54 protein-coding genes and 2 tRNA genes are annotated in these 57,026 nt (G+C 40.5%); 17 read left to right on the top strand and 39 right to left on the bottom strand.

The window, feature by feature from the left end; all coding sequences use genetic code 11:
• Nucleotides 1-82: 82 nt before the first annotated feature.
• From DD649_RS04835 to rlmE, 6 genes are all read right to left on the bottom strand, one after another.
• A tRNA-Leu gene (locus DD649_RS04835) sits at nucleotides 83-172 on the bottom strand.
• Nucleotides 173-275: 103 nt separating this feature from the next.
• Complete coding sequence (secG, locus tag DD649_RS04840; protein ID WP_294104171.1) at nucleotides 276-614, bottom strand: preprotein translocase subunit SecG; 339 nt, start codon at nucleotides 612-614, stop codon at nucleotides 276-278.
• A gap of 314 nt (nucleotides 615-928) precedes the next feature.
• Nucleotides 929-2,266 (bottom strand): phosphoglucosamine mutase, encoded by a 1,338-nt coding sequence (gene glmM / locus DD649_RS04845; RefSeq protein WP_294104172.1) that lies wholly within the window; start codon nucleotides 2,264-2,266, stop codon nucleotides 929-931.
• Nucleotides 2,259-3,107: a dihydropteroate synthase gene (gene folP / locus DD649_RS04850; RefSeq protein ID WP_294104173.1), complete on the bottom strand. Its 849-nt coding sequence runs from the start codon at nucleotides 3,105-3,107 to the stop codon at nucleotides 2,259-2,261. Before folP ends, glmM begins: the two co-directional genes overlap by 8 nt.
• 71 nt (nucleotides 3,108-3,178) lie before the next feature.
• Complete coding sequence (gene ftsH, locus DD649_RS04855; RefSeq protein ID WP_294104174.1) at nucleotides 3,179-5,191, bottom strand: ATP-dependent zinc metalloprotease FtsH; 2,013 nt, start codon at nucleotides 5,189-5,191, stop codon at nucleotides 3,179-3,181.
• 57 nt (nucleotides 5,192-5,248) lie between these two features.
• Entirely contained in the window at nucleotides 5,249-5,878 is a 630-nt protein-coding gene (rlmE, locus tag DD649_RS04860) for a 23S rRNA (uridine(2552)-2'-O)-methyltransferase RlmE (protein ID WP_294104175.1), read from the bottom strand.
• Nucleotides 5,879-6,013: 135 nt separating this feature from the next.
• Between rlmE and yhbY the strand changes: the two genes are divergently transcribed.
• Nucleotides 6,014-6,307, top strand: coding sequence for a ribosome assembly RNA-binding protein YhbY (gene yhbY / locus DD649_RS04865; RefSeq protein WP_294104176.1), 294 nt, complete (start codon nucleotides 6,014-6,016; stop codon nucleotides 6,305-6,307).
• Between the two features lie 118 nt (nucleotides 6,308-6,425).
• Here yhbY and greA read toward each other — a convergent pair whose 3' ends face one another.
• Nucleotides 6,426-6,902, bottom strand: a complete 477-nt coding sequence (gene greA, locus DD649_RS04870) for a transcription elongation factor GreA (RefSeq protein ID WP_336429338.1) — start codon at nucleotides 6,900-6,902, stop codon at nucleotides 6,426-6,428.
• 257 nt (nucleotides 6,903-7,159) lie between these two features.
• Here greA and dacB point away from each other — a divergent pair, with 257 nt between their 5' ends.
• A complete protein-coding gene (gene dacB, locus DD649_RS04875; protein WP_336429340.1) occupies nucleotides 7,160-8,608 on the top strand; it encodes a serine-type D-Ala-D-Ala carboxypeptidase in 1,449 nt (482 codons plus the stop codon).
• A gap of 103 nt (nucleotides 8,609-8,711) precedes the next feature.
• On the opposite strand, the gene cgtA is transcribed toward dacB, so the two are convergent.
• The 3 genes from cgtA to rplU all read right to left on the bottom strand — a co-directional run bounded on the left by cgtA (nucleotide 8,712) and on the right by rplU (nucleotide 10,600).
• Nucleotides 8,712-9,887 (bottom strand): Obg family GTPase CgtA, encoded by a 1,176-nt coding sequence (gene cgtA, locus DD649_RS04880; RefSeq protein ID WP_294104180.1) that lies wholly within the window; start codon nucleotides 9,885-9,887, stop codon nucleotides 8,712-8,714.
• A 128-nt stretch (nucleotides 9,888-10,015) separates the two neighbouring features.
• Entirely contained in the window at nucleotides 10,016-10,273 is a 258-nt protein-coding gene (gene rpmA, locus DD649_RS04885) for a 50S ribosomal protein L27 (RefSeq protein ID WP_219244886.1), read from the bottom strand.
• An 18-nt stretch (nucleotides 10,274-10,291) separates the two neighbouring features.
• The gene (rplU, locus tag DD649_RS04890) at nucleotides 10,292-10,600 is read right to left on the bottom strand and encodes a 50S ribosomal protein L21 (protein WP_294104188.1); all 309 of its coding nucleotides are present in this window, start codon (nucleotides 10,598-10,600) and stop codon (nucleotides 10,292-10,294) included.
• 333 nt (nucleotides 10,601-10,933) lie between these two features.
• Here rplU and ispB point away from each other — a divergent pair, with 333 nt between their 5' ends.
• Nucleotides 10,934-11,905, top strand: a complete 972-nt coding sequence (gene ispB, locus DD649_RS04895) for an octaprenyl diphosphate synthase (protein WP_294104190.1) — start codon at nucleotides 10,934-10,936, stop codon at nucleotides 11,903-11,905.
• Between the two features lie 31 nt (nucleotides 11,906-11,936).
• Here the strand turns inward: ispB and DD649_RS04900 are convergent, their stop codons facing one another.
• Nucleotides 11,937-12,299 carry a DNA-binding protein gene (locus DD649_RS04900; protein WP_294104192.1) on the bottom strand — a complete coding sequence of 121 codons (363 nt, stop codon included), beginning with the start codon at nucleotides 12,297-12,299 and terminating at the stop codon, nucleotides 11,937-11,939.
• Between the two features lie 132 nt (nucleotides 12,300-12,431).
• Nucleotides 12,432-12,779: a DNA-binding protein gene (locus DD649_RS04905; RefSeq protein WP_294104194.1), complete on the bottom strand. Its 348-nt coding sequence runs from the start codon at nucleotides 12,777-12,779 to the stop codon at nucleotides 12,432-12,434.
• A 512-nt stretch (nucleotides 12,780-13,291) separates the two neighbouring features.
• Between DD649_RS04905 and DD649_RS04910 the strand changes: the two genes are divergently transcribed.
• Entirely contained in the window at nucleotides 13,292-13,564 is a 273-nt protein-coding gene (locus DD649_RS04910) for a helix-turn-helix transcriptional regulator (RefSeq protein ID WP_336429347.1), read from the top strand.
• A gap of 467 nt (nucleotides 13,565-14,031) precedes the next feature.
• On the opposite strand, the gene mdh is transcribed toward DD649_RS04910, so the two are convergent.
• Nucleotides 14,032-14,970 carry a malate dehydrogenase gene (gene mdh / locus DD649_RS04915; protein ID WP_294104198.1) on the bottom strand — a complete coding sequence of 313 codons (939 nt, stop codon included), beginning with the start codon at nucleotides 14,968-14,970 and terminating at the stop codon, nucleotides 14,032-14,034.
• Between the two features lie 493 nt (nucleotides 14,971-15,463).
• Here mdh and argR point away from each other — a divergent pair, with 493 nt between their 5' ends.
• Together argR and DD649_RS04925 are read left to right on the top strand one after the other, a co-directional pair.
• Nucleotides 15,464-15,934, top strand: a complete 471-nt coding sequence (argR, locus tag DD649_RS04920; RefSeq protein WP_294104200.1) for a transcriptional regulator ArgR — start codon at nucleotides 15,464-15,466, stop codon at nucleotides 15,932-15,934.
• A gap of 191 nt (nucleotides 15,935-16,125) precedes the next feature.
• Entirely contained in the window at nucleotides 16,126-16,536 is a 411-nt protein-coding gene (locus DD649_RS04925; RefSeq protein WP_294104201.1) for a DUF6122 family protein, read from the top strand.
• 89 nt (nucleotides 16,537-16,625) lie between these two features.
• Here DD649_RS04925 and mpl read toward each other — a convergent pair whose 3' ends face one another.
• Nucleotides 16,626-18,005, bottom strand: a complete 1,380-nt coding sequence (mpl, locus tag DD649_RS04930) for a UDP-N-acetylmuramate:L-alanyl-gamma-D-glutamyl-meso-diaminopimelate ligase (protein ID WP_294104202.1) — start codon at nucleotides 18,003-18,005, stop codon at nucleotides 16,626-16,628.
• Nucleotides 18,006-18,166: 161 nt separating this feature from the next.
• Here mpl and fbp point away from each other — a divergent pair, with 161 nt between their 5' ends.
• Together fbp and ppa are read left to right on the top strand one after the other, a co-directional pair.
• A complete protein-coding gene (gene fbp / locus DD649_RS04935; RefSeq protein WP_294104204.1) occupies nucleotides 18,167-19,174 on the top strand; it encodes a class 1 fructose-bisphosphatase in 1,008 nt (335 codons plus the stop codon).
• 217 nt (nucleotides 19,175-19,391) lie between these two features.
• Nucleotides 19,392-19,922: an inorganic diphosphatase gene (gene ppa, locus DD649_RS04940; protein ID WP_294104206.1), complete on the top strand. Its 531-nt coding sequence runs from the start codon at nucleotides 19,392-19,394 to the stop codon at nucleotides 19,920-19,922.
• 174 nt (nucleotides 19,923-20,096) lie between these two features.
• Here ppa and DD649_RS04945 read toward each other — a convergent pair whose 3' ends face one another.
• From DD649_RS04945 to DD649_RS04955, 3 genes are read right to left on the bottom strand one after another with little or no spacing between them, the layout of a single operon-like run.
• Nucleotides 20,097-20,450, bottom strand: coding sequence for a gamma-glutamylcyclotransferase (locus tag DD649_RS04945; protein WP_294104207.1), 354 nt, complete (start codon nucleotides 20,448-20,450; stop codon nucleotides 20,097-20,099).
• 3 nt (nucleotides 20,451-20,453) lie between these two features.
• Nucleotides 20,454-24,233: a translocation/assembly module TamB domain-containing protein gene (locus tag DD649_RS04950; protein ID WP_294104209.1), complete on the bottom strand. Its 3,780-nt coding sequence runs from the start codon at nucleotides 24,231-24,233 to the stop codon at nucleotides 20,454-20,456.
• Nucleotides 24,230-25,972 carry an autotransporter assembly complex family protein gene (locus DD649_RS04955; protein ID WP_336429354.1) on the bottom strand — a complete coding sequence of 581 codons (1,743 nt, stop codon included), beginning with the start codon at nucleotides 25,970-25,972 and terminating at the stop codon, nucleotides 24,230-24,232. The genes DD649_RS04950 and DD649_RS04955 overlap by 4 nt, the downstream gene beginning before the upstream one ends.
• A 151-nt stretch (nucleotides 25,973-26,123) precedes the next feature.
• On the opposite strand from DD649_RS04955, the gene msrA reads away from it, so the two are divergent.
• Complete coding sequence (gene msrA / locus DD649_RS04960) at nucleotides 26,124-26,753, top strand: peptide-methionine (S)-S-oxide reductase MsrA (RefSeq protein ID WP_294104212.1); 630 nt, start codon at nucleotides 26,124-26,126, stop codon at nucleotides 26,751-26,753.
• 435 nt (nucleotides 26,754-27,188) lie between these two features.
• A complete protein-coding gene (locus tag DD649_RS04965; protein ID WP_336429357.1) occupies nucleotides 27,189-28,571 on the top strand; it encodes a hemolysin family protein in 1,383 nt (460 codons plus the stop codon).
• Between the two features lie 117 nt (nucleotides 28,572-28,688).
• On the opposite strand, the gene DD649_RS04970 is transcribed toward DD649_RS04965, so the two are convergent.
• Nucleotides 28,689-28,895 (bottom strand): DUF1107 domain-containing protein, encoded by a 207-nt coding sequence (locus DD649_RS04970; protein WP_294104215.1) that lies wholly within the window; start codon nucleotides 28,893-28,895, stop codon nucleotides 28,689-28,691.
• Between the two features lie 314 nt (nucleotides 28,896-29,209).
• Here DD649_RS04970 and DD649_RS04975 point away from each other — a divergent pair, with 314 nt between their 5' ends.
• Nucleotides 29,210-29,770: a YtfJ family protein gene (locus DD649_RS04975; protein ID WP_294104217.1), complete on the top strand. Its 561-nt coding sequence runs from the start codon at nucleotides 29,210-29,212 to the stop codon at nucleotides 29,768-29,770.
• 196 nt (nucleotides 29,771-29,966) lie between these two features.
• On the opposite strand, the gene qseC is transcribed toward DD649_RS04975, so the two are convergent.
• Complete coding sequence (gene qseC, locus DD649_RS04980) at nucleotides 29,967-31,316, bottom strand: quorum sensing histidine kinase QseC (protein WP_336429360.1); 1,350 nt, start codon at nucleotides 31,314-31,316, stop codon at nucleotides 29,967-29,969.
• Nucleotides 31,313-31,975 (bottom strand): quorum sensing response regulator transcription factor QseB, encoded by a 663-nt coding sequence (gene qseB, locus DD649_RS04985; protein ID WP_336429362.1) that lies wholly within the window; start codon nucleotides 31,973-31,975, stop codon nucleotides 31,313-31,315. The genes qseC and qseB overlap by 4 nt, the downstream gene beginning before the upstream one ends.
• A 177-nt stretch (nucleotides 31,976-32,152) precedes the next feature.
• Here qseB and DD649_RS04990 point away from each other — a divergent pair, with 177 nt between their 5' ends.
• From DD649_RS04990 to mqo, 4 genes are all read left to right on the top strand, one after another.
• Nucleotides 32,153-32,581 carry a NirD/YgiW/YdeI family stress tolerance protein gene (locus DD649_RS04990; protein ID WP_294104223.1) on the top strand — a complete coding sequence of 143 codons (429 nt, stop codon included), beginning with the start codon at nucleotides 32,153-32,155 and terminating at the stop codon, nucleotides 32,579-32,581.
• A gap of 163 nt (nucleotides 32,582-32,744) precedes the next feature.
• Nucleotides 32,745-33,335: an NUDIX domain-containing protein gene (locus DD649_RS04995; RefSeq protein ID WP_294104227.1), complete on the top strand. Its 591-nt coding sequence runs from the start codon at nucleotides 32,745-32,747 to the stop codon at nucleotides 33,333-33,335.
• A 461-nt stretch (nucleotides 33,336-33,796) separates the two neighbouring features.
• Nucleotides 33,797-34,189 (top strand): cupin domain-containing protein, encoded by a 393-nt coding sequence (locus tag DD649_RS05000; protein ID WP_294104229.1) that lies wholly within the window; start codon nucleotides 33,797-33,799, stop codon nucleotides 34,187-34,189.
• Between the two features lie 12 nt (nucleotides 34,190-34,201).
• Nucleotides 34,202-35,695 carry a malate dehydrogenase (quinone) gene (gene mqo / locus DD649_RS05005; RefSeq protein WP_294104232.1) on the top strand — a complete coding sequence of 498 codons (1,494 nt, stop codon included), beginning with the start codon at nucleotides 34,202-34,204 and terminating at the stop codon, nucleotides 35,693-35,695.
• 50 nt (nucleotides 35,696-35,745) lie between these two features.
• Here mqo and cysQ read toward each other — a convergent pair whose 3' ends face one another.
• Nucleotides 35,746-36,486 carry a 3'(2'),5'-bisphosphate nucleotidase CysQ gene (cysQ, locus tag DD649_RS05010; RefSeq protein ID WP_294104233.1) on the bottom strand — a complete coding sequence of 247 codons (741 nt, stop codon included), beginning with the start codon at nucleotides 36,484-36,486 and terminating at the stop codon, nucleotides 35,746-35,748.
• A gap of 154 nt (nucleotides 36,487-36,640) precedes the next feature.
• Nucleotides 36,641-37,261, bottom strand: a complete 621-nt coding sequence (gene fklB / locus DD649_RS05015) for an FKBP-type peptidyl-prolyl cis-trans isomerase (protein ID WP_294104236.1) — start codon at nucleotides 37,259-37,261, stop codon at nucleotides 36,641-36,643.
• Between the two features lie 244 nt (nucleotides 37,262-37,505).
• On the opposite strand from fklB, the gene DD649_RS05020 reads away from it, so the two are divergent.
• Nucleotides 37,506-38,123 (top strand): LysM-like peptidoglycan-binding domain-containing protein, encoded by a 618-nt coding sequence (locus DD649_RS05020; protein WP_294104238.1) that lies wholly within the window; start codon nucleotides 37,506-37,508, stop codon nucleotides 38,121-38,123.
• 276 nt (nucleotides 38,124-38,399) lie between these two features.
• Here the strand turns inward: DD649_RS05020 and rplI are convergent, their stop codons facing one another.
• The 16 genes from rplI to tsaE all read right to left on the bottom strand — a co-directional run bounded on the left by rplI (nucleotide 38,400) and on the right by tsaE (nucleotide 54,790).
• On the bottom strand, nucleotides 38,400-38,849 hold the full coding sequence (rplI, locus tag DD649_RS05025; protein WP_294104240.1) for a 50S ribosomal protein L9: 450 nt from the start codon (nucleotides 38,847-38,849) through the stop codon (nucleotides 38,400-38,402).
• Nucleotides 38,850-38,887: 38 nt separating this feature from the next.
• Nucleotides 38,888-39,115, bottom strand: a complete 228-nt coding sequence (gene rpsR, locus DD649_RS05030) for a 30S ribosomal protein S18 (RefSeq protein ID WP_000135199.1) — start codon at nucleotides 39,113-39,115, stop codon at nucleotides 38,888-38,890.
• A 4-nt stretch (nucleotides 39,116-39,119) separates the two neighbouring features.
• Complete coding sequence (gene priB / locus DD649_RS05035; protein WP_294104260.1) at nucleotides 39,120-39,437, bottom strand: primosomal replication protein N; 318 nt, start codon at nucleotides 39,435-39,437, stop codon at nucleotides 39,120-39,122.
• A gap of 7 nt (nucleotides 39,438-39,444) precedes the next feature.
• On the bottom strand, nucleotides 39,445-39,840 hold the full coding sequence (gene rpsF / locus DD649_RS05040) for a 30S ribosomal protein S6 (protein ID WP_294104262.1): 396 nt from the start codon (nucleotides 39,838-39,840) through the stop codon (nucleotides 39,445-39,447).
• 193 nt (nucleotides 39,841-40,033) lie between these two features.
• Nucleotides 40,034-40,771: a 23S rRNA (guanosine(2251)-2'-O)-methyltransferase RlmB gene (gene rlmB / locus DD649_RS05045; RefSeq protein ID WP_294104264.1), complete on the bottom strand. Its 738-nt coding sequence runs from the start codon at nucleotides 40,769-40,771 to the stop codon at nucleotides 40,034-40,036.
• Nucleotides 40,772-40,842: 71 nt separating this feature from the next.
• On the bottom strand, nucleotides 40,843-43,314 hold the full coding sequence (gene rnr / locus DD649_RS05050; protein ID WP_336429370.1) for a ribonuclease R: 2,472 nt from the start codon (nucleotides 43,312-43,314) through the stop codon (nucleotides 40,843-40,845).
• A 40-nt stretch (nucleotides 43,315-43,354) separates the two neighbouring features.
• The gene (nsrR, locus tag DD649_RS05055; protein ID WP_294104267.1) at nucleotides 43,355-43,777 is read right to left on the bottom strand and encodes a nitric oxide-sensing transcriptional repressor NsrR; all 423 of its coding nucleotides are present in this window, start codon (nucleotides 43,775-43,777) and stop codon (nucleotides 43,355-43,357) included.
• A gap of 447 nt (nucleotides 43,778-44,224) precedes the next feature.
• The gene (locus DD649_RS05060) at nucleotides 44,225-45,526 is read right to left on the bottom strand and encodes an adenylosuccinate synthase (RefSeq protein ID WP_294104268.1); all 1,302 of its coding nucleotides are present in this window, start codon (nucleotides 45,524-45,526) and stop codon (nucleotides 44,225-44,227) included.
• A 296-nt stretch (nucleotides 45,527-45,822) separates the two neighbouring features.
• Entirely contained in the window at nucleotides 45,823-46,827 is a 1,005-nt protein-coding gene (gene hflC / locus DD649_RS05065; protein ID WP_294104269.1) for a protease modulator HflC, read from the bottom strand.
• A 2-nt stretch (nucleotides 46,828-46,829) separates the two neighbouring features.
• Complete coding sequence (hflK, locus tag DD649_RS05070) at nucleotides 46,830-48,035, bottom strand: FtsH protease activity modulator HflK (protein ID WP_294104271.1); 1,206 nt, start codon at nucleotides 48,033-48,035, stop codon at nucleotides 46,830-46,832.
• A 152-nt stretch (nucleotides 48,036-48,187) separates the two neighbouring features.
• On the bottom strand, nucleotides 48,188-49,468 hold the full coding sequence (gene hflX / locus DD649_RS05075) for a ribosome rescue GTPase HflX (protein ID WP_294104273.1): 1,281 nt from the start codon (nucleotides 49,466-49,468) through the stop codon (nucleotides 48,188-48,190).
• A 92-nt stretch (nucleotides 49,469-49,560) separates the two neighbouring features.
• Nucleotides 49,561-49,863: an RNA chaperone Hfq gene (hfq, locus tag DD649_RS05080; protein WP_294104277.1), complete on the bottom strand. Its 303-nt coding sequence runs from the start codon at nucleotides 49,861-49,863 to the stop codon at nucleotides 49,561-49,563.
• A 235-nt stretch (nucleotides 49,864-50,098) separates the two neighbouring features.
• Nucleotides 50,099-51,037 (bottom strand): tRNA (adenosine(37)-N6)-dimethylallyltransferase MiaA, encoded by a 939-nt coding sequence (miaA, locus tag DD649_RS05085; RefSeq protein ID WP_294104279.1) that lies wholly within the window; start codon nucleotides 51,035-51,037, stop codon nucleotides 50,099-50,101.
• Nucleotides 51,030-53,003, bottom strand: coding sequence for a DNA mismatch repair endonuclease MutL (gene mutL / locus DD649_RS05090; RefSeq protein ID WP_336429377.1), 1,974 nt, complete (start codon nucleotides 53,001-53,003; stop codon nucleotides 51,030-51,032). Before mutL ends, miaA begins: the two co-directional genes overlap by 8 nt.
• 12 nt (nucleotides 53,004-53,015) lie before the next feature.
• Entirely contained in the window at nucleotides 53,016-54,311 is a 1,296-nt protein-coding gene (gene amiB, locus DD649_RS05095; protein WP_294104283.1) for an N-acetylmuramoyl-L-alanine amidase AmiB, read from the bottom strand.
• Nucleotides 54,312-54,325: 14 nt separating this feature from the next.
• Nucleotides 54,326-54,790, bottom strand: coding sequence for a tRNA (adenosine(37)-N6)-threonylcarbamoyltransferase complex ATPase subunit type 1 TsaE (gene tsaE / locus DD649_RS05100; protein ID WP_294104287.1), 465 nt, complete (start codon nucleotides 54,788-54,790; stop codon nucleotides 54,326-54,328).
• Between the two features lie 216 nt (nucleotides 54,791-55,006).
• On the opposite strand from tsaE, the gene queG reads away from it, so the two are divergent.
• Entirely contained in the window at nucleotides 55,007-56,164 is a 1,158-nt protein-coding gene (gene queG, locus DD649_RS05105) for a tRNA epoxyqueuosine(34) reductase QueG (protein ID WP_294104288.1), read from the top strand.
• A gap of 721 nt (nucleotides 56,165-56,885) precedes the next feature.
• On the opposite strand, the gene DD649_RS05110 is transcribed toward queG, so the two are convergent.
• Nucleotides 56,886-56,961: transfer RNA gene (locus tag DD649_RS05110), tRNA-Gly, on the bottom strand.
• Nucleotides 56,962-57,026 lie beyond the last annotated feature (65 nt).

Below are 57,026 nucleotides of genomic sequence, written 5' to 3' on the forward strand. Positions count from 1 at the left end.
TACCAGACTGCTCCATCCCGCGTTCGAAAACGTGTCGTATTCTACACAGATAACTTATAAATCTCAAGTTATCTTAAAATAATGGTGCCGAGAACGGGACTTGAACCCGTACGCCCGTTTTGTAGGCACTACCACCTCAAGGTAGCGTGTATACCAATTTCACCACCTCGGCACTGAGGTGAGGCTACTAATTGACTTAATAACCTCTAATTCTTTATTTTACTGCTTACTGCTTTTGATGATGACTATAAGCCTTCATCCGGAATTATTCACACTTAACGAGGAATATCGCTCGTTGGTGTTGCTGGTGCTGCCGGAACGTCTGTTGGTTGCTCGACTTTTGCCGGTTCACTAATGTTTTCCCATTTACTACCTGTTCCGTATTTGTTGGCAGTCATATTGCCAAGCACTAAACTGATAATGAAAAACACAGCAGCCAAAATTCCAGTCATACGGGTCATAAAGTTACCTGAGCCCGATGAACCAAACAGTGTTGCAGAGGCACCCGCACCGAATGATGCACCCATATCAGCACCTTTACCTTGCTGTAACATAACTAGGCAAATAAGCCCAATAGACGCTAGCAAGAAAATAATTAAAAGAGCTATATACATTTGAGTTACCTATTCAGTTACGGTCCATAGCGCATTGCTATGACCTTTATCACTGCACACCTGCTCAATTATTTTTAACTATTTCGCTTAAAGCTACTTTTGAGGAAAGCGCTTTAACGAGATTGAGCAGGTGCGAATACTAACCAAAGCTGAGCTGACAAGCAAGTCTATTTTGACGCGATTTGGTTATTTGCAGAAAAAATAATCAAAGCTGCAAAATAATGCTCAACCACACCCATACTTCACCTTTTTCAATATTTTAATCGCGTCTTTATAAGCAGACGATTAAGCAATAACTAAGGTTAGCGAAAAAATTAACCCGCCGCTTTTACTGCATCAGCAATCCGATTTGCCATTTCCGTAACTTCGGCCTCGTTTTCGCCCTCAACCATCACTCGAATCAATGGTTCAGTACCTGATTTTCTCAGTAAAACGCGACCTTTTCCGGCGAGTTCTTTTTCAACTTGCTCATAAACTGCAATCACACTATCACTTTGCAGCGGGTCATGTTTACCTTTGAAGCGGACATTCACCAAAATTTGAGGTAATAATTTCATACCACTACACAGGTCATGCAAACTCATATGATTACGCACGATTGCACTAAGCACTTGTAGCCCAGCAACAATGCCATCACCCGTGGTCGTTTTATCTAATAAAATAATATGCCCAGAATTTTCAGCGCCCATACGCCAGCCTTTCTCTTGCAATTTTTCAAGCACATAGCGGTCACCCACTTTCGCTCTATCAAAAGGAATGCCGAGTTGTTTTAGGGCAATTTCTAATCCCATATTACTCATCAGAGTTCCAATTACACCACCTTTCAGCTGGCCTTGGCGTAATGCTTCACGAGCAATAATATACAGAATTTGGTCACCATCAACTTTGTTACCTTGGTGATCAACCATGATAATACGATCGCCATCACCATCAAATGCGAGGCCAACATCTGCTTTTTCCGCTAATACTTTGGCTTGTAGCATGCGCACATCAGTTGCACCACATTCTTCATTGATATTGATACCATTAGGATCGCAACCAATTGTAATAACCTCAGCCCCTAGCTCACGAAAAACATTTGGCGCAATGTGATAAGTCGCACCATTTGCGCAGTCAATCACAACTTTCAAACTCGCAAGGCTTTGTTCACTTGGGAACGTACCTTTACAAAATTCAATATAGCGACCAGCAGCATCCACAATACGGTTAGCACGGCCTAACTCAGCAGACTCAACGCAAGTAATTGGTTTTTCCATTTCAGCTTCGATGGCTTCTTCAACTTCATCAGGCAATTTGGTGCCATCGATTGAGAAGAACTTAATGCCGTTATCATAATAAGGATTATGAGATGCAGAAATAACAATTCCCGCTTCTGCGCGAAATGTACGCGTTAAATAAGCAACCGCAGGTGTTGGCATGGGGCCTGTGAATGAAGCAGATAAGCCCGCTGCGGCTAAACCAGCCTCTAAAGATGACTCCAACATATAACCAGAGATACGCGTATCTTTACCGATAATAATTTTGCGAGAACCATGGCGAGCAAGTACTTTTCCCGCAGCCCAACCAAGTTTTAAAACAAAATCAGGTGTAATTGGGCTATCACCCACTTTTCCACGTATACCATCGGTACCAAAATATTTACGATTACTCATACGCTAACTTTTCCTTTTCTGACAGAGTCATCTGAACGACCTGCATTGCTTGTACAGTTTCTTTCACATCATGAACACGAATTATGTGCGCGCCTTGCATGGCAGCGATTACTGCGCAAGTCAGACTACCTGCAAGTCTATCTTGCGGTGGAACATTCAATAATTGCCCAATCATAGATTTTCGTGACATTCCTGCCAATAGCGGAAGTCCTAAATTATGAAACTGTTCTAAGTTTGCCAATAACTGGTAATTATGCGACAGGTTTTTACCAAAGCCAAAGCCTGGATCGAGTATTATTTGCTGTTTATCAATCCCGGCGCTGACACAACGCTCGATTTCAGCCATTAAATAATGTTTAACGTCATACACCACATTGTCATAATCCGGTGCGTCTTGCATCGTTCTTGGCTGACCTTTCATATGCATAATACAAACGGGTAGACCTGTGTTAGCGGCAACTTCAAGTGCATAAGGTTCATGTAATGAGCGAATATCGTTAATAATATGCATGCCTGCTTTAGCCGCTTCGTCCATCACTTGCGCTTTCGACGTATCCACAGAAATCCATACATCAAATCGCTGGGCGATTGCTTCAACAATAGGGATCACTCTTGCTAATTCTTCATCAACAGAAACCTCAGCTGCGCCTGGGCGCGTTGATTCTCCACCAATATCAATAATTGCTGCGCCTTCTTGAACCATCTTAGCAACATGTTCTAAAGCATCATGATAACGATTATGGGTGCCACCATCTGAGAATGAGTCAGGAGTAACATTCAAAATCCCCATCACTTTCGGTGTAGACAAGTCAAGGACACTTCCTCTTGCTTTGATTTGCATTATTATTTTACCTTAACGTAAAAAACCCCAGAGACCTGGGGTTTTATTAGCATCTAACTTTTCACGATAATTTACTGTGGCTTATTATCGTTATTATTATCTGATGATGTTGATTCATCAGCGTCATTCTTTGGTTCTACAGAACTCTCGTTTGCACTTGGTTCTTCAGAATTATTTTTTGGCTCTTCAGATTGAGGTTTAGCCGCTTGCTCAGTTTTCGCTGCACCTTTACCAAAGGTACCCGTCACATTGCTCACTTTTTTGTCTTCATCCCAACCTGCAGGTTCACGCACTGGACGACGATTCATTAAATCATCAATCATAGGCATATCGATAGTTTCATATTTTAACAATGCATCTTTAGTTGCATGCAAGATATCGATATTGTCTTTCAGTGTTTTATAAGCCAATTGGTAACAATGGTCCAAAATAATTTTGATTTCTTCATCAACAATACGTGCTGTTTCATCAGAAATACCAGAACCATTACCCGCAGAACGACCTAAAAATGCTGGGCCTTCTTCTTTTGCATATTGCATTGGACCTAAACGATCAGAGAAGCCCCACTGCGTTACCATGTTACGTGCTGTATTCGTTGCAAACTGAATATCAGATGACGCACCGGTAGTGACTTTTTCACGACCATAAATCAGCTCTTCAGCAATACGGCCTGCATACGCAGTTGCAATCATACCTTCAAGCTTCAAGCGGCTACGGCTAACTTCATCACCTTCTGGTAAGAAGAAAGCAACACCAAGCGCTTGTCCACGAGGAACGATTGTTACTTTATGAACAGGGTCATGCTCAGGCATCAAATGACCGATAATCATATGACCACCTTCATGATATGCCGTCGATTCTTTCTGTTCTTCGGTCATCATCAAGGAGCGACGTTCAGCACCCATCCAAATTTTGTCACGCGCTTTTTCAAACTCAACCATGGAAACAACACGCTTATCAGCACGTGCAGCAAACAATGCTGCTTCGTTTACCAAGTTTGCAAGCTCCGCACCTGAGAAACCAGGCGTTGCACGCGCAAGGATGAAAGTATCAACACTTGGGTCAATCGGTACACGACGCATATGAACTTTAAGAATTTGCTCACGGCCACGGACATCCGGTAAACCAACAACAACCTGACGGTCAAAACGACCTGGACGTAATAACGCAGGGTCAAGAACGTCTGCACGGTTAGTTGCAGCAATAACGATAATGCCTTCGTTGCCTTCAAAGCCGTCCATCTCAACCAACATTTGGTTCAGTGTTTGTTCACGTTCATCGTGACCACCACCAAGACCAGCTCCACGTTGACGACCAACAGCATCGATTTCATCAATAAAAATGATACAAGGCGCTGCTTTTTTCGCTTGTTCGAACATATCACGAACACGAGAAGCACCAACACCCACAAACATTTCTACGAAGTCAGAACCCGATATTGTAAAGAAAGGAACCTTAGCTTCACCGGCAATCGCTTTGGCGAGCAATGTTTTACCCGTTCCTGGAGGTCCTACCATCAGGACGCCTTTTGGAATTTTACCGCCAAGCTTTTGGAAACGCGCTGGTTCACGTAAGAATTCTACAATTTCGCCTACTTCTTCTTTTGCTTCATCGCAACCTGCAACGTCTGCAAATGTTGTTTTGATCTGATCTTCTGTCAGCATACGGGCTTTACTTTTGCCAAATGACATTGCCCCCTTACCGCCGCCACCTTGCATTTGGCGCATAAAGAAGATCCAGACACCAATCAACAGAAGCATTGGGAACCAGGAAATAAAAATTGATGTTAGTAAGCTAGGTTCTTCTGGTGGTTCACCAACAACCGTCACTTGCTTGTTCAGCAAAGTGTCTAACAACTTCTCATCCTGCATAGGAAGATAAGTTGTATAGCGGCTATTATCAGCTTTTCTGACGTTTAGTTCACGACCAGTGATACGAACTTCACGTACCTGATCCTGAGCCAACTCATTGATAAACGTAGAATAATCAACTCTGCGACTATTCGAGTCGCTTGGGCCAAAACTCTGGAACAAGGACATCAGAACAACTGCGATGACTAACCAGAGAATCAGGTTTTTCGCCATGTCACTCAAGGGATTAACCTCATATTACAACTGTGTTAACAAATAACGCTCAGGTTACTAAAGTTTTAGTCCTGTCGCTACAATGTATACTTCACGCGATCGTGCCCGCGAAGATTCGGGTTTACGAACTTTTACTTTCGTAAACAGGGAACGGATATCCCTAAGGTATTCATCAAAGCCTTCTCCCTGAAATACTTTGACAATGAAACTACCCCCAGGTGCCAGTACCGCACGGCACATATCCAATGCTAATTCAACCAGATACATAGAGCGAGGGATATCAACTGCAGGTGTCCCACTCATATTTGGCGCCATGTCAGACATGACTACCTGTACTTTTTTATCACCAACGCGTTCTAACAAAGCACCAAGCACTGCCTCATCACGAAAATCTCCTTGTAGGAAATCTACGCCGACAATTGGGTCCATAGGCAAAAGGTCACATGCGATAACTCGACCATTATTACCTATTTGGCTGACTACGTATTGCGACCAACCACCAGGGGCTGCTCCTAAATCAACAACGGTCATACCTGGTTTAAAAATTTTATCACCTTGCTGGATTTCTTCCAGTTTAAACCATGCACGTGAGCGTAGCCCTTTTTTTTGTGCTTGCAGAACATATTTATCACTAAAATGCTCTTGCAACCAGCGACTTGAGCTTGCCGTACGTTTTTTATTGGCCATTGCACTTTCCAACTATACTAATAGAAATATATCTATATTACTGCTTCTTTACCATCAAATAGATATAATTGATGGTGATAGATATCAGATGGCGGTAGAATAAGCCTTTTTCAATACTAACCAAGCAAATAATCGATGAAACTTAATAAAAAGCAAAATCAACACCTGAAAAGTCTCGCTCACCATTTGAATCCTGTTGTCATGATCGGTAACAATGGATTAACAGAAGGTGTATTAGCGGAGATTGAACTCTCTTTAGCACACCACGAGCTTATCAAAGTCAAAATCGCAGGCGAAGATCGTGATACTAAAACTTTGATCGCTGATGCAATTGTTCGTGAAACCGGTGCAGTAAATGTACAAGTCATTGGTAAAATACTTGTTCTTTACCGTCCTTCAGCGGATCGTAAAATCATTTTACCTAAATAATCACGCTTTATTTATATAAAAATGCCATTGAGCGCATGCTTTATATGAGGAAAAAGGCCGCCTGCGGCCTTTCTCTTTAAATCAGTAAAATAATATAACCAATTCAGTGAAATAGGAATCAGATATACTCAACTTTAAGAACTTCAAACTCTACATCACCGCCTGGCGTTTTAATCGAAACCGCATCATCGACGACTTTACCTACCAAACCACGCGCGATCGGCGAATTTACTGAAATTTTATTAATTTTAATATCAGCTTCGTCATCACCAACAATACGATAAGTCAGCTCTTCATCTGTATCGACATTCAATACGGTTACCGTCGCGCCAAAAATCACACGTCCAGTATTAGTTAATTTCGTAACATCAATGACTTGAGCATGTGAAAGTTTAGCTTCAATTTCTTGAATACGGCCTTCACAGAAGCCCTGCTGCTCACGAGCCGCATGATATTCCGCATTTTCTTTTAAATCGCCATGTTCTCGTGCATCTGCAATCGCAGTAATAATTTCAGGGCGACGGACAGATTTCAGATACTCGAGCTCTTCTCTAAGCTTATCTGCACCAAATACCGTCATTGGAATCTGTTTCATTGATAAATACCTCTGATTCAATCCTATAAAAAATAAGTATCTTCCTGATTTTGTAACAACAGTACACCGAACACCGCTGCAATACAGGGGGGTTCTTATTATCTATTAGGTGTAAATAACTCAATCAGACTAAGTTACTGACTTATCTTATCATAATATTCGCTATTTTAACTTAGAGTTAATCGCGGGTCATCGTTTACTTTATAAGGCATTACACTTTAGTATGTACAGTATGTCTAGCCTAATGCGTGAAATATATGCCGTTATTAACTTTAGCCAGAAAATTGATCTTCACTTTAGGAGTCGCCGTGACTACCACACAGGCGCTAGCTGTTCCTATTGATGACTATAAACAATATCTACCGGATGGCACTAATCTTGCTCTGGTCGCGCAGAAAGTCGGGAGTAATACCCCTCTTATCGATTATAACGCTCAACAAATGGCGCTTCCTGCCAGTACACAAAAAGTTGTCACCGCCCTTGCCGCATTACTACAGTTGGGTCCTGATTATCGTTTTGTGACCAATTTTGAAACCAGTGCAAAGCTAAATGATAAAACATTAGCGGGTGACCTTGTTATCCGATTTAGCGGTGATCCAACATTGACGCGTCAACAAATTCGCAATATGGCTAATGCATTAAAACAAATTGGTATTCAAAAAGTTGAGGGGGATTTAATTGTCGATATCTCAGCATTTGCCAGTCATGATAAAGCTCCGGGTTGGGTGTGGAATGATATGACCCAATGTTTTAGTGCTCCTCCTGCCGCTGCAATCATTGATAGAAACTGTTTTTCAGTGTCACTCTACCCTGCTGAAAAAGCAGGTGAGATGGCTTATATAAAAACGGCAAATTTTTATCCCGTGAATATGTTTAGCGAAGTGAGAACACTCGCTAAAGGCTCTACTGAAGCACGCTATTGTGAGTTGGATGTTGTTCCCGGCGAACTTAATCGCTACACATTAACCGGCTGTTTAATGCAAAGAAGTGAGCCTTTGCCTCTCGCATTTGCCGTGCAAAATGGTGCAAGTTATTCAGGGGCGATTGTTAAAAATGAACTCACAACAGCGGGTATTGAGTTAACAGGACATGTGAAGAAAAGAACTCAACTGACACCACAATCTCAAGTCCTCGTAAAAACAGAATCGAAGCCTTTACATGATTTATTAAAAGTCATGTTAAAAAAATCAGACAATATGATCGCCGATACTGTTTTTCGCACTATTGGCCGAGATTATTATGGTGTTCCAGGTACTTGGCGTTCAGGTTCTGATGCCGTAAGGCAAGTTCTAAAACAAAAAGCAGGTATTGATATCGGCAATACCGTTATGGTCGATGGCTCAGGATTATCACGTCATAATCTGATTAGCCCCGCAACCATGATGGAAGTTTTACAATTCATTGCCAAAAACGATCAACAACTTGATTTTATCTCAATGCTACCTTTGGCAGGACATGATGGCACATTGCGTTATCGTGGTGGTTTTGATGAGGCAGGTGTAAATGGTAAGGTTTCTGCAAAAACAGGCGCATTACAAGGAGTCTATAATCTTGCTGGCTTTCTAACGACAGCAAGTGGGCAACGCGTTGCTTTCGTACAATTTATCTCGGCATATGCAGTTCCACAAAGCCAACAACGTAGCCGACGAGTACCGCTGGTGCGCTTTGAAAGTCGATTGTATAAAGATCTTTATCAAAAAAATTGATCCTATCCTTAGATAAGATCCAATAAAAAAGGCGCAATTCCTAATGTTACATACGGAATTTTGCGCCTTTTATTTATCGCTAATGCTAATTAGCTGGTATTAACTATTTTTGGTAGATGAACTCGATACCTTCATCGTCTTCTTCGTCCCAATCATCATCCCAGTCTTCATCAACTTCTTCAGCTTCAGCCAATTGCTCTTTATGATAGTCATCCCACATAAATTCAATTTTTTCTGGTTGCAGCTCATCTTCTGTTGTTAGCATATTACGTGGTTGAGTATTCATGAACTCCATGATATCCCAACATAATGCTTTGACGCCTTCATGATTTACGGCAGAGATCATGTAGTACTTCTCTTCCCAACCCATGGCTTTAGCGATCTCTGCAGCACGTTTTGCTGATTCTTCTTCACCTAAAATATCAATTTTATTGAAAACTAACCAACGCGGTTTTGCGGCTAATTTTTCGCTGTATTTTTCTAGCTCACCGATGATGATCTTCGCATTTTCAACAGGATCAGTTTCATCGATTGGACAGATGTCGATCAAATGCAACAAGACTCGGCAACGCTCTAAATGTTTAAGAAATTGAATTCCTAAACCAGCACCTTCAGCAGCACCTTCGATCAAACCTGGAATATCAGCAACCACAAAACTTTGTTGGTTATCCATGCGTACAACACCCAAGCTTGGTACTAAGGTAGTAAATGGATAATCTGCAACTTTTGGTTTTGCTGCTGAAACAGAACGAATGAAGGTTGATTTACCCGCATTCGGCATTCCTAACATACCGACATCCGCTAATAGCAGCAATTCTAACATGAGTTCGCGTTCTTCGCCTTTGGTACCCATGGTACGTTGACGCGGAGCACGGTTTACTGATGTTTTAAAGCGAGTATTACCAAGGCCATGAAAACCGCCCTTAGCAACCATATGACGCTGTTCATGACGAGTCATGTCACTAAGTACTTCGTTAGTACCAAGATCGCGTACACGCGTTCCTACAGGGACTTTAATCGTGATATCTTGACCACGTCTACCAGTACATTCACGGCTTTGGCCATTTTGACCACGTTCCGCGCGGAACGATTTTTCAAAACGGTAGTCGATTAGCGTGTTGAGGTTTTCATCTGCCTGTAAATAGACATCACCACCATCACCACCATCACCACCATCAGGCCCGCCTTTTGGGATATATTTTTCACGACGAAAGCTGACACAACCATTGCCGCCATCTCCCGCCACAACCAATATTTTGGCTTCATCTACAAATTTCATTATTTTTCTCCGTATCTAGCCATTATAGAGCTGGATGGCAGTTTTACCCAGAGATGGCGTATTTTAAATATAAAAAGCCCCGCAAAAAGTTTTGCAGGGCTTTAATTCTAAATTAAAAGTCAGAAAACTTATTCAGCTTCGATACTGATAAATTTACGATTATTAGGACCTTTAACTTCAAATTTAACTTTACCGTCCGCCAGAGCGAACAGAGTGTGGTCACGGCCACAACCTACGTTGCTACCTGCGTGGAACTTAGTACCACGTTGACGAACAATGATGCTACCTGCTAATACAGCTTCACCACCGAAACGTTTCACACCCAGACGTTTAGCTTCTGAGTCGCGACCATTACGGGTCGAGCCGCCAGCCTTTTTATGTGCCATTAATCTGCTCTCCTAATCTTAAGCGATGCCAGTGATCTTAACATCAGTGAACCACTGACGGTGACCCTGTTGTTTACGGCTATGTTTACGACGACGGAACTTGACGATTTTAATTTTCTCGCCACGACCGTGTGCAACCACTTCCGCTTTCACTTTAACGCCTTCAACGACAGGAGCGCCGATTTGGATCTCGTCGCCATTAGCTACCATCAGAACTTGATCAAATTCAACAGTTTCACCTGTTGCGATGTCCAGCTTTTCTAGGCGGACAGTTTGACCTTCGCTAACTCGGTGTTGTTTACCACCACTTTGGAAAACCGCGTACATATTAACTCCGCTTTCCGCGTACTCGCTAAATATTTCAATTCCAGAGCACGCTATAAAATATTCACAATAGGGCGCGAATTCTACGCAAAAAAGCACCAGAACACAAGCCAATAATGCAGTCAGATTATAAAAAATACGACTTTTTTATCAAGACTCTCTTTTTGAGGCCGATTTATCATTGATAACTCAAATTGTTACTTATTTAAACATTTTTTGCATTACACCTGATAATCTTATAATTAATAGTGTTATGCTTACGCCATACATGTGCTATCGATTTCCCTTTTTTGTATTCAGGGAATGAACTAAAACTAATAATATGAATAATTTACGATGAATTTAGAATCTATTATTGAACTAACAACTGAAGATATGTCAGCGGTTAACGAAGTGATCCTCAGCCAATTGAATTCAGATGTCGCGTTGATTAATCAGCTTGGTTATTACATCGTGAGTGGTGGTGGAAAAAGGATCCGTCCGATGATCGCGATACTCGCAGGTCGATCCTTAGGTTATTCAGGCCAAAAACACATCCAAGTAGCCGCTTTAATTGAGTTTATCCACACAGCCACTCTATTACATGATGATGTTGTCGATGAATCAGATATGCGTCGAGGAAAACAAACGGCAAATGCAGTTTTTGGTAATGCTGCAAGCGTACTAGTTGGCGACTTTATTTACACTCGATCCTTTCAAATGATGACGGATCTTGATTCAATGCGCGTGCTCAAATTGATGTCTGAAGCAACTAATGTGATCGCTGAAGGTGAAGTATTACAGCTGATGAACTGCAACGATCCTAATATTACTGAAGAAAACTATATGCAAGTTATCTACAGTAAAACGGCGCGTTTATTTGAAGCTGCGGCGCATGCATCAGCAATTTTAGCCAATGCAACACCTGAACAAGAGAAAGCTTTACAGGATTATGGTCGTTACATTGGTACTGCATTCCAATTGATTGACGATCTGCTTGATTATGACGCTGATAATACCCAGTTAGGTAAAAATACAGGCGATGATCTTGATGAAGGGAAACCTACATTACCTCTTCTCCATGCTATGCAACATGGTAATGAAGAGGAATCAGCTTTAATTCGCCAAGCAATTGAGCAAGGGAATGGGCGTCATTTATTAGATACTGTGCTTGCAACAATGAAGCGTTGTGGTTCATTAGAATATACCTATGCACGTGCTCAGCAAGAATCTCAAAAAGCGGTTGATGCTTTAAGTGTGATTGAAAACTCAGTATATAAAGACGCATTAGTCAGCCTTGCACAGGTTGCTATCCAGCGCCACTCATAGGTTAGCTATTTTTGTTTAAAAAAGGGTGAAGCTATTTCACCCTTTTTTCTTCCTCTTCTATTCGGGCAAGAAGTGATGATAGCCCATATCGTAAAATATATTTTACGATAGTATTGCGCTCAGTTTCCGTTAATTGGTAGTAAGCTTCTGACCATATTTGTAAGGCGTCCGTCCTTTTGCTTTGGTAAGGCGCAGGAGGTTCACCAAGACTTAATTGACCTTGTATTTCCCCGGGTAAACTCTCGGCATAGTACTCTACCGCCTTTCCTTGAACGCCTCTTTTCCGACGATTTTTCCAGCCTTCTCTTCTTGCCATCAAGTTAACCCCTTGAGGCGAAGTTGGAAGACCCTCTAATCCTGCTAACTCTTTCGCAGTGAACCACAATTTTTTCATATTTTCACATTCACGCTTATATTATGAAACTAGCTGCTGTAGCTATAATAAATTATTATCTGTTAAGGCATTTTAGGCTAAAGATAATATTGTTTTTATAAATTAATTATTTTCGTCTTAATGTTCTGCTAATTATTTTTTATTAATTAAATCAACTAATGCTAGAGCACCTTCTCGTATAATAAAGGCTAAGATAAGCGCTCGTTCATCACTAGAAAGCTGGTTATATACTTCTTGCCAAATAGATGAGTTATCATTACGTTTCACTTGGTAGATAGCCGGCGTTTCATTGGCAAAGTGATGTTCAAAAATATCGATTGGCAAAGAACTAACATGATATTCCAAAGCCTTTCCTTGGATACCTTTTCTTTTACGACTAATCCAATTTTCTCGCCTTGCCATAGCATTAACACCTTGAGTTGTCATTGGAAGTCCTTGTAATCCAACTAACTCTTTTGCCATTAACCACTCCTTATACATAACTGACCCTCCTAGTCATGATGGCAACTTGTTTACAGTTGCTGAAAACTATCTATATTTTCTTAAAACCTCGTTGAATCATTCTTCTTTTTATTAGTACAAAATAATATATAAAGCATATATGTTATTTATATTTTAATTTCTTTTAATAACAGCTAATTAAATAGCGTAACCGTTAATAGCCAAGACAAAATTCATAAAAACTATATAGGTATTATATATACAAGTAAGGACAACCGTTAAATACGTCATTTACACAACTAACTAATAATAGTTAGTTTTACTTTCAAAGCATTAGCTTATTTCACAATTATCATTTCCAAGTTTCTATATATTTCATAAAAACAACGATAGTTTCATAAAACTGAATTTTAAGAAAAATTTAGAAATCTTTTTGAGAAAATTCTGTTATTTTATTTCCAATAACAGGGAGATTACACTGAATGTATCACAATACCCTGTTACATGTACCACTAACTCTACATGATTCTGAGTGAAAAAAGGACTAAAAAATGATTTTACGGAAATCCGACTGGCATCCAGCAGATATCATCGCAGCTTTACGTAAGCGTGGAACAACACTCGCCGCAATTTCTCGAGGAGCAGGATTAAGCTCTTCAACACTTGCAAATGCACTTTCACGACCTTGGCCTAAAGGTGAGTGGATTATTGCTAATTTTTTAGGAATACACCCATCAGAGATTTGGCCAAGCCGTTATTATGACTCAATTACAGGTGATTTATTAGAAAGGAAGGTTAGAGAGCGGTCACCTGATTTAATCTGAGAATAGGCAAAGACAAAAGCCGTCAGTGATATGCCATTTTTAGGTTGTAGTACACAGAAATACGGCTTTTATCTTTTGACTGTCTTTAGACATGACTTCATTTATAGCTAATAATATAAAAAATGACTTAACTAATACGATAAATTTATCTAACAGACAAATATATTCATTCTTAAAGGTATTTAGGCGCTATATCTAAGTATGAAATTATAAAGACTATGTGGGATGTGTAATATCATTCCAGTTTTAAGACATTTCATATTTTAAAGCTTATCGTTATCTCGTTATGTTATAGCGGTTGAATCATAATGATCAAGTCATCGCTATCTAGCATCTTTCAATCAAATGAAAATTTTTTAAAAATAAAAAAAGGTTGAGCTTTAAGTATAGAGGCTCAACCTTAGTTATAAACGACACATTTTAGGACAATTTATAAGAATTGCTCATGAGCAATTCATTTATCAATATTAATTATTGATAAATTTTTCACCTAACTCGATATCGCCTTTCAATACATCTAACATTTCAGTCAGTGCTTTTTGTTCAAATGCGCTTAGTTCACCGATAGGCAAGTGTTTTTCAATACCGTTTTTACCGAGCAGAACAGGTTGAGCAAAGAAACGTGCATGTGCACCTTCACCTTCTGTGTATACGCACTCAACAACATTGCTTTCGCCTTGCAGTCCACGGATCAATGATAAACCCAGACGTGCAGCTGCTTGTCCCATAGACAAAGTTGCAGAACCGCCACCTGCTTTAGCTTCAACAACTTCAGTCCCTGCGTTTTGGATACGCTTAGTTAGCGCTGCCACTTCTTCATCAGTGAAGCTAACACCTTTCACTTGAGACAGTAGAGGCAAAATGGTGACACCAGAGTGGCCACCAATAACAGGCACTTCAATTTCGTGTGTTTTTTTGCCTTTTAATTCAGCGACAAAAGTATTAGAACGAATAATATCCAGTGTAGTCACACCAAATAAACGGTTTTTATCATAAACGCCTGCTTTTTTCAGCACTTCTGCAGCAATTGCCACAGTGGTATTAACTGGGTTAGTAATAATCCCAATGAGCGCTTTTGGACAGGTCACCGCTATTTGTTGAGTCAGATTACGTACGATGCCTGCGTTAACATTAAACAGGTCAGAGCGATCCATTCCTGGTTTACGCGCAACACCCGCAGAAATCAGAACAACATCAGCACCTTTTAGCGCTGGAGTGGCATCTTCACCGGCAAAACCAACAACCTTAACATCTGTTGGGATGTGGCTAAGGTCGGCGGCAACACCTGGAGTAACGGGTGCGATGTCATAGAGAGAGAGTTCTGAACCTGCTGGAAGCTGATTTTTGAGAAGAAGGGCTAGAGCCTGACCGATACCACCTGCTGCACCTAGGACTGCAACTTTCATTCTGAAACTCCTTAAATTGTACTTTCAAAAATATGAATTCATCTAATTATGCACTAAACACATTACGTATAAAAAACAATTTCTTAACAGATATAGAGAGATATTAACGCGAGATAATTTGTATACTAATTTTCACTATTCTAAACAAATTCCTTATCTGTTAATGAGATAACGGGCACTTTTTTAACAAATAGTTTTTCTCACTATTGTATTTCGCACAATAAGTTGTTTTCGCTGTTTATTATTCGAACAAAGACCAAGAAGTTAACAATATTTTCACAACTTTCTCGGGTAAATTTATTAATACTCTATATTATATTTTCACATCGCTAATTTAATATAAGCCAGTTTTTGTCGCTGTAAAATATATCACTTAAATCGTAAAAAATTAATTCCTTGCTGCTTATAAAACGGTCATAACGCAATTTTGTTGCATAAAAATGCACATTTACGGATAATACAACTTAGTTTAATGCCAAAGAATGGGTTAATTATGCGTACACCGTCTAAACAAGAAGACTTGGTTAAGGCTTTTAAAGCCCTACTTAAAGAAGAAAAATTCAGTTCTCAAGCCGAGATAGTGATTGCGCTTCAAGAACAAGGCTTTGATAACATTAATCAATCTAAAATTTCCAGAATGCTAACTAAGTTTGGCGCGGTTCGTACGCGTAATGCAAAAATGGAAATGGTTTACTGCCTACCATCAGAGCCTGGCGTTCCGACAGCAACGAGCCCACTTAAAAATCTTGTACTTGATATTGATTACAACCACTCGGTTGTAGTGATTAGAACAAGTCCTGGTGCAGCCCAACTTATTGCACGTTTGTTAGATTCTTTAGGTAAAGCAGAAGGTATCCTTGGTAGTATTGCAGGTGATGACACTATTTTCTCTACCCCAGCGAATAATTTCACCACTCTTGAACTTTACGAAGCAATATTAACGCTGTTTGATCAAGAGCTTTAAATTCACACAATGTATTTTCCAAGTGCTTTCTCATTATTATCATTGAGATAGCGATTAAAGAGGGGGAAATATCATTTTCCCTCTTTTTGTTTATCAAAGTTAGTTACGCGAGTTAGTGCAAAATCAATTATTTAAATCACATGAAAATAAATAATTAATTGAGTTATAAATCATAAGATTGAGATTATATTGTGATATTTGAGATCTTTAGAAACATCGTACACTATGGTTTCCACTTTCTGGTTCCGATTCTTTTTGGCTATCTATTTTGGCGAAAAAATTGGAAATTAGCATCATTAATCATGATATCGACAATGGCTATCGATTTAGATCATTTACTGGCGACGCCAATTTTTGATCCTAATCGTTGCGGCATCGGTTTCCATCCTATGCATACGGTTTGGGCAGCAATTGCCTATGTTTGCTTATTTTTAATACCATCATGGAAACTAAAAGCAATCGCAGTAGGTTGTCTATTTCACTTATTCACTGATTCACTTGATTGTTATATGGGAAGTTTAAAACAAGAAACAAATATCTCTTTTTTGAATTGTGGAAATGGAAGTGAAAGTCTTTGGGATAGGGCTTTAAAAATTAAATAAATCTTTAACATAGAAAAACACCCCAAAGTGACTATCCAACTTTTGGGGTGTAATTTAATATTTAGCGAGGGCTTTGTTACTTATAAGTGCTACTCTTCTATTTCAATATCAGCCTTGCTCTTCAAACCCGCCAGTAATTTTCCATGAATGCCACCAAAATCACCGTTACTCATGACAAGGATATAGTCTCCTGGCTGAGCGGTTTCAATGACCATATTAGCCAAAACATCAATATCTGCACTCCAACGCGCAGGTTGCACACAATTTTCAGCAATATCCGTAACCATCCAAGGAATATTAGCAGGTTGGAATAAGAATACTTCATCAGCGCGACCTAATGCAGGCGCAATATCATTTTTATTGATCCCCATTTTCATGGTATTCGAACGAGGTTCAAGTACGGCAATGATACGTGAAGTACCGCCAACTTTGCTGCGTAATGCTTCTAACGTCGCTAAAATTGCTGTTGGATGATGGGCAAAGTCATCATAAACATTAACACCAAATTCAACACCACGTAATTCAAGGCGACGTCGTGCGTTAATGAATTTATCTAAAGCAAGGCAAGCTTCTTTGGCCGGTACTCCAACATGGTGCGCAGCAGCAATCGCCATCAAACCATTTTGGATATTATGATTACCAACTTGGACCCAATTCACTTCACCGACACTTTGTTGTTGATAGTAAACTTCATAATGGCTGCCATCATGATTTAATTTTTTAGCTTGCCACTCGCCACTGTCACCTACTAGCTCTTGTTCGCTCCAACATCCCATACCAATAACCTGTTTTAGGTTACTATCATTGTCTGGCATGAAAATTTTTCCACTACCCGGCACGATACGCACCAAGTGATGGAATTGCTTTTGAATCGCTTCTAGGTTTTCGAAAATATCAGCATGATCAAACTCAAGGTTATTTAACACCAAGGTTTTTGGGCTGTAATGCACAAATTTAGAGCGCTTATCAAAGAAAGCACAATCGTACTCATCAGCCTCAATAACAAAAAATGGGCTATCACCGATTTGAGCAGAGACTTCAAAATTGCCCGGTACACCACCGATTAAAAAACCTGGTTTGTAGCCACAATCTTCAAGTATCCAAGCCAACATACCTGCTGTTGTGGTTTTTCCATGAGTACCAGCTACTGCGAGTACCCAACGCTCAGGTAAAACATGTTCATGTAACCATTGGGGACCCGATGTATATGGTAAGCCTCTTTCTAATACTGCTTCAACACAAGGGTTACCACGTGTCATTGCATTACCAATAACAACCATGTCAGGCTCAGGACTTAGCTGAGCGGGATCATAGCCTTGAATAAGTTCAATACCTTGTTTTTCAAGCAACGTGCTCATCGGTGGATACACGTTTGCATCCGAGCCTGTGACTTTATAGCCTAAAGAACGAGCCAATATTGCTAAGCTTCCCATAAAGGTGCCGCATATCCCTAAAATATGTATGTGCATTATGTTTCATCCAATAGCATGAGGTTTGTCACCATTCTACCCATCAATAGCCGCTTTATAAATGCATTAACCTATTAATCTTTTCTTTATTTAGTTAAACTCCTCGCGCAAGGGTACAATAAGCCCTCAAACCTCTGTCAATTTTATTCAGGACCTTCGTCATGAAAACATTAGGCGAATTCATCGTCGAAAAGCAACACGAATTTTCTCATGCAACAGGAGAGCTGACTGCATTACTGTCAGCAATCAAACTGGGCGCTAAAATTATCCATCGTGATATTAACAAAGCTGGACTTGTAGACATTCTTGGCACAAGTGGTGTGTCAAATGTTCAAGGTGAAGTTCAGATGAAGCTCGACCTGTATGCAAATGAAAAGCTGAAAGCGGCTTTGAAAGCGCGTGGAGAAGTCGCCGGTATCGCCTCTGAAGAAGAAGATGAAATTGTCATTTTCGAAGGTGACCGTGCAGAAAACGCAAAATATGTCGTTTTAATGGACCCACTAGATGGTTCTTCAAATATCGATGTAAACGTTTCCGTTGGTACAATTTTCTCAATTTACCATCGTATTACACCAATCGGGCAATCGGTTACTGAGGCTGATTTCCTACAGCCAGGTCATCGTCAAGTTGCTGCAGGTTATGTCGTTTACGGTTCTTCTACAATGCTGGTTTATACGACCGGTTGTGGCGTTCATGCATTCACCTATGACCCATCATTAGGTGTTTTCTGCCTTTCTCACGAAAAAGTAATGTATCCGGCAGAAGGCAAAATGTACTCGATTAACGAAGGTAACTACATCAAGTTCCCAATGGGTGTTAAAAAGTATATTAAATACTGCCAGGAACAAGATGAAGCGACAGGTCGTCCTTATACCACACGCTATATTGGCTCTTTAGTGGCTGATTTCCATCGTAACTTACTCAAAGGTGGAATTTATATCTACCCGAGTACCGCAAGCCATCCTAATGGAAAACTGCGTTTACTGTATGAGTGTAACCCAATTGCATTCTTAGCTGAACAAGCACATGGTAAAGCAAGTGACGGCGTGAATCGTATCCTGGACATAATCCCTACTGAATTACACCAACGTGCACCTTTCTTTGTCGGTACGAAGTCGATGGTTGAAAAAGCAGAATCATTTATGCGTGAATTTCCAGATTCTGAGTAATATCTCTTAGCACTCGATATATGAATATCAAGGCGGGCTCACCCCGCCTTCTTTATTCACTTTTTTCAATGAATTCGTCCCTCTTTACAGCTATAATATTTGCCACATTATCTACTCTAGGGAATTCAGGTTGTATAACGGCCATAAACTAAGCCCGTACAAATGCAATTTGAGCAATAATAGATAGATTGGTTTATAACATTAAAGGATACTTTTCATGGGCCTGAACAATGTACCGGCAGGTAAAGATCTGCCTGATGATATCTACGTTATCATTGAAATCCCTGCTAACGCAGATCCAATCAAATATGAAGTGGATAAAGAATCTGGCGCTCTATTTGTAGACCGCTTTATGTCTACTGCGATGTTCTATCCATGCAACTATGGTTACATCAACAACACGCTGTCATTAGATGGCGATCCTGTCGATGTATTAGTACCAACACCTTACCCATTACAACCAGGTTCAGTGATCCGTTGCCGTCCAGTTGGCGTGCTGAAAATGACGGATGAATCAGGTGAAGATGCGAAACTAGTTGCTGTTCCACACACAAAACTGAGCAAAGAATACGATCACATCAAAGATGTGAACGACCTGCCAGAATTACTGCGTGCACAAATCACTCACTTCTTTGAACACTATAAAGATCTTGAAAAAGGTAAGTGGGTAAAAGTTGACGGATGGGATGATATCAATGCTGCTAAAGCAGAGATCATCGCTTCTTTCGAACGCGCTGCAAAAAAATAGTTTATTCTCTTTAAGAAAATCAAAGTTCTGGCCAAGGTCAGAACTTTTTTTTTGTTCTTTTTATTTTTTGGGCTACCGTTTTTTCGACTCAAAACTTAAAAAAAACGCCGGCACATCCGCCAGCGTTCTATAACTTTCATCACTTCTATGATTTTAATTAACGGACTATAATTCTTATTGGCCCGCTTCTTCATCTCGCTTGAGCCAATCACCGCTCTTAATGTGGCGCAAACCATCAACAGAGTGCCTATACAGATAAATCCAAGCATTACCGTATGGCGTCGGAATTAACTCTCTGACGTAGTCCTGTGAGTTTTTTTTCAGTTCATCTAACTCAGTTAAAATAGACGGATTGATACGATAAACTTCACATTCAATCGAACCATTTCCTTTAACGACCGCAGGATAATACCCTAGATCATAGAGTTCATAGCCTTCTAGTGTATGCTCTCCTAACAGTTGAGCATAGGTCATCCAGTGATGATTTCCCTGCTGGCGCCTTAAACTACCATAAACAATCACTCGCATAATTTAAAACTCAAATTGATAAAGGAGATCCAAGGCCTGGTTTACACCAGACACCGCTTCCAAATAAAGTTTTGGCATTAAACGATAGCGCAGAGTCAATGTTGCCAATGAGTCAAATATCCCAACGCCGTATTTGACTTGTAAGTCATTGGTAATTTTGCCACTCACCACAACTTGGGAACCATCTCCCACACCTTGCGTATCAACAGCCAAATCAGATACACCAAATGTTTCACCAATTTTACCCACTAACTGCCCGCTCTGTGCAACACCAAGGCCAATTAGCATAGATGTCATTTGGGAGCCATTTGCATCACCGCTATCCAAACCTTCCCCTCTTAACAAATAGGATAGTGCTTCTTGCTGTGATTTAGTGGGTTCTGAAAATATCTCTACTTTCGGTTTGTCTGCAAGCCCTGTGACTCTAACACCCGCAACGACATCATCTGCCGTATTATCTGGATTACGAATCGCTTCCAGATTTAAAAATGGCTGATCAGCGGGGCCTGAGAACTGAATTAAACCTTTACGTACGAGCAAATCTTGCCCATAGGCACGAAAACGACCTGTAGGAATATCGATTTGTCCGTTTAGGCTAAGTCCCTGTTTACTCTGCGTAACTTTTAATAAACCTGTTAATCGGGCTTTTAACCCAAATGCATCCAACCTAACGTCATTACCAATTTTAATATCCAAATTTGTTTGGATAGGAATCGAAGGTGCTTTTTCCTCAATTGGCTGCAAGTTACTATCAAGCATAACGACATCAGAGGAAGCACTAACCGCTGACTCAGGCAGTTCTTGCACTGTAATACGAGCCCATGGGATTGTCACGCTCCCATTTAAAACCAGTAACGTAGGTGATGCTTCAAAAACTAAATCAGGTTGCACATCAATTTTAATCATCGGTGGCAAGGAAACACGTAAATTGTTACCTCGAGCCATGATTTTTGCACGCCACGCATCTACGTTACGCCAATCCGCCTCACCATCGATATTCAGATAACCTTCTGGCGTATTGATTTGCCCACTCATCACCGAACTTGCCCCATTAAACGTCACACCTAAACGACCACTTTTAATGTCAAATGGGATCATGGCTGATTTAATTTCTAAGTTTGATAAAGATAAATTACCATTCATCAATGGGTTATTAGCAGATCCCCCTAAACGCAAGTTCGCATTCAAGCTACCGTTCGCGACTTCTTTATGCCCTAACATGGGCTTGATTAAATCCAATGTAATTGAATTTATTTCAATGTTGCCTGCTAGCAAACGGCGCTTTTCTAAATCAGAAATTTGAACGTTGCCTTTAAGCTGCCCGTTATTCGCTATCTTAAATAACCAATTAAGGTCAGCTTTACCATTTTTCAAGGCCGCGCTTAGTGTGAGAGTTTGAAATTCAAATGGTAACCGAGTGCCATCCACGAATTGTGTAGCTTTAATACCATCACCTTGAAGATCAAGTTTCACTTGCGGTAGACTGCCACCTTCTTTCCAAACCGCATTTGCTTTACCACTAAAGACGCCATTTACCCGCGTATCTTTTGGCATAAATGGCTTAATCATCGCTAAATCAAAGCGTTCTAATACAATATCGGCACTACCACTCTTACCGGCTTTGATAGGCTTAGGTACACACAAACGTGCATTTGGGTTTACCCAGCAATGTGTTCCAATCACCACTTCCTGTGTTTGATTCGTATAATTTAGCGACATGGCTTTATTTAATCGCCATTCGCCCACGACAGTATCAAACAAGGTATTGTTAAGATTACCTTTCCAAATCTCAGTGTTTCTATCAAAACTGCCCGCTAGGGTAAGTTGCCCTGAAACTGGCTCACCTTTCATATTTAATTTTAAGGTATGTTGTTTCTCGCTGCCTTTCGCATCTAAGGTCAAGTTACTGATAACGATATCTGCTTGCCTTAACTGACGCAATACAACAGATAACTCCCCCTTAATTTGCTCGCCCGTCGCAACATCCCCTTTGATAACCACATTCTCGATTGATAGGCTGTCTTGCCACCTTACATTACGTCCCGTGATATTGGCGACGGCTTGAGGCGTTTGTAAATTACCGCGTAATTTAATATCACCGGCAATTACCCCCCCTAATCCTGGCAATAGGCCATTTAGTGCGGGCGCATTAATTTTTGCATCTAAATTCCATTTATCCGCCAGCGATCCTTTAATATCAACGTTATTTTTACCTAACGCTAAATTGAAATTGGGAATATCCCATTGGCCTGCGGCATTACCTTTAGCTTGTCCACGTGCTTTTAAGAGATTATTTTTAACATTACCGTCGAGGGCAATTTCAGGGATTTCAAGCTGCCAACTACCACCATATAAACTGCCACGAGTCGCCACTTTACCATCGACTTTTGCCGGCCATTCAGGCCATTGTTTAGCTGTATTAATTCCCGATAATGTCAATACTGCATTCCAGCTAATAGCTTTGCTCCAATCCGCAACGCCTGTAATATCAGCATTCCCTTGTAATGCAGCTAAACGCAAACGCGTTAAATTGATTTGTTCTTCATTACCTTTGGCATCTAACATTAAGGTTGATGGTGGTAAATCTTGCCCTGTAATTGCAGAGCGTAGAGATAAATCGTAAGCTGATGGGCGGCCATTTAGGCGTAAACGTGTTCCATCAAGCTGATATTGCGATTCTCCGACTAGCGGCCAAGCCAACTTATCACTTTCGAGCGTAAGCAATATTGGGAAATCAGCCTGACTCAAATCTGTTTCTGCCTCTAATGTGGCATTAATCGGACCGTTTAAATTCAGTGCTAATTTGAGCTCATCTAACAAGCTACCTTTTAGCGATAAATCAACTTTCTGCCCATTGAGATCCTCTAAACGGCTTTCCCCCACCACAGAAATAGATACTGGCCACTTATCTTTTAATGTTGCAGTTCCTGATAAAGCTAAATTACCTTCAGGCGCATCTACTTCAAGCTGTTTTAATAATACATTTTGCCCATCATTTGATAGGCTCAAATAAAGGCGATTGATCGTAAGGTCAGTACTGCCTTTCAATTGAAAATTAGAGGCGTTAATACCTTCAACATTGAGGTCTACTGGTAAAATTATCTCAGGTAATTGCGCCAGCAATGGCTTAGCAAATAAGGCTTTTAGTTCATCACCTATCGATTTCTGTTCATTGATAGGTATTTCTGTAACCGGTGCCTCAGCTTGTTCTTTCGCAGCCTCTTCCATTACCGGTAAATTAATTGCTAAATCAATAATATCGGTTGGAATAATAGTCATGGCCTTTTTCTGCCACGTTATCCCTGTCGAGAATTTCGCTAAATCAATCGTCATTCCATCCACATTGACATGAGTTGAAACCAACGATAACTGATTCAAGCGAATAGTCAGTGGTGCATTTAAGGCTGTTAATGGCTCCGATGGCGGTGTTTCTTCTGAAGGAGGGAATGCGGTTGTATCGATATTAACGGTAACATTATCAGTAGAAAGTGTATCGATGCATACTTCACGGCGAGTTAAACAACCTAAACGTAAGGCCAAATGAAGTTTTTGCGCATTAACATCAACACCAGGCATTTGATATTGCACACCCGATAACGTTAAATTACTAATATCCCCTTCAATTGATTGGATCTTTAGTTCAGGCACCCAACGTGTGGCCGAATTTAAGGCAAAATGTAAACCTGATTGTGTTCCCAATACCCAGCTTAGAGCAGCAATAATAAGAACTAGAATTAATAAAATGGAAATACTGATCCATTTAAACCACTTCATCCATTTCATAGTTCTGTCCCCAAACCGATGTAAAACTGAATTTTGTTATTATCAGGATCGCCAATCGGTGTTGCGAGGTCAAATTTGATAGGTCCAACAGGAGATACCCAACGCAGTCCGATACCGGCACCCGTTTTAAAATCACTGGTTTTAATATCATTCACGGCTTCACCGGAATCAATAAAGGTCGCCCCCCACCAATTACCCGTAAAATTGTATTGATATTCCATCGAACCGACAGCTAATTTAGAAGCGCCCGTCAATTTACCCTTGCTATCTTCAGGCGAGATTTTTTGATAACCATAACCGCGAACACTACCATCACCACCCGCAAAGAAACGTAGGTCTGGTGGTACTTTGTCAAAAGCATTGGTTTCTATCCACCCTAAATTACCACGCAAGATAAAGCGGTGGCCTTCCCATGGTGTTCTGATCCACACATGCTTAGTTTGTAATACAAGAAAATCAATATCTGAACCCCAAATTTTATTTGAGTAATCAATTGAATAACGTTGGCTATCACCCCATGTTGGCATGACGCCACCACGCTGGCGAATACGGCTCACATTGGCGCCAGGATAAAGCAACATGGTAGTATTTGTGATATCTGCTTGGGTAAAGCTACTGAGCATCCAACGCATATTCACGCCATATTGCCAACCCGTTGAATAGTCCCAGTTACGCGAAACGTTTAATGTCGTGGTATTAGATTGAGTATCGTTTAAATCGGTACGTTTAAACCCGCCTTGAACGGCATAGTATTGTTCGAGTGGATTCGCTTTTAACGGAATTTTATAGCTTGCATCAATAAGTTGCTCTGGCTGAGACAAGCTAATACTGGAAGATAAACTTTGCCCGCGAGAGTTAACCCACGGCTTATTCCACGTTGTTTTTACACGAGGCCCCACATCAGTACCATAACCGCCCCCGAGCTCAATGAAGTTTTGTGCCCGAGGCGTCATCACACCGTCCATCGGTAATTCGTCTGTATTCTCTTCTCTCGCTTTAGCAATATTGGGTGTCACAATCGCAGAATTAAACCAACCAGTTTCAGCCAACCTACGGTTAAATTCAGCCAATTGCTCAGAAGTATAATATTCACCCGGTTTAAATGGAGAAAGGTTATTTAGATAGTCTTCACGGATTTGTGAACCTTGATAAGAGATTGATCCAAAACGATAGCGTTTACCACTATTAAAATCAAAATCCCAATAGGCCGCATGATTTTCAAGAGAAATACCTAGCTGGCTTTTCTCCATGACGGCATCAAAATAACCTTTACGAACAGCAAGACTACTAAACTTACCTTTAAAATCCTCATACTCGCCATCATTCTGGATAGTACCGTCCTTAGGCGTATTACTTTTGATCATCTTTTCATAATCTGAATCTGTCTTCGCCGCACCTTCTAATTCCACTTTCACACCTTGAACTAAAATAGGTTCTCCTGGCGTAACTTTTGCTGTCAATATTGAACGCGCGGGCGGTGTTTTTTCCTGATAACTAAATTCAACCGTAGGTTCATAATAGCCAAGAGGCTTTAAACCTTCTTTAATAGCTTTTTCTACCCTTGCACGAAAACGTCCATTTGGTACGACTTCATCTTGTGAAATATTAGAAAGTTGCACTCGCACATTTTGATTTAGTTGGCCTTCAAGTCCTTCAATATTAAGACGAAGATTCGCAGCGTACACCACAGGCACAGCCACAGTTAAACACAGAAAACAGATGATAGGGTATTTCGACACGCCTACTCCTAAGGTGATTGATAGATTGACTAAAGGCTTCAGATTAATTTATTTTGAGTAAAATTGATCATAGACACAAGTTTTTATCCCATTTTTTAACTTATTTGTGCGCTCACAATATTTATCTCAACGCAAATGTATAGGAATTATTATGTCTTCTAATAAATTTCACGCAGTTAATAACTCGCAAGCTCTACCAGGTAGACAAGTTGCTATAGCGCCCTCACCATACCATGCGGTGAACCATCATTCGATTGAGATTATTCCTAAGAATGCGGAAACTGCGTACTTTGCTATGGGCTGTTTTTGGGGAGTCGAGCGCTTATTTTGGCAACAAGCAGGCGTTTACTCTACATCTACAGGCTATTGCGGTGGGATCACGCCAAATCCAACCTATGAAGAAGTATGCTCTGGACTCACTGGACACGCGGAAGCCGTACGCATTGTATTTGATCCGCAAGTCATCAGTTATGCTCAGCTATTAACTTTATTTTGGGAAAATCACGATCCCGCTCAAGGTATGCGCCAAGGTGGTGATATTGGTACGCAATATCGCTCAGCGATTTATACTGTATCGGATGAACAATCTGCATTAGCAGAAAAAACGCTACAGGATTATCAACAAGCAATGATTAAACAGAATGATAATCGCCCAATTACCACTGAAATTGCACCCCTTGATGTATTTTATTTTGCTGAAGATTATCATCAGCAATATTTATACAAAAACCCAAATGGTTACTGCGCATTAGGTGGGATCGGTGTTTGTTTACCACAATAGCCTTTCCTTTGATTTTATTAATATTCTAAATAATTCAAATTGTAGCTAGTCGACAAATGAAAGCGTCTTGGGGAGCATACATAAGTATGTGACCTAAGCGATTGAATGTAGCCAACAACGCTACAGCTTGAATTTAGAATTTAAATATTCTAAATAATTCAAATTGTAGCTAGGCGGCAAATGAAAGCGTCTTGGGGAGCATACATAAGTATGTGACCTAAGCGATTGAATGTAGCCAACAACGCTACAGCTTGAATTATGACGAATATATAGCCAGACAATTTAACCTAATGCTATACTGGCGCGACTACTCATATACTTCGCGCATATTGCGCTACAATATATTTACGTACTTAATATATTTATATATTCGAAACGATACCTTCAGGGCTTTGTTGAATGCAATAAATTCCTGAAGGAGTGTCTGGATAACTTATGCTTAACAGTTTGCTGTTTGTTCTTTTATTATGTGCAATAAGCGCATTTTTTTCTTTGTCAGAAATATCTCTGGCCGCCTCTCGCCGCATTAAACTCAAACTTATGGCTGATGAAGGCAATATTAATGCCGCTCGAGTCCTAAAGTTACAAGAAATGCCGGGAATGTTTTTTACTGTTGTTCAAATTGGTCTCAATGCCGTAGCTATCTTAGCTGGTATTGTGGGGGAATCCGCATTTTCCCCCGCATTACAAGGGTTCTTTATTCAGTTTTTATCTCCTGCATTGGCACAACAAATCGGTTCCATTCTCTCTTTTGCCATTGTGACAAGTTTATTTATTTTAGTCGCTGATTTAATTCCTAAACGTATTGGCATGGTAAAACCTGAAGCGATCGCTATGCGTATTGTTAATCCGATGCGCTTTTGCCTGCTGCTACTGAGCCCATTAGTCTGGTTTTTTAATGGATTAGCAAACCTGATCCTCAAATTATTTAAATTACCTATCGCTCGTAATGAAGATATTACTTCTGATGATATTTTTGCGGTGGTTGAAGCGGGTGCTGTGGCTGGTGTTTTACGTAAACAAGAGCATGAATTAATTGAGAATGTATTTGAACTTGAATCACGAACCGTTCCATCTGCGATGACGCCACGTGAAAGTATTATTTACTTTGATAAACATGAATCAGAAGACAGCATTAAACATAAAATTTCGACACAGCCCCATTCAAAATTCCTTGTCTGCTCAGATGATATTGACCATGTCATTGGTTATGTCGATTCAAAAGAATTACTTAATCGCGTTCTAAACGGTCAAAGCCTAGGCTTGCAAGATGGTGTACATATTAGAAGTGCCCTGATGATCCCTGATACACTTTCACTATCGGATACATTAGAAGCATTTAAAGCCAATGCCGTCGATTTTGCCGTTATTCTAAATGAATATGCACTCGTGATGGGTATCATTACTATCAATGATGTAATGATCACTTTAATGGGCGATTTAATTGGGCCAAACCCGGGGCAAGAAGAACAGATTATTGCTAGAGATGAAAATTCTTGGCTAGTCGAAGGTGGAACACCTATCGAAGATGTGCAAAGAACATTAGATATTGATGATTTCCCTGACTTTAGCAATTACGAAACAATTGCGGGTTTCATGATGTATCGACTCAGAAAGATGCCTAAACGCACTGACTATGTGAAATATGCAGGTTACAAGTTTGAAGTCGTTGATATTGATAATTACAAAATCGACCAGCTATTAGTGACACGTATTACAAATGCTCCGGCACCTGTCATTGTTCAACCTGGAAAAAACAGTACAGAAACGGCTAACACCAAAAAGCAAACCAAAGATAGCGATAATAAACCAGCCTGATAGCAAAGCCATTTCTTTCAATGCGCCACTTTTGTGGCGCTATTATTAATCAAACTAACTATTTTGTTACTTTAGCTATTTGACTAATAATTCAACTATTAATCTAATCCTAACGCCCTATCCAAGCTCTGTGCGCAGTAAAAGCACCTGCTTGTTAACTTCACTCATGACATTATAGTGGCGCTTATCACTAACCTTGGGTGGTAAAATCTTCCCATAATTAAACTCAAAAGCTCCGAAATCCTTTATATAGAGTCTGCCACTGAAGAGGGTTTTGACATAAAGAGCAATCTTAAATGGGTTGTAGCGGTTAAAAATTTTCATTAGAACTTTTCTCCCCTATGTTCTTTTGCGGTCGTTCTCTTACGGTATCCGTTAATTCATACTGTTACTAATCATAGACCAGTAATTCAGCTTTTGGTTCTAAAATTGCAATTTTATTCAATTCACTGACAGAAAATGACACTGTAAAATATCTGAAAATACCCCGACAAACCTTGTGTTTATGCTGAATTTTAAAAAAATGTTAATTTTCCTCTTGCAACTCATCCGATGAGCTATGCTATAAGTATGAGTACAAAAAGCATGATTTTTATTCACAAAAATCAACAATCAAAACGATAACTAAAGGTACCCCTATGATAAGAAAATTTTTACTTTTGATCTGTTTGCTTGGACTATCCTCGGCGGTATTAGCAAGTAATATACTGACAAATCAATCACTTCCTTCAGTTTCTGTCACCGATAAAGGTGAGCTAATATTAAATAATGAAGATAAACTAGATTACCAACCGTGGAAAAGCCAACAACTCATCGGGAAAGTTCGTACTATTCAACATATTGCAGGTCGCTCATCTGCGAAAGAGCTTAATAACCCATTAATTGAAGCAATTAAGCAAGCCAAACTACCTCATGATACCTATCAAACAACCACAATCATCAATACTGACGATGCTATCTTTGGCACTGGTGTGTTTGTTAAAAATAGCGTTGAGGACAGTAAAAAAGAGTTTCCTTACTCGCAATTTATTGTTGATAGCGATGGTGTGGTAAAAAGTGCATGGGAATTATCACCTGAGAATTCGGCAATTATCATCTTGAATAAACAAGGAAAAGTATTATTTTTCAAAGAAGGCGCTCTCAGCCAACAAGAAGTTGATAAAGTACTTGGATTATTAGTCTCTGAACTTGCTAAATAGACAATAATTAACATCACAAGAGCATACTCTATTATTTTTAGCCGATGACTTCTTTAGGTTTAAGTTTACCTCAAGGAAGTCATCTCAATTTTTACAGTCAGTCATGCTAAAATACCCTTATATTAAATATGCATAATTATTTCTATTTTGTTAATAATCAAGCAAAGTAATAATATCAATGTGACTGTATTTAACATCACCCCCAGTATATTTTCACGCAAAAGCCTCCCGCTTCAACATTTGAAAATAACAGCCGCATGTGATGTAGCTGTGCAATACGTTTTGCAATCGACAATCCTAAACCGCTACCCGTTTTTTCTTGTCCCGGTGGTCGATAGAATCGCTCTCCAAGCCGACTGAGCACCTCTGGTGGGACTGTATCACCATCATTTTTAATCTCAAGATGGTCACGAAAAAGTATCAACTCAATTTTGCCTTTTTCTTTACCATAACGAATTGCGTTATGGAGTAAATTTCTTAATAAAACAGACAATAAAAGTTGCTGACCTTGAAATACGGGTGGTTCCTTAATAATGATTGTTTCAAATGTTACTTGGTTAGCGCGTGCTTCTGCTGCTATGTCGCTAGCTGACGACTCAATCAGATTTATCCATGATAATTGCGCAACATCTTCCAACTGAGTCGATGATTCCAATCGTGACAGCATCAATAATTGGTCGACTAACCGACTTGCTCTATCAATCCCTTCCGATAAATTAGCTACCGCATGTTCTCGAATAGCGCGATCATTTCCGGCAATTTGTACAACTTCAGCCTGAACTTTAAGCGCGGCAAGTGGACTACGTAACTCATGGGCTGCATCAGAAGTGAATTGACGTTCACGTACAAACATGTGATTAATGCGTTCAAATAAACCATTGAGTGCATCTAATATGGGCTTTGCTTCACTAGGGATCTTTGGCACTTTAATTGCGGTTAATTCATCAGGTTTACGGTCAACTAACTGAGTTGCAACATCACGCAATGGCTTTAATGCACGAGTCAATAGCCCTAAAAATAAAACCAACATGATAGGCAATGCCACTAACCAAGGAATAAACTGAGCAATCATGATATCTGCTGCCATTTCTTGCCGATATTCCCATTCTTGTCCTACCACAATGATATATTGATCATCGAGTGATTTTAACCAGACAAAACGCCACGGATCTTTACTGTCTTTAATGAAACCTTCAGTGAATCCTTCTCGCTTAAATTGAAATGGTATTTTTTTACCATTATCACCATCATTGAGTACCATTTCGCCGCTTGGTGTAAAAATAGCAAATGCTAAGGCATCATCATCCTGATCGCCTCGATTTTTACGCAATAATTTTTTAGTTTTCACGAGTGAAGGCTGGCTAAGTTCAAGATCTGAGGGTAATACAGATAACCGCTTGGCAAAAACCATTTGCTGAGTATCAAATAATTCATTAATCGTTTTATAGGTTTGATACCATGCGAGAGAGCTCGCAATTCCCCAAGTCATTAAAGCCAGTAAAAGTAGCGTTAAGGTTAATTTCAGTCTCAAACTAAATGTTTTCATTGCTCATCACCTAATCGATAACCAACGCCATGAATAGTTCTAATAAATTTATTACCTAACTTGCGTCTTAAATGGTGTATATGCACTTCAACTGCATTGCTGGAAACTTCTTCGTCCCAGTTATAAAGTTTTTCTTCGATCAGTGCCCGCGAAAGTACTTTATTAGGGTTATGTAAAAAAAGTGATAACAATGCGAACTCTTTAGCCTTAAGTTGAATGGGTTCACCCTTCATCGTGACGGTCATTGCAACGGGATCCAGTTCAACATCACCGTGAGTCAGTTTAGGAGAAAGCTGGCCACTACGGCGTCGATTTAGCGCTTGTAAGCGTGCAGCAACCTCAACTAGAGCAAAAGGTTTGCAAAGATAATCATCAGCGCCTTGCTGCAACCCTTGGACACGCTGATCCAACGCATCTCTAGCCGTTAAGATTAAAACGGGTTCATCACGACCTTCTTTTCGCCAATACTTTAAAATATCCATTCCATCTATTGCGGGAAGTGAGAGATCAAGTACAACCGCATCATAAGGAGCATCAAATAAAGCTACCTGCCCTTGTTTTCCATCCATAAACCAATCAACGGTAAAACCTAACTGCGTTAACCCCACCTTTAAACCATCCCCAATTAACCTGTCATCTTCGACCAAAAGAATTCGCATTTTTTCCTCCATCTCGGAATATTGGTATATTTATATTATAATATTAAGGATGACTAGCTATTATTAGCCAAATTAAAAATATATTTTTTTAATTTGAGTTCTTAAGATCCTGTTAAGATTTACCTGCTTTAATACACTCCATAAAGCAAGTTTACGTTATTAACGGAGATAATACTGATGAAAAAATTACCTTTAATTGCCTTAATCGCTGCACTCGCTGCTGCCCCTGTTCTTGCTGCTACTAGTAATGCGAATAATGTTGCTAATGGTGGATTTAATGGCCCTGGCACGGTGACAAGTACACCGAATCAATCAACTCAAACGGGTGGATTCTCAGGACCAAACAATAGCGAAACTACTGTCGCTAAAGCACTGGATATGTCAGATGACAGCTGGGTTATTTTACGTGGTAATATTGTTAAACAGTTAGATAATAAACATTATGAATTCACTGATGGTACTGGCTCCATTACACTAGAAATCAGTCCAAAACGCTGGAACGGAGTGAATGTCACCCCGACAGATAAAATTGAGATTCGTGGCAAAATCGATAAAGATTGGAATTCAAGAGAAGTTGAAGTTAAACAAGTTCAGATAATTAAGTAAATGATTAAAATCTAGTTATCTTTAACAACTATGGCAAGGTGACGATATAAATAGTCACCTTGCCTTAATCATACCGCCTATAAGATCTCATCTCTCACCTATTCCCCCTTTCTAACAACAGTGCTAAATTATTTGTTATTAATAGGTCAGTTAAGGTAGCAAGATGTCTATAAAGCAGCCTCAAATCCGTAATATCACTGAAAAATTACTTTCTGATAACTGGTATATTCTCAAAAAATTTACTTATGAACTTCAGCGAAGTGATGGAAGCTGGCAAAAACAAGAACGTGAAGTTTATGATAGAGGCAATGGCGCTGTCATACTGCTATACAATAAAATAAAAAATAGCATTATTCTTATTCGCCAATTTAGGATGCCAATGTACCTCAATGGCTACCCTCATTTATTAATCGAAGCTCCCGCAGGGTTGCTTGATAACGCTTCTCCAGAAGAAAGAATTATCGCTGAAGCGGAAGAAGAAACTGGTTTTAAAATCAATAAAATCGAAAAAATTTTTGAAGCCTTTATGAGCCCCGGATCGGTAACTGAAAAACTCTATTTTTATATTGCTGAATATAATGATATCGATCGTCAAAGTTGTGGAGGTGGGCTCGCAGAAGAAGGTGAAGATATTGAAGTTTTAGAATGGCCTTTTCCCAAAGCTTTAGAGGCGATTAAAAATGGTGAAATTGTCGATGGCAAGACCATTATGTTAATACAACATTTAGCGCTCAACACAATTTTAAAAAAATAAATTATCTGCGCTTCATTAAAAGACAATTTTATTATATTTAACTTATTTCCCTTCTCAATAATGAAAAGGGAAATTGTCGACATATTTTATTATCACTTGTATATTCGCAATAATCCATTAAAGACGGTCTTTATTGGACTATTAATTTATCCATATAATTAATACAGTTAAAAAACCACAACTAACTGATATTAATCATTTAAATGAAAATTTAAATTTAAAATTCAACTATTTTTATCACGCATGTAAAAAAAACTAAAATATAGATTATTTTCATTGCGATACAGAGAAATAAAATCAATAATGCTTTTAAGCTAGTCTTGAAAATATCTTACATTTTTAATTTCTAACCAAAACATCAATATAGTCTTTTTATGAATTGCTTTTTATTTATAATCTATGAATGCTGATTTAGTGTTAATTATTAAGCAATATTATTCTTAATTGAGGAGCTAAATAAGATGATACGTTGTATTCGTATGTGGACAGGTGAAGATGGTAATTCCTTATTTGAAGAAGGTAGCCTAGAACTCAATAAAGTCGCAAATGCAGAGGGAGATAGCCAAACTCCAAATATCGCTGCTAGCGCGCTCTCTTTTCGTGAAACTGTATCTGGTGGATCATTTGACTGGCACAAAGATCCCGTCCCTCGTTATGTCATCACCCTTACAGGTACTTTAGAATTTGAAACCAAAGATGGTTCCACCTTTATTATAAAGCCAGGTGATATTTTACTGGCGCAAGATAATACAGGTACAGGACATAAATGGCGGCTCATTGGTGATGAACCATGGCGTCGTGCTTATGTTATGTATCAAGAAGGGACAGACTTGTGTTTCACACCTGCTAAGTAATAGGAATTTTTCATGACAAAACCTATCTCAGAAAATGTTGATATCGCCCTCGTTGGCGCGGGTATTATGAGTGCCACACTCGGCACTTTTCTTAAAGAATTAGAACCTTCATTAAATATCGCCGTATTTGAAAGACTGAATGACTGTGCGCAAGAAAGTTCTCACCCGTGGAATAATGCGGGAACAGGTCACGCGGCTAACTGCGAAATGAATTATACGCCACCGAATCCCGATGGTACTGTTGATATCAGTAAAGCTCTTGAAGTTAATACTGAATTCGATCTATCTCGCCAATTATGGTCATACCTTGTCTCTAAAGGAAAAATCAAAAACCCGCGCGATTTTATACACCCCTGCCCACACATGAGTTTTGTTTGGGGTGAGGATAACGTGAAATTTTTACAACAGCGTTATCGTCAAATGTCAGCGCACCATTGCTACCACAACATGGAATACAGTGACGACCCTAAACAAATAAATGAATGGGCGCCACTTATTATGGAAGGGCGTGATCCAGAAGAAAAAATTGCGGTCACTCGTGTCACCACTGGCGCAGATGTTGACTATGGCGCACTCACCCACTTATTGATGGCTCAACTTAGTGAACAAGAAGGTTTTGCACTGCATTACAAACAAGAAGTCATCGATATAAAGCAAACCGCAGATGGTAGATGGAGAGTTGAAGTCAAAAACTTGCTCACCCATGAAAAATCAGTGACTTCTGCAAAATTTGTGTTTGTTGGAGCCGGTGGTCGCGCCATTGAACTGCTACAAAAATCAGGTATCCCAGAAGGAAAAGGGTACGGAGGCTTCCCAGTTAGCGGGATTTGGCTACGCTGCGATAATGAAGAAATTGCAGCTCGCCATCATGCTAAAGTCTATGGTAAAGCGGATAAAGGCTCACCACCAATGTCTGTCCCACACTTAGATACTCGTATCATTGATGGAAAGCGTTCTCTACTCTTTGGCCCTTATGCTGGGTTTTCCAGTAAATTCCTCAAACATGGCTCCTACTTGGATTTATTCGAGTCAGTAAGACCGAATAATATCGAACCGATGTTAGCAGTCGCCAAGGATAACTGGCCGCTAGCCGAATATTTAGTCGGTCAAGTATTACAAACATCAGCACATCAGTTTGCCATGCTTAAACAGTTCTACCCAGAAGCACAGCATGAAGATTGGAAAGAAGTTGTCGCAGGTCAGCGTGTGCAAATCATCAAACCTGATCACGATAAGAAAGGTGTTTTAGAGTTTGGTACGGAGCTAATTACTAGTGCAGATAAGTCATTTACCGTATTAATGGGTGCATCGCCAGGTGCCTCTACTGCGGCATTTATTTCACTGAATATATTGAAAGAATGTTTTAAAAATGAATTAGATACCAATGGATGGGAAGCTCGCTTAAAAGAGATTATTCCAACTTATGGAATCGATTTAAAACAGGATGCGAAAGCTTGTTTGGATATCCGAACAGCAACCGCAAAAGTGCTTCAATTAGATAATTAGTCTTTGTTAATAGGTTGGGTAGCTACTTACCCAACCTAAAAATCAGTTAATTAAAATAATATCACGCGAAAACCCGGATTTAAAAAAGACTCACGAGGTGTATAATCGAGTGTTTTTCCAGTCCAATCAATGACTTTAGCACCCGCACCAATTGCTACTGCATGTCCTGCGGCCGTATCCCAGATATTGGTTGGCCCAAAACGTGGATAAAGCTGAGCTTTACCTTCTGCGACTAAACAAAACTTAAGCGATGAGCCAATTTCTACCGTCGTATGCTCACCCATTTGAGTCAAATAGTCCATCAACTCACTATCTTGATGAGAACGACTGATCACTATGACGGGTGGTTTGGCATCATAGACATGAATGGGTAGCTTCTTTCCACCTTCTTCTTTCCATGCTTGATCATCTTGCGCATAGTACAGCAGCTCTTTAGCTGGCGCATAAACAACTCCCATCACAGGTACACCATTTTCTATCAAAGCAATGTTTACTGTAAAATCACCATTACGGTTAATAAACTCTTTTGTTCCATCAAGAGGATCAATCAGCCAATAGCGCTGCCAATTTTGTCTTACTGACCATTCAGGTGGATCTTCTTCAGACAATTGAGGAATATCCGGCGCGATACGTGCTAAACCTGCCTCAATAATTTTATGAGCTGCAATATCCGCATCTGTCACAGGAGAATCATCACTTTTACGCTCAACCTGTAGCGGTTCAGGTGCATTGTAGATTTTCATAATGGCATTGCCGGCATCGATAGCTAGTTCACAAATTTGTTTTAGCATTTTATCCACCTCTTTCTCTCATTCTTTCTATCAAGACTAGCAGCCCAACCAATCAAGTGCACGAAATTTAGACTATAAAAAAATCCCTCACCATTGGTTAAAATGATGAAGGATTTTATAAAAATAGCTAAAGTTGAAGATTACTCGCTGAAAATTACAGGATTTCTAACAGCTCTACTTCAAAAACAAGCGTACTAAATGGTGGAATTGATGCACCAGCACCACGCTCACCGTAAGCAAGCTCATGAGGGATATACAGCTCCCATTTAGAACCCACTGGCATCAGTGTCAATGCTTCAATCCAACCAGGGATAACACCACTGACAGGGAACTCAGCAGGTTCTCCACGTTGAACAGAGCTATCAAATACAGTGCCATTCACTAAACGACCCGTATAATGAACACGAACGCGATCAGTACGTGCAGGAATTGCACCGTCACCTTGGTTAATCACAGAAAATTGTAAACCAGATTCAGTGGTTGATACACCTTCACGCTTTTGGTTTTCATCAAGGAATTGTTGACCTTCTGTTGCCATCGCTTCTTGACGAGAAACACGAATTGCATCAGCACGTTCGTGGATTTCACGCAATGCATTATGCAATACGTCAACTGGAACTGATGGCATATTGCCTTCTAAAGCATCCGTTAAACCTGCCAAAATCGCATTTGGGACTAAACCTTCAAGTCCTGATTCCAATAATTGCTGCCCAACTTGTAGACCAATACCGTAGCTCGCTTGAGCTTCTACTGAATCAAAATTTTGGTTTGCCATGAAAATACCTGTATGTTTTTGAGAAAAAACCAAGAATAACAGCCCCTAACCTATGGGTAAACCTAAACTATAGCTATAAAGAATAAAACTCTCTATTTATGTCAGAATTTTGTATCACGGACTCAGTGTTCTCTGAAAAATAGTGTTAGGTTATTAAATTGCTAAAAAAGGGTGCTAGTATGCGTATAAATACTCTATATTTTGCTGATTAGCAGGCTATTTCCTCAATAATAAGGGAGGAGTGATGTTTAAACTTTCAACATTCCATCGCTATGGTATTGCGATTTTGGCGCTGATTATTATCGTTGCCCTATTTTGGCCCGCGGATGATAAATCAATCGTTCAAAATCAACCTATTGTGATCCCACCGCCGACAACACCTGAAGTTGTCCCCGAGCCAATTCCTGAACCAGTAGCGACACCACAAACTCAAGAGCTAGAGTCGCCAACAGGTAATCAAGGTATGTTGCCCCTTGAACCAGAAGTGATACCTGACCCCATAGAGCCGCCTGTAACAGAGCAGCCTACGGTAACACAACAGCCATCAACAACACAGCCAACTAGGCCAACAGAGCCTCAATCGACTCGACCAACGACAAATGAATGGCAAAATTATCGAGTACAAAAAGGCAAAACGCTTGCCCAATTGTTTCGTGATAACCGTTTACAAGCGAATGATGCTTTTGTCATGGCACGGGTTGAAGGCGCTGAAAAACCCTTAAGTAATTTACAACAAGGTCAAAAGATCCGATTGAAGGCTAATGCAAAAGGTGAGGTTCAATTATTAGAAATCACCACACCGGATGGAAAAACGTATAGTTTTGCCAGACTCAGTGATGGTAGCTACTACCGGACACCATAGTCGTCTTTGCAGGTGGCGATAACTGATACTCCATTGTCAGTTGTAAGCCATCTGCTACCTAATAGATATTAACGACCTACGCGGTTAATACATCGTTTATTGATTATATTTCATGCTGAATGAGTCATGATATCGACGAATAAAATTATCAGTAGATAGGAAGTAAGGTAGAAATAGAATTGAGGAAGGTGTGAATTTAAATGCAAAAAACACCGGACAGGCCGGTGTTTTTCATAGCACTACTGATCACTCAATAGTACCTACCATCGTAACTAATTACTCAGAAACGATGATAACGTTAAGCTCAGCGAAAACATCACTGTGTAACTGGAAGTGAACTACATGGTCACCAGTTGTACGCAGAACGCCATTTGGCAGGCGAACTTCGCTTTTCGCGATAGCAACACCAGCTGCAGTAACTGCATCAGCGATATCACGAGTACCGATTGAACCAAATAATTTACCTTCGTCACCAGCTTTAGAAGCTAGAGTAACAGAACCCAGCGCAGTAACTGCTGCTGCACGAGCCTGTGCTGCTGCGAGAACGTCAGCTAATTTAGCTTCCAATTCAGCGCGGCGAGCTTCGAAGAATTCGATGTTTTTCTTAGTCGCAGGAACAGCTTTACCCTGTGGTACTAAGAAGTTACGAGCATAGCCCGATTTAACGTTAACCTGATCACCCAGGCTACCTAGGTTAGCTACTTTATCAAGCAGAATAACTTGCATTACCTTATCCTCTTAAAGTCGTTAATGGACAGTACCAATTACTGATGACGATCAGTGTATGGTAACAGAGACAGGTAGCGAGCGCGCTTGATAGCACGAGCGAGCTGACGCTGATATTTTGCACGAGTACCGGTGATACGGCTTGGTACAATTTTACCACTTTCAGTGATGTAGTTTTTCAGCGTTGCGATATCTTTATAGTCTATCTCTTGAACGCCTTCCGCTGTGAAACGGCAGAACTTGCGACGACGGAAATAACGTGCCATATGGCTAGTCTCCAGAATCTATCAATTCAATCTGCTCGGCATGGAGAACTAATTTACTGATTCCATTACGACCCTGATGGGTACTAATGAAACCGGTAACGGTAATCCAACTGCCGACCGTTATACTCTGAGTATGGGATTGCAAGGCTTGTCCACTGACAATTATGGGCATTCTGCACCATGCTTGCCTAGACATTCCGGCTTCCAGTTGTTGTGAACGATGTTCTAAAACAAACTGGCAGTGAGGAATGCCCGATGGACTCACTTTTCGAATCAATGCTTTACAGACTGTGCCTGTTAGCACCAAACGATTAGTGGTCACCTGTCAATTACTCTTCAGAATCCCCAGCTTCTTCAGTTTCTTCATCCTGATAATCATCAGATTGGTCACGGCCGCGACGTTCGTCTTTAGCTTTAACCATAGAAGAAGCTTCTGTCACCGCGTGTTTAACGCGCATAACCATGCTGCGGATAACGGCATCGTTGAAGCGGAAGTTAGTTTCCAGCTCATCAATCGCTTCCTGTGGAGCTTCTACGTTCAGAAGAACATAGTGTGCTTTGTGCAGTTTATTGATTGGATAAGCCAGTTGACGGCGGCCCCAGTCTTCCAGACGGTGAATTTGACCTTGCGCGTTAGTGATTGTAGCACTGTAACGCTCGATCATGCCCGGAACCTGTTCGCTTTGGTCAGGATGGACCATAAAAACGATTTCGTAATGACGCATGAGTAGTTGCTCCTTACGGATTATTAGCCTCCTGTCAGGGTTAACCGCGGCCCGCGGAGGCAAGGAACTTATTGAGTGCGGCTAAAAAATTGACGCGTAACTATACCCATCCCTGAAGAAAAACTCAAGGGATGGATGCTAAATTAAACTAATATTTTAATATTCGCTTATTTAGCTAAGTTATATTGATAACTTATTTTGCCAAACGCTGACGAACAGCTTCAAACAAACACACACCTGTTGCAACAGAGACGTTCAGTGATGAGACTGAACCTGCCATTGGAATGCTAATAAGCTCATCGCAGTGCTCACGAGTCAGGCGGCGCATACCTTCACCTTCCGCACCCATTACAAGCGCAAGAGGGCCATCCAGTTTGCTCTGATATAGATTATGATCAGCTTCACCCGCCGTACCGACAATCCAAACATTATATTCTTGCAGCAAACGTAATGTTCTCGCCAGATTTGTGACACGAATAAGTGGAACGTTTTCAGCTGCACCACTTGCCACTTTTTTAGCTGTCGCATTCAATTGAGCTGACTTATCTTTCGGAACGATAACGGCATGAACGCCCGCAGCATCGGCACTACGTAAGCAAGCACCAAGATTATGTGGATCAGTCACGCCATCAAGGATCAGTAAAAAAGGAGACTCGATTTTTTCGAGTAAATCGGGTAAATCCCCCTCTTGATACTGTTTACCCGGCAGGACATTGGCAATAATACCTTGATGTACTCCACCTTCAGTCTGAGAATCCATCCACTGTTTATTTGCCACTTGCACAACAATACCTAGCGCTTCAACTTCACGAGCCACAGATAGCAAACGACGATCTTCACGACCTTTTAAAATAAACACTTCTTTAATGCGCTGAGGAGAACTCTCAAGCAAGGCTTTCACTGCGTGAACGCCATAAATAATTTCGCTCATAAATATCTTTTGTGTTGAGGGAGTTAAAGGTGGCCTCGGCCACCTTACTTAATGAACAAACCGGTCAAAACTCAATTATCCGCTTTTTTGGAGGATTTTTTCGCGACACGTTTTGCTTGTAATTTTGCACTAATTTTTTTGGTTTTATCCGACGGTTTTTTACTTTTAGCCTGATCTTTCACTTCAGATTTTTGGTCACTACCTTTACCTTTTTTCTCTGAACGACGAAAAGCAGCGTCTGGCTCGAAGTTTTTCTCTTTACTTGCCGCCCCTTTTCTACGAGGAGGACGCGTCGCACCTTTCACTTCTTTTTTAGCTCTATCTCGACCCGTTTTACCCGGATTTTTTGCTTTACGCGTTGTCGAAATTAATGCGAAATCAATTGTGCGTTCTTCCATATGAACAGCTTCGACACGGATCTCAACTTCATCACCTAATCGATAAGTTGTGCTCGATGATTCACCAATCAAGCGCTGCCCAACAGCATCATAGCGATAATAATCGTTATCAAGCGTTGAAATATGCACCAGCCCATCGATAAATAGGTCGTTTAAACGGACAAAGAAACCAAAGCCTGTCACACTCGTGATAAGCCCAGTGAATACCTCACCAACATGATCTTGCATAAAATCACATTTCAGCCAATCAGCTACATCACGAGTAGCTTCATCGGCACGACGTTCAGTCAGTGAACAATGTTCACCCAGCTGCAACATGCTTTCCATGTCATAGTGCCAACCGCCAGTTTCCGTCCAATGCTTACCTGAGTTGCCATGCTCTTTTTCTAACAGGTATTTAATACCACGATGCAATGATAAGTCAGGATAACGGCGAATTGGTGATGTAAAATGACCATATGATTTCAGTGCTAGTCCAAAGTGACCGCGATTTTCTGGATCATAGATAGCCTGTTTCATAGAACGCAAAATCATCGTTTGCAATAATTCGTGATCAGGACGTTCTGCAACATCTTTCATCACCTGCGCATAATCTTTCGGCTCAGGTTTCATCCCACCCGGTAAAGTCAGTCCTAATTCACTAAAGACGGAGCGCAAGTTCATCACGCTTTCTTCTTTTGGACGATCATGCACGCGGTATAGCGCCGGTTCTTCGTTTTTCTCAACATATCGTGCAGCAGCAATATTCGCTAAAATCATGCACTCTTCAATCAATTTGTGCGCATCGTTTCTTTCAACAGGCTCAATACGCTCAATACGGCGCTCTGCATTAAAGATAAACTTAGCTTCTTCTGATTCAAAAGAAATTGCCCCGCGTTCAATACGCGCACTATCTAATGTTTTATACAATTGATGCAAATGCTCAATATGTGGCACTAATGCTTTATAGTGCTCACGTAACTCTTCATCGCCCTGTAAAATTTTCCACACTTTAGTGTAAGTCAGTCGAGCATGAGAGCTCATCACCGCTTCATAAAATTTATACGATGATAAACGACCCGACTCTGAAACGGTCATTTCACAAACCATACAGAGACGATCAACCCCTGGGTTCAATGAACATAGGCCATTTGACAATACTTCCGGCAACATAGGTACAACTTGTGACGGAAAATAAACCGAGTTACCACGGCTACGTGCTTCCGTATCTAATGCAGTTTGCGGACGCACATAATAACTCACATCCGCGATAGCAACCCATAAACGCCAGCCGCCACCTTTTTTCGGTTCACAATAAACCGCATCATCAAAGTCACGCGCGTCTTCGCCATCAATAGTTACTAATGGCAACTTGCGTAAATCAACCCGGCCTTTTTTAGCGGATTCAGGTACATTTTCATTCAAATCAGCAACTTGTTTTTCTACCTGTGCTGGCCATGAATGTGGAATTTCGTGAGTACGTAATGCGATTTCAACCGCAATACCCGTTCCCATGGCTTCACCCAGAATTTCAATGATGTTGCCGACTGCTTGAGAGCGACGTTGTGGCCTTGTGACTAACTCGACAACAACAACATTACCCATTCTTGCGCCACAATTTTGCTCTTTAGGGATCAAAATATCAAAGCTAAGACGGCTGTCATCAGGAACGACAAAGCCCATACCGGCTTCGATAAAATAGCGACCAACAATTTGATTATTTCTTGGTTCAAGTACGCGAACTACACGGACTTCGGTACGACCTTTACGGTCTTGTCCATGAGGTTGAGCCAAAATAACATCGCCGTGCAACGCACGTTTCATTTCTTCTTGAGATAAATAGTAATCTTCTTTTTTACCTTCTACGCGTAAAAAGCCATATCCGTCTCGGTGGCCAATAACTTTACCTTTCAGTAAATCTAAGCGTTCAGGTAATGCATAGCATTTACGACGTGTAAAAACTAATTGTCCATCACGTTCCATCGCTCTTAAGCGACGACGTAAAGCTTCTAACTCATCTTCAGTCGATAAGTTTAATATTTCAGCGATTTCTTCGCGACTAGCTGGTGTACTACGTTTAGAGAGAAGATCGAGAATAAATTCTCGGCTAGGAATCGGGGATTCGTATTTTTCTGCTTCTCTTTCCTGGAAAGGATCTTGTGACATCGTTACCTCCGTGTCATCAGAATTCATAACTACTGCGATATTAATCAAGCAGTAATTGATAGAGCGGACTGTTATCTTTCACCATATCCGCCAGCGTATATTGATCAAGTTCTTGTAAAAACTGTTGTATTGCCTGCTGAAGTACGCTTTTTAAACGACACGCAGGCGTAATATGACAAAACTCGCCACTACAATTAACAAGGGTTAGGGGTTCAAGTGCTCTGACGACATCCCCTATACGAATTGATTCTGCTGGCTGGCCAAGAGTGATGCCGCCATTTTTGCCACGAGTGGCTTTAATATAACCGAGATGACTGAGTTGATTAATAATTTTAACCATATGGTTACGAGAGACACCATATACATCAGTGACTTGTGTAATGCTAGTCATTTTTCCTTCAGGGAGCGATGCAAGATAAATAAGCGCTCGTAACCCATAATCTGTAAAACTAGTAAGCTGCACAATCACCTCAAAATTTTTGGCTGTTTACTTTCAGGTCGCCGATTTATCGACTCTCATCAAAATAATTTATTCAAAAGCGCAAACAACCTATTTAAAATATCCAACTCTCAACGATATCTTAAAGTTAGATATAGCCTGAGCTCGATATTACAAGGTTGACATCAAAAAGAAGTCAACAATAACAATACTACACAACCGCATAAGCATACATAACATATTATAAGCTAAATCATTCAAGTTGCTGTGACTTGAAGTATAACGGTATTGACAGTTTAGCTTATTACCAAGGGCAAATATGTATCCAATTACACAGAACATTCACTTTTATTCGTCATTATGTTGAATTTCTGATGTTTTATCAAAGGGGATTTATAACGGAGGAAGGGAAATTAAGATGATGACAATGAAATAAAAAAACAGCGCCCATTAAGAGCGCTGTCAGTTTTATTACTCAACATCAAACGGGTCACGCAGGATCATCGTTTCAGAACGATCTGGACCTGTTGAGATAATATCAACTGGAATACCGGTTAAATCTTCAACACGCTTAATGAAGTTAAGAGCAGCTTGTGGTAACAGAGCTCTTTCTTTCACGCCAAACGTAGTTTCATTCCAACCTGGCATTGATTCGTAAACTGGCTCTAAACCAACCCACTCATCCGCTGCTAATGGCGTAGTTTCTAGCACTTTGCCATCTGGACGACGGTAACCCACACAGATTTTAACTTCGTCTAAACCATCTAAAACATCAAGTTTAGTCATGCAGAAGCCTGATAGTGAGTTAATTTGTACCGCGCGATTAATTGCAACGATATCTAACCAACCAGTACGACGCTTACGGCCTGTTGTAGCACCAAACTCTTGACCTTTTTCACGTAGGAATTCACCTATCTCATCGAAAAGCTCAGTTGGGAATGGACCAGCACCAACACGAGTAGAGTAAGCTTTAATAATACCTAATACATAGTTTACATAACGTGGGCCTAAGCCTGAACCTGTTGCAACGCCACCCGCGGTAGTGTTTGAAGAGGTCACATATGGATATGTACCGTGGTCAATATCCAGTAAAGTGCCTTGTGCACCTTCGAACATGACAAATTCATTTTTCAGATGTGCTTTATACAGCAGATCAGAAACATCAACGACCATACCAGTTAGAATATCGGCAACTGCCATAATATCGTCGAGTGTTTTTTGATAATCAACCGCTGGCTCTTTGTAGTAATTAACCAGTTGGAAATTATGATATTCAACAATTTCTTTCAGTTTTTCAGCAAATGTTGCTTTATCGAATAAATCACCAACGCGCAGACCGCGACGAGCAACTTTATCTTCATAAGCAGGACCGATACCACGACCTGTTGTGCCGATAGCTTTAGCGCCACGCGCTTTTTCACGCGCATTATCTAATGCAACATGATAAGGCAGGATCAGTGGGCAGGCTTCAGAAATATGTAAGCGTTCACGAACAGGAACACCGCGGTCTTCCAATTCTTTCATCTCTTTCATCAGTGCATCAGGCGCAAGAACGACACCATTAGCAATAATACTGATGACGTTTTCACGAAGAATACCGGATGGAATTAAATGGAGAACGGTTTTTTCACCGTTTACAACAAGAGTATGGCCAGCATTATGGCCGCCCTGATAGCGAACTACGTATTTAGCACGCTCTGTCAGCAAGTCAACTATCTTGCCCTTTCCTTCGTCACCCCATTGGGTGCCCAGTACGACAACGTTCTTACCCATTTCGAAATTCACTCGGTTGCTTAAAAATGAATTCTACCATCAAAAATAAACTGTTCCAGTGATAATTTAAGCATTGCAAAAATTTTTTTCTGGAAAGCAAGTAAAATGGTATTTATTTCTGCCGTAAACTCAAAATGTGTATTTACATGCTGAGCCGCTAAAATTTTCCCTGAAAAATCTTAGACTTAAAACGACAGGCGAAAAAAAGCCCACCGAAGCGGGCTTTTCTTTAATAGCTTAACAGTTATTTTAGTCCGTTGCACGCAACTTAATCTGTTTACTTTTTAGTACAAAGATTATTCACTCGCCGCACGTAACTTAGTTGGCGCTTTCATAAAGCGGAAGAAGTCTGTGTCCGGACTTAGGACCATAATATCTTCACCACTTTTGAAACTTTGCTCATAAGCACGTAGGCTACGAATAAAGGCATAAAACTCTGGATCTTGATTAAATGCATCAGCAAACAGTTTAGTTGCCATTGCATCACCTTCACCTCGGTAAGTCAGCGCAGTACGCTCAGATTTAGCCAGAGTTTCCGTCACGGTCTTATCAGCTACCGCACGAATTTTCGTTGCTTCTTCCTGACCTTGTGAACGATGCTGACGAGCAACTGCTTCACGCTCTGCACGCATACGTGCATAAATTGCTTCAGAAACTTCATTAGGCAGTTCAATACGTTTAATACGTACGTCAACAACTTCAATACCTAATGCAGCCATACTGTTCGCATTAACAACCAGCGGCTTTAAGTTAGTTTCTTGTTCAACACGTGCAGCAGCAGAAGCGATAGCAGCATCTGCATCTTTCGTTGCTTCGTCTGTCGCTGTTCCTTTATTCAGTGCATCACGAACATCTACAGTTAAACGACCACGTGAATCTGTAATAATGTCTTTGACACTCAAACGACCAAACTCAGAACGTAAACGGTCACTAAATTTACGTTTTAACAGTGTCTCTGCTTGGAATGGATTACCACCGCCCGTCGCCACATAGTAACGACTGAAGTCAGTCACACGCCATTTCAAGTATGAATCCACCATTAAGTCTTTGTTTTCACTTGTCAAATAACGGTCAGCTTGAATTTCTAGTGTCTGAATACGTGCATCTAACATTTTCACAGTTTCAAGGAATGGTACTTTGAAATGTAAACCCGGCTCATAAATGATCGGTTTGTTTTCAGAATCACGTAGAACCTTACCAAAACGTAACACAATGCCACGATCCGTTTGAGGAACAATAAAAATAGATGCGTATGCGACTGCCAAAATGGCAATAACGATAAAAATAAATGATTTACGCATGATTATTGTCTCCCTACTCTAGCCGCACCGCCACGAATATCGCTGCTTGATTGCGTTGATACCGCACTATTCGATGATGAGCTATTATTGCTTTGGGTTTCCATTCTTGCGGACGAAGCTCCTTTAGCAGCTGAAGCTTTGCTTTCACGCAGTAATTGATCAAGAGGCAGAACTAACATGCTGTTGCTCTTATCATTAGCAATAACTTTACGTGTGTTACTTAAAACACGCTCCATCGTATCGATGTATAGACGCTCACGCGTAATTTCTGGTGCAGCACGATATTCAGGTAGCATTTTAGCAAAGCTTGCCACCTCACCCTCTGCTTTAAAGACCACACTGGCTTTATAAGCTTCGGCTTCTTCAATCATTTTTTGTGCATTACCTTTCGCAAGTGGCAGAACTTCATTTCGGTAAGCATGGGCTTCACGAATTGTTTTTTGTTCTTCTTCTCTTGCTGAAATCACATCATCAAATGCCGCTTTAACATCTTCAGGTGGACGCGCTGCTTGGAAGTTGACGTCAAGCAATGTGATACCCATTTTATATGGTGCAATTGTTGACTCTAATTCTTTTTGCGTCTCGTCACGAATAAATGCACGATTTGCTGTTAGCACTTGTTCCATTTCGGATTGACCGATAACACCACGTACAGCACTGTCTAGCGCTTGACGTAAACTATTATCTGGATTGGTCACGCTAAACAGATATTCCGCAGGATCAGTGACACGATATTGCACGTTCATTTCAACGCGAATAACGTTTTCATCTGATGTTAGCATCATACCGTTTGTAGCTTGTTCACGAACAGTTTCTACGTTAACAGGCTCAACTCTATCAATAAAAGTTGGTTTCCAGTTCAAACCAGGTCCAACAACACCACTATATTCACCAAAACGTAAAACTACGCCACGGTCACTTTCTTTAATGGTATAGAAACCCGATCCTGCCCATACAACGACGATAACAGCAATTGCCAACATACCCAGTCGACCGCTGATACGTAATGGCTGTTTATTTTCGCCATCACCACCGCCGCCGCTACCTTTGTTGCCGCCAAGTTTGCTACCTAGATTACGAAAGAAATCGTCGAGATCAAAAGCCCCACGTTTCCGACCGCCTTTATTCCCGCCAGAGTTGCCGCCTTTATTGCCGCTTCCCCACGGATCGCGGTCTTGTCCGTCATTACCGGGCTGATTCCACGCCATGTTTTAGCTCCATTCTTATGATTGATTTTCAGGGCTAAGAGCGATACTCATTATAATTTAAGCTGCCTCAGGCATTTTTCATTATTTTGGGTATATTAGGCTCTTAATATCAATTCCATTGCCTAGTTTTGCTAATTTAAATTTAATTCAATTTAAATAACATAACTAGGTAACTGCTGCTCTTGCTTACATAAACGTCGCCAATCCACCATTGGCATACGCACCTCAAGGCCAATTGAGCCGTCTTCCTCCAGCCATTCACGTTCAATAGATTGAAGGTGATAAAAACGACTACGCAAACGACCTTCGTTTGGTGGTAAACGCAATTCAAAATGTGCGATTTCACCTGAAAGGCGTTCCGTTAATGCTTGTAGCAGCAAGGGGATACCTTCACCTGTTTGTGCTGAAACCCAAACACGAACTGGCTTGTTATCCTCGTTTCTGTCAATACGCGGGACAAAATCTTCCAGCATATCAACTTTGTTCATGACTAATAGTACAGGGATTTCATCCGCTTCGATTTCTTCCAACACACTTTCGACCGCCCGGATATTTTCATCTAAGCGATTATCGACTGCATCGATAACGTGTAGCAATAGTGTTGCTTCACGAGTTTCTTGCAATGTTGCTTTGAAAGCAGCGACTAAATCGTGCGGTAATTGGCGAATAAAACCCACAGTATCTGCAAGTACGACGACACCCACATCTTCAACATTAATACGACGAAGTGTTGGATCGAGTGTTGCAAATAGTTGGTCTGCAGCATAAACATCAGAAGCGGTCATCCGGTTAAATAAACTTGATTTACCGGCGTTGGTATAACCAACAAGAGAAATAGTCGGAATATCCGCTTTATTTCTCGCCTGACGCCCTTGTTCACGCTGTCGTTCTACTCGGCTAAGGCGAGACAAGATTTGTTTAATCTTATCTTTCAGTAACCGACGGTCTGTCTCAAGTTGGGTTTCGCCTGGACCACGTAAGCCTATCCCGCCTTTTTGACGTTCAAGGTGCGTCCATCCTCTCACTAAGCGAGTGGATAAATGCCGTAATTGAGCTAACTCAACTTGAAGTTTACCTTCGTGTGTACGCGCTCGTTGAGCAAAAATATCTAAAATCACCCCTGTACGGTCAATAACCCTACATTGGCAAATCCTTTCGAGATTACGTTCTTGAGCAGGGCTTAGCGTATGATTAAACAACACCACATCCGCACCGCTTGCTTCAACCGCTTCGGCGATTTCTTCGGCTTTGCCTTCACCCACAAAAAACTTAGCATGGGGAGCCTTACGACTGCCTGTGACTATTTGTACTGGTTTTACTCCCGCAGAAGTCACTAGTAACTCAAATTCTGCCAGATTTTCAGTGTCTTTTTCTTGAGCAAAAAAGACATGTACTAATACAGCTAGTTCACCGCCTTCATACCTATCAAACAAGATATAACCTCTTAGGCTAAACAATAATTGCAAAGGAAAAACACAGGTATAGTCTCCCTACCTATGTTTTCCTTATATTTTAGCGTGCAAACTTACTCAGTAACTTCGCCATCCTGCGCTGCAGGAGTACCACCTGAATGGTAATTGCTATTGCCTGCGCCACCAGCAGTAGGAGTGCCACTATGGTGAGAAACAGGACGAGCAGGGACAACGGTAGAGATAGCATGTTTATAAACCATCTGACTAACCGTATTTTTCAGTAAAATGACAAATTGATCAAAAGATTCAATTTGTCCCTGCAATTTGATGCCATTAACGAGATAAATAGATACCGGAACCCTTTCACGACGTAATGCGTTCAGGAACGGATCTTGCAAAGATTGCCCCTTAGCCATTCTATGTTTTCCTTATTTTGTTGTTTTTAAATGAGAACCTTACGATTCCAAAAATTAACTACTCAAAAATTGCGCTTAACGTTCTAATTGTACACACAAACAATAGCCCTATGCACGTATATACTCGTCATGCTTCAAGTTGCTTAAGTGTTAGACTTCTCAGCGCTCCTAGTCATAGCCTTTGTTCTGTTTCTAGAAGAAGCTTCACTTACCGCCTACACACAACACGAATTATCTACGCTAATACCTGCATAACCGCTTTAAGCGCATGCTGGGATTGTTCACTATCTAACCTGTGAATGTTCTCCCAACCTCTCAACCAGGTAATTTGGCGTTTTGCCAATTGGCGTGTTGCACAAATTCCCCGATAAACCATTTCATCATAATCTATTTCGCCATCGAGATATGACCACATTTGCCGATATCCGACACAACGGATCGAAGGTAAATCGGCATGGAGATCACCTCGATTATAAAGAGCACGAACTTCCTCTTCGAAACCAGCGTCTAACATCAAATGATAACGCTGCTCAATACGCTCATGTAAAATTTTACGATCTTGGGGCGCAATAGCAAACTGAAACACATTATAAGGTAATTCTTCACCCGCTGTTTGTGTCATTTCAGTCAAAGTTTGTCCCGAAATGAGATATACCTCTAAAGCCCGGGATAATCTTTGCGGATCATTAGGATGAATCCTAGCCGCAGCAACAGGATCTACCTCAGCTAAACGGCGATGCACTTCGGACCATCCTTGTTCGCGTGCTATATTTTCAATTTCTTCACGTATAGCCTGATCAGCAGAAGGCAATGGAGAAAGGCCTTCAAGCAATGCTTTAAAATAAAGCATTGTACCGCCCACCAATAATGGAATATTACCTCTCGCCGTAATTTCTCCCATTACATTCAATGCATCACGCCGAAAATCAGCGGCGGAATAAGGCAATGATGGGTCAAGAATATCAATCAAATGATGTGGTGCTTGACTAAGTTCATCTTGATTTGGCTTTGCCGTACCGATATCCATGCCACGATAAATTAATGCCGAATCGACACTAATAACCTCGACAGGCAATCTCTGACAAAGCTCAATCGCTAAAGCTGTTTTACCTGAAGCCGTAGGGCCCATCAGGAATATTGCATCAGGCCTTTTTTGAGTTACTAAATCACTCATTTGTTAGTGTCGCTACCACGGATTGTAAATTAATTAATTGTAATAATGTTGATGGTGGATTTTGAACCCACTGCGGACAAATCCGCTCAACATCTGCGAGTAACTGAACAGCCTGCGCTAAATTCCAACTTTCTTCGGTTTTTGTCTGCGAAATCGCTTTAGCTAACCATTGTGCGATATCTTCGTGCGTTACACTTTCTTTTGTAGACAAAAAAATAATTAAATCAGAAAAAAGCTGTGATAAATTTTGTGTTCTTAATGGTAACGATACCGTATGAATTGTTACTTTTCCATGAAATATCGTGGCTTCGATACCAAATAGTGTCAATTGTTCCTTGTATCGCTGTAAAATCTCAATTTCATCACGATTAAGTGACAATTTTAAGGGTATTAACAGTGGTTGAGGTTTTAATGCCTCACCATTAGGCGACAACTGAGATAATCTCAACAAGAAATTAGCTTCAGTTAAGGATAACAGCATTAGGCCCAATGAAGACTCAATTAATGCAAAGTTTTTTGCGTAAATTGTCAAGACTTTACCAAATTGGTAGTTATCCGCATTTTTTGCAACCTGTTCAGAAGCAACTGCAATACCAGCGAGAGGTTGTCGTGCTGGAAACAGAGGCTTTTTATCCTCTTTTGCCACTGGGATTGACATCAAACTTTGATAAAGTTGCCCTGCTTTACGGTCATAAGTGGGTGCTATATTCCCTTCACTCATTTTTTCTTGCGCATAATTCGATTGTTTGGCCTGAGAAACGGCCGGAGTGGCATCAGAAGTAGCGCAAGATTCTGTCACATCAGTATAGGCAACTTTAGGCTCTTTAGCTGATATATCATGACGCATATTTTGATGAGAAACCTTTGGCTGCGTAACTTTATGCGTTGATGAAAAATAATTATCACCAGCAGAAGAACGATTTGCTATTTCCGTCGATGCAGATTCAATACCGGGGAGTTCATCAACCGCTACTGCGCTCATCAATGCCGTACGAACCGCTTGATAAATAAAGTCATGAATTAATCTTGCCTGATGAAAACGTACCTCATGCTTTGCTGGATGTACGTTAACATCAACTTGTTTCGGATCGATAGTTAAATATAGTACATAGGCAGGTTGTTGATTCTCATCTAAATGGCCTTCATAAGCTTGGCGGATCGCGTGATTAATTAACCTATCTCGCATCATTCGCCCATTCACATAACAATACTGAATTTCACTAACTGGTGTGCTCGATGGCGAAACCACCCAACCTTTAATTCCTAAGTCGCTATGTTCCCATGAAAGTGCAAGCGCCCCTTGCATAAAGCCAGTACCACAAATTGTTGCTAAGCGTTTTTCTTGTTGTTTATCATCATTAGCCGCACGATATTGCTTAACCAACTTTCCATTATGGCTAAGGTTAATGGCAACATCTGGGCGTGATAACGCAATACGGCGAACAATTTCGTCAATATGGCCAAATTCTGTTTTTTCTGTACGCATAAACTTGCGCCGAGCTGGCGTATTGTAGAATAAATCTAACACTTCTACCGTTGTGCCATTAGGATGAGCCGCTGGTTTTACAGAAACTTGCATATCACGGCCTTCCGCATAGGATTGCCATGCTTCGGTTTGTTCCGCAGGTTTTGAGGTCAAGGTCAGCCGTGAAACCGAACTAATACTCGCCAGTGCTTCACCACGAAATCCCATACTCATAATGGCTTCAAGATCATCTAATGTGGCAATTTTACTCGTTGCATGACGCGCTAGAGCAAGTATTAACTCATCTTTACTAATACCGCAGCCATTGTCCCGGATACGAATAAGCTTCTCTCCACCACGCTCAATATCGATATCAATACGTGTCGCCTTAGCATCAAGGCTATTTTCAACTAGCTCTTTAACGACAGATGCAGGTCTTTCGACCACTTCACCTGCCGCAATTTGATTCGCTAATTGAGGGGAGAGAATATGAATTGCCATTGCTCAAACCTCTTATTTAGGCGCTGCTTGTATCGGGTTAGCTAAAAAATATTGGCGTAATCCTTGATGAATAGCCTCAGCGACTTTTTCTTGATAATCATTTGATTTAAGTAGCTGCTCTTCTGCGGCATTACTAATAAATCCAGTTTCGACTAAAATCGATGGAATATCCGGTGAACGTAATACCCCAAGACTTGCATGTTCTGGCGTTTTCTTATGAATATTACCCACTTTTCTGAGTTGCTGGATAACTTGAACCGCAACGTCATAGCCGACTCGTTGTGAATGACCAAACTGCAAATCTAAAACGGCTTGACTCAAATATGGGTCAGCACCACTAAGCGCATCCCCTGCACCACCTAATAATTCAGATTGTTTTTCACGTTGTTCAAGCCAGCTACCCAACTCACTGTTCGCTCGACGGTTTGATAATACCCAAACCGAAGCACCGCGAGCGCTGCTATTGGGTGCTGAGTCCGCATGAATGGATACCAACATGTTGGCATTCTTTTTACGAGCAACATCAGAGCGACCACTGACAGAAATAAAATAATCACTGTCTCGTGTCATTACAGGTGTAAACATCGGATCTGTGGCAAGTTTTTGATACAACTTACGCGAAACACTTAGCGTAACGTCTTTTTCCTTATAACCATTTTTACCAATTGCACCGGGGTCTTTCCCCCCATGCCCTGCATCAATAGCGATAACTACTTGTTTCGAGCCTTTAGGCATCGTTTTATTTTTAACCGCAGCAGGCGCAGGCTCCATCGCCGGCGTATTCATTTTAAGTGGCTTATCTTGCAAAACTGGTAGGTTATTATTCACAGATTGGCGAGGTACAGCAGTATTATTAAAGACAGTCGATGAGTTAGCTTTCCCCGTCGAAACGGTCAACTCCAATTGATACTGACCTGAAACTTGTTTCAGCACAGCTTTAGTTTTTGCCGCTTGTGATAATTCTAAAACAATACGTTTATGTTGGCTATCGGCGGGTTGGCTAGCACGCACTAACTTAACCAAATCACCTGATGGTAACGTCAAAGGCAATCCAACAATTTCTCCACGTTGTTTAACATCAATGACAAGACGCTCAGGTGAATGCAAAGGAAAATATGAGTAATCAGGCTTACCATCAATAAATGTTAGCGTCACAAGAGACTGTGAAGCGCTATTGTTTACTTGAATATTTGATAATGCGGCGGCCTGTGCTTGTGATGTAAACCCCCACAAAATGGATACCATAAACAGTAGCAGAAAAGAAAAAAGACTTTTCTTTGTTATTCTAATCATAAATGCATTCAACATGAGCGATAAATTCCTTAGAGTACCTGCAATGCTTCTAACAACGACTCCCCATATACTGAAAGAGCGACAAAGTGAGCCTGACGCCCCTCACCTTGATATGTCAGATGGAGCTCAAGATCTGCTTGAGGTAAAAAACCTTTACCTTGCTGTGGCCATTCAACCAGACAGATCGAATTTTCAGAAAAATAGTCGCGAATTCCCATAAATTCAAGTTCTTCAGGATCCGCTAAACGATATAGATCAAAGTGAAATACTTGTCTATCGGCTAATTCGTAAGGCTCAACTAATGTGTAAGTTGGACTTTTTACATGCCCTTTATGGCCTAGTGCCTGTAAGAAACCACGACTAAATGTTGTTTTCCCCGCGCCAAGATCCCCATAAAGGTTAATGATCGTAGCTTGGTGGCAAGCCTTCGCAACAGCGCGTCCCAACGCAACAGTTTGCTCTTCATTCGCCAATTGTAGAGTGCGTTCTTTCATCGATGTCATAGCCAACTTATTTTGAATATAGATATTACAGTCTATAATAACCTATACCTGTGTATTTTTCTTAATTTACATTGTGCTAATCATGAGATCAGAAATATCCTATAATTGATCCTAACTTCTTTAGGCATTTTAGTTTCATTCATTTTGCTAAACATCATGAAAATGATAGAGTGCCAACCGCATCCACCCTGACCTTGATAAAATTTGATGGCAAAACTCCTCGATCTCAACACGTTAGTTCAAAATATTAAACAATGGGGAATCGAAGCAGGCTTCCAGCAAGTGGGTATCTGCGATACCGATTTATCTCTTGAAGAACCCAAACTGCAAGCATGGCTAGATAAACAATATCATGGGGATATGGAATGGATGAAGCGCCACGGCATGATGCGAGCTCGGCCTCATGAGCTACATCCAGGAACTTTACGCGTAATCAGCGTCCGTATGAATTACCTTCCTGCAAAAGCCGCTTTCGCCAGTACTCTCAATAATCCAGATCTGGGTTATGTCAGCCGTTATGCTCTCGGTCGAGATTATCATAAGCTATTAAAAAAACGCTTAAAAATACTAGCGGATAAGATTTTAGCCTATTGTCTTGAATTCGATTATCCAGATGCGTTGAACTTTCGCCCTTTTGTTGACTCTGCACCTATTTTAGAACGTCCTCTGGCCGTTAAGGCCGGTTTAGGCTGGACAGGTAAACATTCTTTAGTTTTAAATCAAGAAGCCGGATCTTGGTTTTTCTTGGGAGAATTGTTGGTCAATCTCCCCTTACCCGTTGATCAACCCGTTGAAGAACAATGTGGCCGCTGCGTTGCCTGCATGACAACTTGTCCAACAGGTGCAATTGTCGAGCCTTATACCATTGATGCTAGGCGCTGTATTTCATACCTAACTATTGAGCTCGATACTGCTATTCCTGAAGAATTCCGCTCATTGATGGGTAATCGAATCTATGGCTGTGATGACTGCCAACTGATTTGCCCATGGAATCGTTTTTCTCAATTAACAGATGAAGAAGATTTTAGTCCAAGGCAAGCATTACATACACCTGAGCTACTTGATCTTTTTTCTTGGAATGAAGAGAAATTTTTACGGGTCACGGAAGGTTCAGCCATACGTCGTATCGGTTACATAAAATGGCTAAGAAATATTAGTGTCGCGTTAGGTAATGCCGCCTATCAAGATCGTATCGTATTAGCATTACAAGAAAAACTGGGTATCAATGAAATGTTGGATGAGCACTTTCATTGGGCCATTTTACAACAGCTTAATCGTCGGGAGGAGAATCAAGTTACTATTCAGACTTCACAACAAAAACGACTTGTACGCGTTATTACCAAAGGTTTACCGAGAGATGCTTAAAAAAAATGCGGCTATATATCTCAATTCAGAATTTGTCAAATAAGTGTGAATAAAATAAAAATTGCTTAGTAGACAATAGGTAAAGAATTTACAAGCTATGCTTAGCACATTTTGAATAAATAAATTAATACATTTAAATCAATTTGTTACATAATCCTCAATGCTAATATCTTCAAGACAATACTTAAATTGTTAACATTCAAACCTGTGGATAACTCTGTGTAATAACTTATTTCAAATAGCGATAACGACAACCTTAATATCATTGTCCTGTGGATAACTATTCGATAATAAAAAACTAATGATAAGGCTGATTTTAGGTTAAAAAATCATACTAATGATGTGAAAAAATCAGGTTGTAAAGAAAATTTAACTGAATCGATGAAAAAATCACTTTTTATGCGATGTTCAAACTCATATAAACAAAACGTGAGTTTGTCTTGATAGCCCTATTGCTAAGGGGTGGCTATTCTATGGTGACGAGTTAATGAATGCAAGTAAAAACCCCCAACAAGATCTAAAAAAGATCCCAATATGGATATTGATCATTATTTTCAGTGAATTAAGAGATCAAAAAATTGCATATTATAGAATTAATCACAGTTTGAATGATCTTACTGACTAAGTCATAAGGAATGAGATAAAAGCATATAAATAGGAAGAATAAGGACGCTGATTGGAATTTTAAAAATAAGAGTTTCAATATACTGAATTGAATTTTTGGAGCGGGAAACGAGACTCGAACTCGCGACCCCGACCTTGGCAAGGTCGTGCTCTACCAACTGAGCTATTCCCGCATTTGGTGGGTACTATTTACAACAAGACTAAAACACTAAGAAGTTTGGAGCGGGAAACGAGACTC

The sequence above is a fragment of the Providencia sp. genome, from assembly GCF_003533305.1.
Taxonomy (GTDB): Bacteria; Pseudomonadota; Gammaproteobacteria; order Enterobacterales; family Enterobacteriaceae; genus Providencia.

Excerpts from the sequence above, each read along its gene's own strand:
- fklB (WP_294104236.1), bottom strand. The coding sequence starts at position 37,261 with ATGGCAAACCAAAATTTTGATTCAGTAGAAGCTCAAGCGAGCTACGGT.
- mdh (WP_294104198.1), bottom strand. The coding sequence starts at position 14,970 with ATGAAAGTTGCAGTCCTAGGTGCAGCAGGTGGTATCGGTCAGGCTCTA.
- amiB (WP_294104283.1), bottom strand. The coding sequence starts at position 54,311 with ATGTTGAATGCATTTATGATTAGAATAACAAAGAAAAGTCTTTTTTCT.
- DD649_RS05060 (WP_294104268.1), bottom strand. The coding sequence starts at position 45,526 with ATGGGTAAGAACGTTGTCGTACTGGGCACCCAATGGGGTGACGAAGGA.
- greA (WP_336429338.1), bottom strand. The coding sequence starts at position 6,902 with ATGAAACAGATTCCAATGACGGTATTTGGTGCAGATAAGCTTAGAGAA.
- mqo (WP_294104232.1), top strand. The coding sequence starts at position 34,202 with ATGACAAAACCTATCTCAGAAAATGTTGATATCGCCCTCGTTGGCGCG.
- rlmB (WP_294104264.1), bottom strand. The coding sequence starts at position 40,771 with ATGAGCGAAATTATTTATGGCGTTCACGCAGTGAAAGCCTTGCTTGAG.
- DD649_RS05000 (WP_294104229.1), top strand. The coding sequence starts at position 33,797 with ATGATACGTTGTATTCGTATGTGGACAGGTGAAGATGGTAATTCCTTA.
- argR (WP_294104200.1), top strand. The coding sequence starts at position 15,464 with ATGCGTACACCGTCTAAACAAGAAGACTTGGTTAAGGCTTTTAAAGCC.
- DD649_RS04970 (WP_294104215.1), bottom strand. The coding sequence starts at position 28,895 with ATGAAAATTTTTAACCGCTACAACCCATTTAAGATTGCTCTTTATGTC.
- rplU (WP_294104188.1), bottom strand. The coding sequence starts at position 10,600 with ATGTACGCGGTTTTCCAAAGTGGTGGTAAACAACACCGAGTTAGCGAA.
- ftsH (WP_294104174.1), bottom strand. The coding sequence starts at position 5,191 with ATGGCGAAAAACCTGATTCTCTGGTTAGTCATCGCAGTTGTTCTGATG.
- DD649_RS04965 (WP_336429357.1), top strand. The coding sequence starts at position 27,189 with ATGCTTAACAGTTTGCTGTTTGTTCTTTTATTATGTGCAATAAGCGCA.
- rpsF (WP_294104262.1), bottom strand. The coding sequence starts at position 39,840 with ATGCGTCATTACGAAATCGTTTTTATGGTCCATCCTGACCAAAGCGAA.
- secG (WP_294104171.1), bottom strand. The coding sequence starts at position 614 with ATGTATATAGCTCTTTTAATTATTTTCTTGCTAGCGTCTATTGGGCTT.
- rplI (WP_294104240.1), bottom strand. The coding sequence starts at position 38,849 with ATGCAAGTTATTCTGCTTGATAAAGTAGCTAACCTAGGTAGCCTGGGT.
- yhbY (WP_294104176.1), top strand. The coding sequence starts at position 6,014 with ATGAAACTTAATAAAAAGCAAAATCAACACCTGAAAAGTCTCGCTCAC.
- rpsR (WP_000135199.1), bottom strand. The coding sequence starts at position 39,115 with ATGGCACGTTATTTCCGTCGTCGCAAGTTCTGCCGTTTCACAGCGGAA.
- qseC (WP_336429360.1), bottom strand. The coding sequence starts at position 31,316 with ATGAAAACATTTAGTTTGAGACTGAAATTAACCTTAACGCTACTTTTA.
- qseB (WP_336429362.1), bottom strand. The coding sequence starts at position 31,975 with ATGCGAATTCTTTTGGTCGAAGATGACAGGTTAATTGGGGATGGTTTA.
- DD649_RS04950 (WP_294104209.1), bottom strand. The coding sequence starts at position 24,233 with ATGAAATGGATGAAGTGGTTTAAATGGATCAGTATTTCCATTTTATTA.
- folP (WP_294104173.1), bottom strand. The coding sequence starts at position 3,107 with ATGCAAATCAAAGCAAGAGGAAGTGTCCTTGACTTGTCTACACCGAAA.
- DD649_RS04910 (WP_336429347.1), top strand. The coding sequence starts at position 13,292 with ATGATTTTACGGAAATCCGACTGGCATCCAGCAGATATCATCGCAGCT.
- miaA (WP_294104279.1), bottom strand. The coding sequence starts at position 51,037 with ATGAGTGATTTAGTAACTCAAAAAAGGCCTGATGCAATATTCCTGATG.
- glmM (WP_294104172.1), bottom strand. The coding sequence starts at position 2,266 with ATGAGTAATCGTAAATATTTTGGTACCGATGGTATACGTGGAAAAGTG.
- DD649_RS04905 (WP_294104194.1), bottom strand. The coding sequence starts at position 12,779 with ATGTATAAGGAGTGGTTAATGGCAAAAGAGTTAGTTGGATTACAAGGA.
- mpl (WP_294104202.1), bottom strand. The coding sequence starts at position 18,005 with ATGCACATACATATTTTAGGGATATGCGGCACCTTTATGGGAAGCTTA.
- mutL (WP_336429377.1), bottom strand. The coding sequence starts at position 53,003 with ATGGCAATTCATATTCTCTCCCCTCAATTAGCGAATCAAATTGCGGCA.
- hflK (WP_294104271.1), bottom strand. The coding sequence starts at position 48,035 with ATGGCGTGGAATCAGCCCGGTAATGACGGACAAGACCGCGATCCGTGG.
- rpmA (WP_219244886.1), bottom strand. The coding sequence starts at position 10,273 with ATGGCACATAAAAAGGCTGGCGGCTCGACCCGTAATGGTCGCGACTCA.
- DD649_RS04945 (WP_294104207.1), bottom strand. The coding sequence starts at position 20,450 with ATGCGAGTGATTGTTTATGGTAGTTTAAGGCGCCAGCAGGGAAATCAT.
- DD649_RS04995 (WP_294104227.1), top strand. The coding sequence starts at position 32,745 with ATGTCTATAAAGCAGCCTCAAATCCGTAATATCACTGAAAAATTACTT.
- dacB (WP_336429340.1), top strand. The coding sequence starts at position 7,160 with ATGCCGTTATTAACTTTAGCCAGAAAATTGATCTTCACTTTAGGAGTC.
- tsaE (WP_294104287.1), bottom strand. The coding sequence starts at position 54,790 with ATGAAAGAACGCACTCTACAATTGGCGAATGAAGAGCAAACTGTTGCG.
- fbp (WP_294104204.1), top strand. The coding sequence starts at position 18,167 with ATGAAAACATTAGGCGAATTCATCGTCGAAAAGCAACACGAATTTTCT.
- hfq (WP_294104277.1), bottom strand. The coding sequence starts at position 49,863 with ATGGCTAAGGGGCAATCTTTGCAAGATCCGTTCCTGAACGCATTACGT.
- DD649_RS05020 (WP_294104238.1), top strand. The coding sequence starts at position 37,506 with ATGTTTAAACTTTCAACATTCCATCGCTATGGTATTGCGATTTTGGCG.
- DD649_RS04900 (WP_294104192.1), bottom strand. The coding sequence starts at position 12,299 with ATGAAAAAATTGTGGTTCACTGCGAAAGAGTTAGCAGGATTAGAGGGT.
- queG (WP_294104288.1), top strand. The coding sequence starts at position 55,007 with ATGGCAAAACTCCTCGATCTCAACACGTTAGTTCAAAATATTAAACAA.
- cysQ (WP_294104233.1), bottom strand. The coding sequence starts at position 36,486 with ATGCTAAAACAAATTTGTGAACTAGCTATCGATGCCGGCAATGCCATT.
- ppa (WP_294104206.1), top strand. The coding sequence starts at position 19,392 with ATGGGCCTGAACAATGTACCGGCAGGTAAAGATCTGCCTGATGATATC.
- msrA (WP_294104212.1), top strand. The coding sequence starts at position 26,124 with ATGTCTTCTAATAAATTTCACGCAGTTAATAACTCGCAAGCTCTACCA.
- cgtA (WP_294104180.1), bottom strand. The coding sequence starts at position 9,887 with ATGAAATTTGTAGATGAAGCCAAAATATTGGTTGTGGCGGGAGATGGC.
- DD649_RS04975 (WP_294104217.1), top strand. The coding sequence starts at position 29,210 with ATGATAAGAAAATTTTTACTTTTGATCTGTTTGCTTGGACTATCCTCG.
- hflC (WP_294104269.1), bottom strand. The coding sequence starts at position 46,827 with ATGCGTAAATCATTTATTTTTATCGTTATTGCCATTTTGGCAGTCGCA.
- rlmE (WP_294104175.1), bottom strand. The coding sequence starts at position 5,878 with ATGGCCAATAAAAAACGTACGGCAAGCTCAAGTCGCTGGTTGCAAGAG.
- DD649_RS04990 (WP_294104223.1), top strand. The coding sequence starts at position 32,153 with ATGAAAAAATTACCTTTAATTGCCTTAATCGCTGCACTCGCTGCTGCC.
- rnr (WP_336429370.1), bottom strand. The coding sequence starts at position 43,314 with ATGTCACAAGATCCTTTCCAGGAAAGAGAAGCAGAAAAATACGAATCC.
- ispB (WP_294104190.1), top strand. The coding sequence starts at position 10,934 with ATGAATTTAGAATCTATTATTGAACTAACAACTGAAGATATGTCAGCG.